The sequence below is a fragment of the Nostoc sp. JL34 genome (assembly GCF_017114945.1).
Classification (GTDB): domain Bacteria; phylum Cyanobacteriota; class Cyanobacteriia; order Cyanobacteriales; family Nostocaceae; genus Nostoc.
Genome location: NZ_JABXKQ010000044.1, coordinates 57,672 through 115,342, shown reverse-complemented (window position 1 = coordinate 115,342; position 57,671 = coordinate 57,672). Strand labels below are relative to the sequence as shown.

Sequence of the window (57,671 nt, the reverse complement as noted above, 5' to 3'; positions counted from 1 at the left end):
ACCTTTGAGCAGAAAGACTATTTTTTTAAACAAAAAACTGTAGAGGCATATATCGCCAAGTTTATCAGTAATTTACAGGATGCTAATTTAGAACCAGAGGTTTTGCAAGTTGATAGCGAAGACGTTTTGAAATCTATTGAAGCCCAGCATGGGTTACTGGTGGAAAGAGCAAAAGGAATTTATTCTTTTTCGCATCTGACTTTTCAAGAGTATTTTTGTGCTAGAAAAATTGTAGCTACTTTAGCATATAAAAATTTAGTGCATCACATCAATGAAAAACGCTGGCAGGAGGTATTTTTACTTACAGTTGGAGTTATGGAAAACCCAGATAATTTAGTATTATTAATGAAGCGGAAAATTGATAATTTAGCTGCTTCAGATGAAAAATTACAGCATTTTTTAGAATGGCTTGATTGTAAATCTAGTTCATTTGAATCTTTTTACAAGCCAGCAGCTATCAGAGCATTATATTTTAAAATGACTTTAGATAGTGAACAAAATAAATTAGATAATACTCTTGAAGGGGATTCAGGAAATACTTTATATGATTTAGATAATCCTCTTGGATGGGATTCAGAAGATACTTTAGATGATATAGAGGTAGATTGGTTACTCAATGAGGTTCTCACAAATAGTCTTGTTCTTAGTGATGACCTAGCTAATGCTTTTTCTCAACGTCTTGATGCTACTGATATTCATGATGAAACTATTGATAAATCATCCCGTGTACAAGCATTTCTTGATCGGGATTATGCTTGGTGTAAGCTAGCTGATATTGACGATTTTCTTGGGAATGCTATTGGTTTAGCTTCTTCTTTTCAATCAGAATTTAGGACTGCATTGCAGTTGCTACGAGATAAACTCAATCAGGCAATACCAGAATGGGAATACCTATTTGAAAAATTAGAAGGATTTGGAGAATGGTGGCAGGAAAATAGCCAAGCCTGGACTGAGCAGTTAATAGCTTTGATGATTGAACATCGTAATATTGGTCATAACTGGCAGTTCAGTTATAGACAAGCTAAACTACTAAAGCAGTATTATAATAGTAACAAACTCCTGGTAAACTGCTTAGACAGCGATTGTAATATTAGTGAGAAAATTAGACAAGAAATTGAGCATAACTTGCTATTACCAATCAGTAAATTAGAAACGTAAAATAACAAAGAGATTTCCTAATTTTGCATTTTAAACCTTTATCTACGTCTTTAGAAGTTTCGATAATCATTTCTTGGTAAATTCTGACTTCAGTAGATTGAGCTGTGATGAATTAAAACAAAAAGTACCTCTGTGCCATTGGTAAAACTGTTGCAGGTTCACAAATCAGCAACTCTCCATCAGCCCTAACTTGGTATGTTTCTGGATCTACTTCTATGTGGGGTAGTGCATCATTCAGCTTCATATCCCGCTTACTCAATTGGCGTGTCCCCGAAACTGCAACTACTGCCTTTTGTAAACCTAACTGGCTGGGAATTTCTTTCTCTAAAGCTGCTTGGGAAACAAAAGTTAATGATGTAGTATGACGCGCCCCTGCAAAACTACCAAACATCGATCGCATATACACTGGTTGCGGTGTGGGAATGCTGGCGTTAGCATCGCCCATTTGCGCCCATGCAATCATTCCGCCTTTAATCACTATCTCTGGTTTCACGCCAAAAAATGCAGGACGCCACAAACATAAATCTGCTAATTTTCCCTCTTCCACTGAACCCACATATTCAGCAATTCCGTGAGCGATCGCAGGGTTAATTGTATACTTAGCAACATATCTTTTTGCACGAAAATTATCTGCTTTTCGCTCAGTTTCTTGTGGGTTAAGAGTTCCTCGTTGCACCTTCATTTTGTGAGATGTCTGCCACGTGCGAATTATCACTTCGCCTACCCTTCCCATTGCTTGGGAATCGGAAGAAATCATGCTAAATGCGCCTAAGTCGTGCAAAATGTCTTCGGCGGCAATGGTTTCTCGGCGGATGCGAGACTCGGCAAAAGCAACATCTTCAGCGATCGCTGGATCGAGGTGATGACATACCATCAACATATCCAGATGTTCGTCTAAGGTGTTGAGGGTGTAAGGACGTGTGGGATTGGTGGAAGATGGCAGAACATTGGCTTGGCTGCAAACTTTGATGATATCTGGTGCGTGTCCGCCGCCTGCGCCTTCAGTGTGGTAGGTATGGATGGTACGATTTTTAAAAGCAGCGATCGTATCTTCGACAAATCCGGCTTCGTTCAGGGTATCAGTATGAATTGCTACTTGCACATCATATTCATCGGCAACACTGAGACAAGTATCAATTGCTGCGGGTGTGGTTCCCCAGTCTTCATGTAGTTTTAACCCCATTGCACCGGCGGCTACTTGTTCTATAAGTCCTTGGGGTTGACTGGCGTTACCTTTACCCAAAAATCCTAAGTTGACGGGAAAAGCATCAGCAGCTTGCAGCATTCTGTAAATATTCCAAGGGCCGGGGGTGCAGGTAGTGGCATTTGTACCCGTAGCTGGGCCTGTACCGCCGCCGATCATGGTAGTAATACCAGAAGCGATCGCCACTTCAATCTGCTGAGGACAAATAAAATGAATATGGGCATCGATACCACCAGCAGTGAGAATCATTCCTTCACCAGCTAAGGCTTCGGTTCCGGGGCCAATAATAATATCTACATTATTTTGAATATAAGGATTTCCGGCTTTACCAATTTTGAAAATCTTGCCATCTTTAATGCCAATATCTGCTTTGACAATTCCCCACCAATCGAGAATTAAGGCATTAGTAATTACTAAATCTACAGCACCATCGGCGTTAGAAATGGGGGATTGTCCCATCCCGTCTCGGATGACTTTACCACCGCCAAATTTCACTTCATCGCCGTAAGTGGTGAAATCTTGTTCAACTTCAATAAATAATTCTGTATCTGCAAGTCGGATGCGATCGCCTACTGTTGGGCCGTAGGTTTCGGCATAGGCGCGGCGATCCATTCTGTAAGGCATAATGCTACTCCTGACGATGGTGTTGATTTTAATATTTTTCAGCAATATTTGGGTTTATGCTATAAATGAGCGTTCTTGAAGGCGTAGACAGAATGACCTTAGCAGACCTAATTCCTATGGCTAGAAAGCTTTCTCCATCAGAAAAGCTCAAGCTAATTCGCATCCTTGCCGAAGATTTAGATACAGTCGAGGATATTTCTCCATTGGAACCCTTCAAAACCTACGATTTACCTACTCCTTATAATAGCTTTGGGGCTGGTACAGTCATGATGGAAGCACTCAAATCACAGGATTCCATTCATTAACCTGTATGCGGTTTAATTATTCGACTACAAATTTCACTCAAAACGAATTTGATAGTTTACCCAGAATTCCCCTAGTTTTAAGTCGAGAAAATCACAGCATAGAAGCAAATGCTTTAGTTGATAGCGGTGCTACTGTCAATGTTATGCTTTATGAACTAGGACTTCAGTTGGGTGGGATTTGGGATGAGCGTAAAGCTATTATTCAATTGGCAGGAAATCTCCGCAATCAACCTGCCATACCATTTTTCGCAAGGGCTGAAATTAGCAATTTTACTTCTGTGCAGTTAGTATTTGCATAGGTAAGCAGTCTTAACGCTCCTTTAATTCTTGGACAAACTAATTTTTTTTTGGAATTCGATGTTTGTTTTTATCGTTCCAAATTGGAGTTTGAAATTAAACCTATTCAATAAGCTTTTTTAAACGCAGAGGGAAGCGCAGAGGTACGCGGAGGTTTTTAGAGGTTTCCGTTGATTTTGGCGTTGAAGCCGTAGACTTGGCGAGTACCAACTAGGGGGATTAGAGTTATTTCTTTTTCGTCGCCTGGTTCAAAGCGGACTGCGGTTCCTGCGGGGATATCGAGACGCATTCCTCGCGCTTGTTCTCTGTCAAAGTTTAAGGCGGTGTTAACTTCATAAAAGTGATAGTGGGAACCGACTTGTATGGGGCGATCGCCTGTATTTGACACTTGTAATTTTATCGTTGGACGACCAACATTTAGTTCAATTTCACCTGCTGGTGTGATAATTTCGCCAGGAATCATAATAAATTAAAAATTAAAAAATTAACGAATGGGATTATGTACTGTCACTAATTTTGTACCATCAGGAAAAGTTGCTTCTACCTGCACTTCATCCACCATTTCTGGTATCCCTTCCATAACATCATCCCGCGTCAATAGAGTTGTACCATAACTCATTAATTCAGCTACAGTTTGCCCGTCTCTCGCACCTTCTAAAATAGCAGCAGAAATATACGCGATCGCTTCGGGATAATTCAGCTTTAAACCCCTTCCTTTACGTCTTTCTGCTAATAAAGCAGCAGTAAAAATTAATAGCTTATCTTTTTCCTGCGGCGTAAGTTGCATTCTTATCTCCTCTGTGTTCTCTGCGCCTCTGCGGTTAGTTTAAACCTGCCACACTCTTGGTATACAATTACCACGATTCAAAAAAGAAACTCGCAGCAACTGCCAAACATCAATAAACCAGTTTCTCACCTCAGACGTAGAAGCACCGCGATATCGACACAATAATCCATGTTGCAATCGGCTAACACCCGCTTCTCCTTGCCCATCCCATAAATTTCGCGTTTTTTCGACAATTTCTGCTGAAACTGCACCACCAACCCAAACTAAACTACCTAATATTGGTTTTCCAGCCAAGCCGTGGGGACTGTGAAAAATTTCTTCGCTACCCCGTAACCATTGCTGATCAATCCATAGAGGAATACCTTCTCGCCAAATTTCTGTGTGCGATCGCCATTCTCCCTGTAAGAATTTTTCTCCTCTAGCACTGCGACCAAATCGGGTAATTTCCCAGCCTAAAAAGCTAGCCCCGGTTGCTAATTCTACCCGTAAATCTTGCCGATAAATCGCGTCGTTAAATAAAATTGTCTCTTGCGGCAACCACTCTAAGCAAGCACCAGCATCAACTTGCATTTGGATGGTTTGTCTAGCTTGTAAGCCATTGCTGCGGTATATCTTGCTTGCAGCAGCTGTAGTGATTAAGGCTTGGGTTTGGGGTTGGAGATGGATGTTAGAGGATAAGTGATCGCCTCCTACCATTCCCCCAGCTGTATGTAAAATTACGCTATGACAAACTTTTTCCCCTTCTGGATAGAATGGGCGTTGTACCTTCAAGGGCGCTTGTTGGTGATTATAAATTAATTGAGTTTTACCTTGGCGATCGGCATAAACTAAATTAAGTTTGCCATGCCAACCTTCTGCTATTTGCGGATTGCAGGTCATTTATAAATTCAAGATTAAAGTTCACATACCTTATATTTATTTAATATATTCTCTGCTACTTTCCCTGCCATTTCTCATGATTTTTTCGCCAATATTACATAATCATCTAATGTATAGTGTAAGTGATGCTTCTGACCAAAATACTGTTGGAGTATTGGACTCATATACAGTTGTTTTGCTAATTTTTCTCGAGCAAACTTACCAAATTCAACACCAGACAAAGGTATTCTTGAATCTGTTGAGGTTAGATATTTATACCAAACCAACTCTAAACCCAATTCTGTCATAAATTTTAGCACTACATTTTTTTCCTCTTCTTGATTTTCAACTTGGTGAACATCGGAAATTTTAAATAATTTTTTATCTTGCACAATCAGCAGAACATAACCTGAATTTTTTAAGCTAGTGGTAAATATTTGCTTGTAAGTATTATTAGCTTCAACCCTTTTGCCTGGATCTGCAAAGAAGCAGTGGGAAATTACGATAAAGTCGAAAAAGTCTTTGGGTAGATTATTCGATTGAGTTTTCCAATTAAAAATATCAGTAGTAACAAAGCGGAAATAAGCATTAACCGTGGTTAAGCGCGACTCTATATATCGTCGCCAAAACTGAAGCCCACGAAACTGGAAAGCATCTTGTTTTTCTAAAGAGTAGTAGGATATATGCATTTGTGGGATATGAAAAAAACCGCTACTACTTTGGAGAAATAAAGCTAAACCATAAGCAACTGTTCCTGGCCCTGCTGCAATATCAAGGATATTAACCTTACTTGGTAGTAAAGCATCCTGGTAAATGAGAAACCAAGCTAAATATATGCAATATACATTGTCTAAAAAATACTTTATAAAGTAGACATGAGGAGTTAGACTAAAATGGTAGTCTGGGTCTTGTCCAATTTTTAAGTTATTAATATCCTCAAGAGCGTCTTCTAGCTTAATAAATAATTGTTTTTCAGGAATTTTACTAAATTCTTCTTTGAGATATTCAACTAGTTTTGATTCAAAATCATCAAATATCCGTTCATCAATACTAGTAAATTGCAATTTATATTCATCGTGCTGTATTAAATTAAAAGCTTTATAGATATATTTAACAAACTCCTCATCCAGCATTAATATCAGATTATCTTTTTGCTGCGATACTTCTGTTAGTTGTTTACTTAAAGTTTCTGTTTGTCGTTTATATTCTTGGGAATAACGTTCAAGTTGAAGTTTATCCCTAAATAGTTTTTCTAACCATGAGAATCTTGCACCTGACTTTTGAATCTCTTGCAATAATTGGGTTGCACGTCGGATATCCCCGCGTTTTAAAGATAATTTTAACTGCTGACTTCGCCACCAATTTTTGATAGGATTATTCATAACCAAATCCCTCTTTACCTTCCATAATTTCTACACCTGGAAGCCGAGAAACTAACTTTTCCTTAAATTTAATATAGTTTAATTTCTCATCCTCATACCACCAAGAGTATTTTTGCTTAATTTCTTCAGCTTCTTGGCGAGTTGATGCTATAAGAGAACGACTATGGCTAGCATGAAAAGCTTGAATTACAATCCTATCGGCGATGGCTAGTTTGTCAATAAAAGCAGCTTCATCAGTTGCTAAAGTAGGAAGTAGAGGGGTAATAGTGATAGAAATTTTAGGAAGAAAACCTTTGAAGTAATCAATACTTTGTTTTATTTTAGTGATAGCATTTAGTCTAGCTTTAATACTGGGCGATCGCGGTTCAAAATCCTTTCTCACTAATTCGCTCCCAGTGGGAATGCTCATATTAATTCGCAATCGCTTAAATCGTTGTAAATAATCAATATCTCTAACAATAATTGGGCTACGAGTTTGAATCACCAAGGTTGGAGTTGGATAACCGTCAATCCCCATATCTAGCATTACCTCCAACAAGCGACGAGTCAATTGATGTTTAGACTCAAGTGGTTGATAAGGATCGGTAACGCTACTCATGTATATACTAGGAGGAGTCTGGGGATTTTTTACATACCATTTTTTTAATTCTTTCGCTAAAATATCAGCAGAATTTTCCTTAAAAATTACCCATTTACCCCAATCTTGGCGCATTTGAGCATTAGGAGTAAATGCAGCAGCATAGCAATAACTACAACCGTATTGACATCCCCTGTAAGGATTTAGAGTAAAATCATAATTACCAATAAAACCAGTAGCTTTTGTTAAGAGTGATTTAGCACTTTGGGCATAAACATTGACATCGCCAAATTTTTCTCGGACTAATTTGGTAGGAATGCATTCGCAATAACCTTCATATTTTGGTTGTGCCATGTGAATCCTGATATTTATTGAGAGTGAATTAACGCACTCTACTTTTTATGATTCCCATTTTGATTTTTAAATTACTTCCCCAAGGTGTACGCTAGTGCGATAGCTCATATAGACAAAACCACTCTCATCACGAAAGCGCTGATATAATTCTTCAAAATTATCAATAAGCTGTTCGTATGCCAAGCCTTCACGCGGTAGGTAAGAAACACTCATTGATCGTCCAATAAGTCCTGTTAAATCTAACTGTTGTCTATAAGTAAAATTATATTCACGGATGTCAATAAAATAGGGAGTTACTAATAGTGGATCTACGGACTGCATTCTAGATTCTGCTGGATGATTATTAGATGCTTCGCGGACTATGCGGCTATATTCTGTAGTGAATGCATCTTCTCGATCGCGGTTATTCCACACCACAGCCAAGCGTCCTGATGGTTTTAAAATGCGCTGAAATTCCAATAAAGTTGGTTCGGGATTGAACCAGTGGAAAGCTTGAAAACAGGTAACTAAATCAACTGAATTATCAGGTAGTTGAGTAAATTCTGCTATTCCATCACGAAACTCTATCAAAGGATGTGGTTTAGCAGCTTCTCGCATCGCCGCGTTTGGTTCTATGCCTATGACATTAACCCCCCGTTCAGCTAACAATTTTGAAGCAATTCCTGTACCTGCACCAATATCTGCTGCTACGAGTTGTGAATTTTCACCTAATCCTTCCAAGATAATATTAATTGCATCTGCGGGATAACTTGGTCGATATTTTACATAATCCTCTGCTCTTTCAGAAAATCGGTTGAGTGGGTTTAGGGTATGTAAGGGCGTTGTTTCAGGATTAATTTGGCTCATGGGTTTTTATGTAAAAGTAAAAATGAACCTGTTAGTTGGGAATATTTTCAGGGAAACATAGAGATGTAGCCTATGAAATGCGTCAATCTACCAGAAATTATGACAGCTAAAGTGATAAGCATTTGCAACCTCAAGGGTGGAGTTGGCAAAACTACCATCGTGATGGCATTAGCGGAATATTTAGCCGGCGATACCATGTACAAAAAGCGTGTACTTGCTATTGACCTCGATCCTCAAAGTAATTTGACTAGTGCTTTAATGTCAGAAGAGGTTTGGGAAAAGGAATTTAACAATAGAGGATTGACATTGCCTTTCTTATTTAAAAATCCTGAATATTTTTTAGACAGTGCGAAAAATGAGAAGTTTATAGCTAAAGAAAACATTTCAAATATGAGAAATAGAAATTCTTTTTCTCACCTACATCTGATACCCAGCAGTCCAAGGTTATTTGAATTCCAGGAAGATTTACCAGCAGGCTATTATTCTTTAAACTTAAAACCTGTTGAGCTTCTTCGTACAATCCTCAAACCATTATTGAATAATTATGACTATATTTTAATAGACTGCGCCCCCAATATTAACACAATAGTTAAAAGTGCATTTCTAGCTAGCCATGCTTGTATAATCCCTTGTGTCCCAAATCGAATGTCCATTCATGGATTAGATTTATTACTTGAACACATAGAAAAGTTTAATAGAGATTATGTACATAACTTAAAAGCAGTTGGGACATTAATTTCTCGTTATAACCGAACTATAGCCCAAAGTGAAAATCTAAACTCTATTATTGTTAACCCTTTCTATCCACCAGTTTTTGAAACCAAAATTTTAGAAAGAGCAAAAATTGCCGAAGGGTTAGAACTGAATAATTATTTGACATATAAACAAAAATATGATGATTCTCATGAATCTATGGTGAAATTAACTAAAGAATTTATACAGAGAGTAGGTAGATAATGGAAGCATCACAAATTGCAGATTTATTAAGAGCGATCGCAGAAGTTGTAGAATCTGATCCCAAACTTGCCAAGGCTGTAGAAAAATGTTTAATTAACAGTTTAAACGCTGACAAAAGTAAAAACTTGTCCGAAGCAACACCAAAACAATCAGATACTAGTAAAACTCTCGAAAATGGCGATCTTATCCTAACTGAATGTCGGCAAATTTTACGCGAACAGGGTGAAGAACAACTGAGGCTTTACTTAACTGAGCTAAGAGAACAGGTTAGAGAATTATTGAAACACGGTCAACTTGACCCGAAACGCTCTATGCGCCGCCGGAAGGATTTGAATATTATTATTGAGCATATTATTCAAAAATTGCAAGCTCAAGATAAAAGCGGTAAACTACTTGCAGCCTCAATCTCTAAAATATGATGCAGCTTTATTAATTCCTCTATTGCTGTTCTAACCAAACTACCAAATCAGCAATTTCGGAAAAATCAAGCAGTTCCTCTCCCAAATTTTCTAACTGTTCAGCAGATAAATTCCGAACCTGCTCAACTAATGATCCATCAAGATCGCCAAAGCGCCGTTTAAGCTGACGACTTATCAATTTAAAGGCTTTTTTCTGAACGATATCTTGATAAATTACAGACTCTTTCATAATATCCTCCCACAAAAATTGACTTAACCAAATCCTTATCAAACCGCAAACCTGCCAGAATTTCTACACAACCCGCATATTTTGTCGCTCCTCCCTATCTGAAAGCGGCTTGTTCAACGACTTATGCTAGTAACATTTGCGGCGATTCACTTTGCATCTGCTAAAGGTAATAGCGTCGGATTAACTAAAAATAGTGTTAAATGTTGCTACCAGACACGAAGCACGCTAAGGAAATTATTTGAGTTTATAAAAATTAAAAAAGCGGCAAATTTTTGAGAAAAGTAGCTGCTTTTACAAATAAAAAATAGTAATAAATCAGTTATTTTAATGTATAAAAATTGCACAAAAATAAGGTATTAATATCCAATAATCTTGCCCAATGTTGGATAGATATGTCTAACAATCGTATTCTTCTTTCCACTTCGGGATGTATATAGGGGCTTATTGACAATTGCTGTCTAAACTTACTTGTAATAGATGTTAATTCACAAGCATCAGCAGATATTAAAAAAACAAGCTGATCTTTTATATATGAACTTAGGCTTTTATCATTATCAACTGCATCACTACAATCTTCTAGTCTTTGAGCAATATTTTTCCTAGCATAACTTGCTTGTGTTTCTAAGATGTAATTCATGGTGAATGTCATTAAATATTTATATTATAACTGTTATTTTTATACTGTTCATTCCTTAGCAGAATATTTGTACTACTATTTTTGCGCCCTTTATATCCTAGTTTCCGGCAACAGCTTCATCAAAGACAGTTCAAACAAAAAAACAGCCACCTCCATAAAGGAAGCAGCTGTTCTCACAAATTATGTAACTACAAAGTATTAGTAATCGAAGTCACCGCCGCCAGCACCAGCGCCAGCAGGAGCGCCATCTTTAGGCTCAGGCTTGTCAACTATAATACATTCGGTTGTCAACACCATACCAGCGATAGAAGCAGCGTTTTGCAGAGCAGAACGAGTCACTTTCGCAGGGTCAACAATACCAGCCGCTAACAAATCGACGAATTCGTTTGTTGCAGCATTGTAGCCAACGTTGAATTCTTTCTCTTTCACGCGTTCAGCAATCACAGCACCATTCTGACCGGCGTTTTCAGCAATCCGCTTCAGAGGTGCAGGTAAGGCACGAACGACAATCAACGCACCAATCAACTCTTCATCCTTAAGATTGCTCTTCGCCCAAACTTCCAATTCAGGAGCAAGGTGAGCCAGAGTTGTACCACCACCAGGAACGATACCTTCTTCCACAGCAGCTTTGGTAGCGTTGATAGCGTCTTCTAGGCGCAACTTCTTGTCTTTCATTTCGGTTTCGGTTGCTGCACCAACTTTCACTACAGCAACACCACCAGAGAGTTTAGCAAGACGCTCTTGTAATTTCTCTTTGTCGTAAGAAGATTCGGTTTCATCGATTTGACGACGAATCTGTTCTACACGAGCCTTAACAGCAGCTTCGTTACCTTCGGCAACAATTGTGGTGCTGTCCTTGGTGATGGTGATCCGGCGAGCTTTACCCAGGCTATCTAGCTTGGTGTTATCTAGCTTCAAACCAGCATCTTCGGTAATTAGTTGACCACCAGTTAAAACAGCGATGTCTTCTAGTAGTGCTTTGCGGCGATCGCCAAAGCCAGGAGCCTTAACAGCAGCCACGTTGAGTACACCGCGTAAACGGTTTACTACCAAGGTTGCCAAAGCTTCTTTTTCAATATCTTCGGCGATAATCACCAAAGGACGACCAGCACGAGCTACTTGCTCTAATACTGGTACGAGGTCTTGTACCAAAGCGATTTTCTTATCGGTCAGCAGTATGAAAGGCTCATCAAAAACCGCTTCCATCCGCTCAGGGTCAGTAGCGAAATAAGGAGAGATGTAGCCTTTGTCAAAGCGCATCCCTTCAGTGATTTCCAACTCGGTGAACATAGATTTCCCTTCTTCTAGGGAAATTACGCCTTCCTTACCCACCTTGTCCATTGCTTGGGCAATCATCTGACCAACTTCTTCGTCATTACCAGCCGAGATCGCACCAACTTGGGCAATGGCTTTGGAATCTTCCACTGGACGGGCGTGTTCTTTGATTTTGTCTACCAAAAAGGCAGTAGCTTTATCAATACCACGCTTCAGGGAAATTGCGTTAGCACCAGCTGCAACGTTCCGCAAGCCTTCTTTGACGATCGCATGAGCTAAAACGGTAGCAGTTGTGGTGCCATCGCCCGCAGCATCATTGGTCTTAGAAGCAGCTTGACGAATCAAAGCTACACCAGTGTTTTCAATATGGTCTTCTAATTCGATTTCTTTAGCGATCGTTACACCGTCATTGACGATTTGCGGTGCGCCAAATTTCTTTTCTAGAACTACGTTACGACCTTTGGGGCCAAGGGTAACAGCTACAGCCTCAGCCAGGATGTCAATGCCTCGTTCCAAGGCGCGACGGGCGTTTTCGTTGTAGATAATGCGCTTTGCCATAGGTGTCTAAATTCCGGGAGTAAGTCAATTTTTTTCTTGAATTGGGTATTGGGTAGTGGGCATCGGGCATTGTCTTTGACGTTCCCTATTGCTTATTCCCCACTCCCCACTAGATAACAACTGCTAAAATATCTTTTTCAGAAAGCAGTACATATTCTTCAGTGCCGAGCTTGATGTCAGTACCAGCGTACTTAGAGTACAGCACCTTATCGCCGACTTTAATTTCCAATTCCTGACGGTTTCCATCGTCATTACGCTTGCCAGGACCAAGGGCGACTACTTCCCCTACTTGGGGCTTTTCCTTGGCGGTATCGGGCAAATACAGACCACCTGCGGTCTTTTCCTCAGAGGCGCTCACTTTTACGAAAACGCGATCGCCTAAAGGTTTAACTGTAGAAACGCTTAGAGATAAAGCTGCCATAATTATTTTCTCCAGTTTAGCACTCTCAACTCCTGAGTGCTAATCTACCGAAAAGTGGCGTCCAATGGCAAGAATCTCTTTAGTACGGGTTCCCGAACTAGAGGGTCATAGATGTACTTAAGTATAAATGCTTAATTATTTCTACCTTGCGGGTTTTGTTCCGTAAGTTACGAAGAGAGTAGGGAGTAGGGAAGTATGAGAATTCTTCTCCACTCCCCAGTCAACTTTATTTGCAAAGCTTGCAAATTGTTATAGAACTGTAATCAGGGAGCCACTCGATAAGTAACAATACAGTGACAGCGATCCAGTCCAGCTATCAAATCCCCAAAACTACTAAGTCTCTGGAACATAAGACCCTGAGTAATTGTGTAGAAAGTTTAGGACTGGCAAAAATTCAGCGACACATTTTTATTTGCGCTGACCAGGCAATTGCTGCTCAAAACGAGCTAGTCTGGAATTCTGGGATTACTTAAAAAAAGCGACTTAAAGAGTTAAAACTCAATAAAACGCAAGAAAGTCATCCTATTTGTGTCTATAAAATTAAAGCCAACTGCTTGCGTGTTTCTTGTTCTAGACCGATAATGGTGGTTTACCCTGATGGTGTCTGGTATCGCCAAGCAAACCCGGAAGTTACCCTGCGGATCATCCGAGAACACTGAATAGGCAATAAGGTGGTAGAAGAATATGCGTTTTCAACCCATCCTTTGCCAGAAACTTCCCTAGTTTCTTGTGAACACCTCATAGAGGCTTAACAACCAAAGGATATGGTATAGCAGTAAGCTTTAAGAAAGTGCGGGTTGGTTTTGAGGTAGGGTCATCTTTAAGCCAATACTTACTTGTGAGTCCGAAAGATTATTATTTAATCAGTGTTTTTTACCCCGCCCCTTTCAAAGCGATATATAATAGCGCATTATAGATACTACTGCTATACGTATCCTTGCTGGACTTTTGCTATCGAGCTACTAGTCTATTGAAAGTGCTCGGCATTTTTGAGACTTCGAGACAGTAAAGGCAAGTTAAGTAGGAAAAAGGACAACATCTCGAATAACCCACCATAGAGGATAAATATTCAAGACTTTGATGGACCGAAGCGCGACAAGTGCCACTGCTATGAAAGAGCCCAGCATGAAAGATCACAAACGACTTCTATTGATTGATGATGACCCTAACCTCATCTTGCTGGTGAAGGATTACTTGGAATTCCGGGGATATGAAGTCATCACCGCTGAAAATGGACGTGAAGCTCTGGAAATTTTAGAGCAAGATGTTCCAGACATGATCATCTGCGATGTGATGATGCCGGAAATGGACGGATATACTTTTGTGGAACAAGTCCGGCAAAACGAACGCACCAGCTGGATTCCGGTTCTTTTCCTTTCAGCTAAGGGACAAAGTGCAGACCGAGTTAAGGGTCTGAATAAAGGTGCTGATGTTTATATGGTCAAGCCTTTTGAGCCAGAAGAACTCGTAGCGCAAGTTGAATCCTCGCTGAAACAAACTATCCGTTGGAAAGAACACCAAGCAAAAGGAGGCGAAAACGGTTCCCGTATCCAGGTTCCCTTCGATGTGCAATTAACCCCAACCGAACTGAAAGTAGTTCAGTTTGTCGCTAGGGGTTTAGCTAACCGGGAAATTGCTGAAGAACTAAATGTTAGTCAGCGCACGGTTGAAAGCCATGTGTCCAATATGTTGGGCAAAACTAATCTCCACAACCGCACTGAACTAGCGCGGTGGGCGATTGAAAATCAAATGGCCTAAACTTAGTACCTAGTGCTGAGTGCTGAGTGCTGAGTGTTTTTGACTCAGCACTTATGACTCAGGACTCAGCACTCAATTTACCAACCATCTTCTTCAGGGCTGGATTGGTGCAAAACTTCTAAATCCAGTTCATCCAGGTAAGTCAAGGCACTCTCAATCTGGCAAACAGTACCTCGCAGTTCCAGATCGAAGCAGCTATATTGTGGCACGTTTGCACTTACCTCGGCATCAGCAATAATGACTGTGATACCGTAGTGAGAAACCAGTCGTGAAATGACTGGTTCCTCATGCAAGTCTTTAGGAATACGAACCTGAATGCGAGTTTGGGTGCGTCTATTATCTAAAATATCAGTATTAGATTTTACTTGTTTTTTTGGAATTGCCATTGTAGCTTCCTATTCGACTTCTTGGATGAGGGTTTGGCTTTGCACGACTTCTTTTAAGACTAGCGTCACTCATCCCATGTAGGCAAGCGGTAGCAAATGATTCATATATCATCATCAAGATTCGATGATATATAATTATGGATTCTTATAAACAAGTGCGATCGCATGTAAATGGATTATAAATTTATTTACTTATAAGTTAATCTTTGTTAAAAGATAAATAAATGTCTTGGAGAATAATCTCCGGTGAAGTCTTGACTCAAGTGGTGCTTTTATGATTAACAGGTAATGCTATTGGAATTTCGATTGCAAATTCCGTTCCATAAGCAAGTTCAGACTTTAGCCGAATATTGCCCTGATGTTTCTCAATAATTTGATGGCTAATTGCTAAACCTAGTCCCGTTCCTTTGTTGATAGATTTAGTTGTAAAGAAAGGCTCAAATATCTTGCTTTGAATCTCTGCATCTATTCCATCACCGTTATCTCTAAATGTAATTATGACTGTCTCCAATTCAGTTACTTCAGTCTGAATCACGATTTGCTTTTGGATCTGATTATCTAGCTCTAGTAAAGCATCAATGCCATTACTAAGGATATTCATGAATACTTGGTTTAGTTGTGCTGGATAACATTGAACTGGCGGGAGATTTCCATATTGTTTAATAATTTCAATTTTTGTTTGTAGTCGATGATTTAAAAGTAATAAAGTACTTTCAATACCTTCATGAATATTAACAGCTTTTTTTTCTGATTGATCGAGTCGAGAAAAGTTCCTTAGGGACAGCACAATGTCACGAATCCGATCAGTGCCTATCCTCATGGATGAAATAATTTTTGGTAAATCATCGATGATAAAATCAAGATTAAAATCTTCAAATTTTTCTTGAAATAAAGAATATAAATCTGAATGTTCTTGTTGATATAGTTGGATTAAATTTAAAAGACAGTTTACATGGTTATTAAGATGATTAAAATTACCGTGAATAAAATTAACAGGATTATTAATCTCGTGGGCTAAACCTGCAACCATCCGACCCAAGCTAGACATTTTCTCTGTCTGGATCAATTGAACTTGGGTAGTTTGTAATTCCCGTAAGGTATTTTCTAACTGTTGTGCTTGAAGTTGGGCAGTAGCAGTTGCAGTAGTGAGGGCTTTGAGGTTGTTGTATGCTTTGGAATGATAACGAATGCGGGCAATTAACTCAACCGCATCGGGTAACTTAATTAGGTAGTCATTTGCACCCTCAGCAAAAGAGTCGGCTTTTAACTTTGCTTCTTCTTTACTGGATAGCATGACGATAGGAATATCACGAGTTACTGGATGAGATCGAAACCAACGCAGTAACATTAATCCATCGATATCTGGCATGATCATATCCAAAAAGATCACCGTTGGTTCTATGGCGATCGCATCTTGAATAGCTTTAGCTGGATTACTTGTGTAGTGAAGGGAAATATCAGTTTCTGTCGCAACCATCCGACGGAAGGCTTCGCTGATAATTACCTGATCGTCAATTAGCAAAAGTCTGACTAGCAATATTTTGGTATTCAGAATAAATGGCATAGCTTGTGGGGTTTCTGGTTCACTCCACTTCAGTGATAATTTTTCTGTCTTTTGAGATATTTGTAAGAGTGCTGTTTCTTGCAGGTTCATTTAGCACCTCTAAATAGGTCTTTGTTTTCACGACTACAAACTAATAAGTTAAATATACTAGCTTGCAATTGTCGCAATTATATCTCAGTAAATCATTTTATTAGTGTTTTGAAATACTTCGTAAGGATGTTTTAAGTATTTGCATTAACACAAATACTTATATTCAAGTAATATAAGTATTGCCTATTCAATTAAGTATTTTCCCATAGTTGATGCGATCGCCTCAATTGGCAAAACCTCCACCGCAGCTTTTAATTCTACGGCTACTTTCGGTATACCATAAACAACGCAAGTTTTGCGGTCTTGAGCAATAGTATGCCAACCTGCTTCGCGCAATTGTTTTAAACCTTGAGCGCCATCTCCACCCATCCCCGTCAGCAACGCCCCAACCCCCTTTCCAGTCCAATTTTTAGCCACACTCTTGAAGAAAACATCAACTGATGGACGATAGGAAAAATGTAGTGGTTCTTTGGCATAGCCAAGGGTGAGGTCGGGACGCATTACTAAATGAAGATTTGTGCCAGCAAGCAGAACTTTACCAGGCTGTGGTGTAGAACCTGCGATCGCTAGTTGCACACGCATAGGAATTTGCTCATTTAACCAAGTGGCAAAACCTTGGACAAATTGGGCATCTATATGTTGAACAACTATTACAGCCGCAGGAAAGTCTTGGGGAAATTGAGAGAGAATAGTTTTCAATGCTTGGGGGCCACCAGTGGAAGCCCCGATAACAATTAGAGGTGGAAGTGATTTTGAGTGATGGACAGGCGGCGATCGCCGATATGAAGATTTGCCAATTAAACGGGTGATCGCGGCAATTTTATTTAGTAAGCCATCATCACCCAAGGCTGGCGTATTGATGGCATCCAAGGCTCCATAGCCCATTGCTTCAAAAACCTTGGCTGCATAGCGATTAACGCTAGCTGTTACCATCACAATCGCGCAGGGAGATTGGCTCATGATATGCCGTGTAGCTTCTACTCCATCCATGCTGGGCATTAGTACATCCATCAAAATCAAGTCGGGAGTATCAGCCGCACATTTGCTCACAGCTTCCGCACCATCGTAAGCAACCCACGCCAGCTTGTAACCTGGTACTTTTACCACAATACGCCGTAGTGCCTCTACAGCCATGAACATATCGTTAGCGATCGCAATTCTCACAAATATATGGCATTTCTCCAAAATAACGCGACAAATACAACAGATAGAAACCCAGATTAAATCTAGAACCAGCGCTTTCAAGGTGGTGAAATTTGGAACAAAAATTGGTAATTTCAACATTCAAAAAGCCCAAAATCTGAGCGGAGGATTCAAAATGGTAGCACTGAAACAACGTATCTTTGTTCGTCATTTTGAAAGGGCTAGTCCTATATAATTTAGATGCCTTTGCCATATAGTCTAAACTCCAGTTTATAAAGCACAAGGAGTAACCAATGAAGCACTTTACCCTGTTTACTTTTCTGTATCTAGCAGCAGGAGCTTGCCTAACAGCGATCTTCCTTGGACATTCTGATATCGCTCCAAACCTTAAAACAATTCTGCTAATTAATGCTGGACTGTTATACCTTACTTCTGTCCTAAGTACTTTTCCCTTTTGGCGTAATCGCGTACTACAAAGCGAAGCGAGACTGCGCGATAAACCTGCTTGGGATCGGAATATTGTCATGATTATACCGATATTCCTCATTGTATTGATGCTTGTTATAACCATCCCCGACCTGGTGAATCACAACTGGGCAACTCCGGCAATCGCCAGATGGTCTATAGGGCTACTGGTCATCCTACTTAATGCAGAACAACTTTTTATCAGAAACAAAATTCGGCAAGAATCCTGATTACTAGACAGACAGTACAGGGAGATGGATGAGATTTTTTGTCAATGCGTAAGTTCTAGATTCAGCCCTTTCAAGGTGATGAAAATTGGTAATTACGAATTATTATCAAGCCTCTCCAATTAAATCAATCACTGCCTTTAACAGAGTGTCATCATGAAAGCTGCTCTTAGTTAAGTAGTAGTCTGCACCTGCTTCTAACCCTTGCAGTCGGTCTTCTTCCCGGTCTTTGTAAGAAACGATAATCACAGGTATTTGCTTCAACTTGGCATGAGTTTTTATCTGGCTGGTGAGTTCAAAGCCGTTCATCCGGGGCATATCAATATCTGTCACTACCAAGTCATAATCGCCACTGCGGATTGCATTCCAACCATCAATGCCATTAACCGCCACTTCAGCTTTGTAACCATTGTTTTCCAAAAGTTTGCGCTCCATTTCGCGCACAGTGATTGAATCATCCACTACTAATACTCGCTTGTAAGTTTTGGTAACTGCCTGATGAGCAGACTGATTTACCTGAGAAAGTTGTCCGCTGGAAAACACTTTAGCAATGGAACGGACTAAATCTTCAACATCGACAATCAACACCGGGGAACCATCATCCATCAGGGCGGCGGCGCTAATATTCGGGACTTTACCAAGGCGGGGATCTAGGGGACGGACAACCAAATTGCACTCGCCGAGAAACCGATCTACAACTAATCCATAACGATTGAGGCGATCGCTAATTACAATCACTGATAGCGATTCTATATTCACCGCAGGCGAGGCTAATTCTAAAACTTGACTTGCTAAAATCAACTCCACAGGTTGATTATTTATGACGAAAAATGGGCGATTTTCCGATACAGCAATCTTAGACTTCGATAATATCAACACCTCTTCAATGCGTGTCAGTCCAAAAGCATAAGGTTCGCCAGCAATTTCCACCAACAGGGTGCGAATCACTGATAGCGTTAGCGGTAACTGCAAGTGAAAGGTCATACCCCTTCCCAACACAGAAACCGCCCGCAGCGTGCCGCCAACTTCCCGCACTGTGCTATGGGCGATATCCAGCCCCACACCTCTACCCGAAATTTCAGTTACAGTCTGGGTTGTGGAGAAACCAGGTAAAAACAGGAACTCCATCAACTCAACTTCGGTAAGTTGGGCTGCCATTTCCGGGTTTGTCAGTTGTTTGCCGATCACAACTTGGCGCAAAAACTCGATATCGATTCCCCGCCCATCATCTGCAACGGTGATAAACAGCATTCCGGCGCGATGGGTAACTTCAATCCGAATAATTCCTTCTTCTGGCTTTCCGGCTGCTAGACGTTCCTGGGGCAATTCAATCCCATGATCGATCGCATTCCGCAGGATATGAGTCAACGGAGCTTCCAAACGTTCTAGAATATCTCGATCTACCAAAGTAGACTTACCAACGATTTCCAGTTTCACCCGTTTACTCAATTGTCTAGCTAAGTCGCGCACCATCCGCGGAAATCCCTGTCCCCCATCCGCAAAGGAACACATTCGAGTAGCAATAACTTCTTGATATAGGCGCTGGGCAAGGTTAGCAGAACGCTGAGAAAATTGTTCTAGTTCGTTTTGGCGATCGCTCATCATCTGGTAACATTCGTTAGCTTTTTGATGAGTTGCACTCAAGGTTTCTTTAATTTGCCGATCCAGATGATAGTTGCCCAATAACTCCTGCAACTTCTCCAGCAAGTTGGACAATTCCCCCTGATTGCTTCTCAGTTTCAGCAAAGAGTTAGCAAATGGTTCTAATAAATTCGCCTCAACTAAAGACTCTCCTGCTAAACCCATTAAGCGATTCAAATTTTCAGTACTCATTCGCACCGCCCGATTTTGGGTGATGCCCAGTTCTTCTAATGGGGATGGGGAAATAAGGGTTGTCTGTTGGTTGTCTTCTAACTGCGCTGTTGTTACTAAGGGATGAATTTCTGTAGAGGTTGCCTCTAGAGTTAAGATATTAGCGATCGCACTCACCAATGATTGAATGCCAACATCTTCTAACATCGGCAAATTTGGGTTGGATGTAACCGTTTCCGCTATCCGCAGGAGCATATCTACCCCTTGCAGCAATACATCAATGCGATCGGCAGTTAAGGTAACTTTTCCCTCTTGAGCCGCCACAAAGCAGTCTTCCATGACGTGGGCAAGGTTGACAACCGGATCGATTTGGACAATTCGCGCAGCGCCTTTGATACAATGGGCTGCCCGCATTAAAGCTGCCAGTTCTGGTTGGGGATCGGGCTTAGTTTCCAGTGCCAACAGGCGATCGTTCAATACCACAACTTGAGCTTTTACTTCCATGTTGAATAAATCAAGCAAGGAAAGATTGCTGACATCAAATTCTTCTAACATCACACCACCTTCCTAGCTAAGGTGGTGAATAACAATTCATCATCCAAATAACTGACACTGTGCGATTGCTCCATTTGCGATCCGCTAGGTTGCCAGTGAAATAATCCTTTAGTATAAGTTTGAGTCAGACTCTTGGGCGGATCTTGTAACTCATCCCGCTGAAATCGGTGTACTCCATAAAGTTCATCTACACCAAACACCCAAGTTTTATCTGCCTTTTCCAGCACCACCATGCGCGAATACACCACTGGACTCAGCGATTGTACTGCTGTATCGGCAGCTTCCAGATTCAACAGATCGCTCAAAGAAATACACAATCGCAATTCGCCTCGGATACTTACCAATCCCCGCAAAATTTGGTTGCTGCGATGCGGTAGGGTATGAATCACACTCGCAGGGGAAATTTCTTTAGTATTAATGCTATTTGCCTTTTCGCTAATTACTCCCAATCGAGCAGCGATCGCATTAGTGGCTTCTGCCAACTGCCGCATAGTGGTTTCCATCCGCACTATATCTTTTTGACTATCATTCGCTGCTGTCGTTGTTATTTGTGAAATGGCCGCAACTTGTTCCATTGCACTTACTAATTCTCTAGAGGTAGCGGAAATTTCTTTGGTAGCAGCAGCTACCTCATTAGTAGAGGCGACCTGTTCCGTGAGCGTCCCTTCTAATTGTTTACCCGAAACTGCTATTTGAGTAGCTGAGGTAGTCACTTGGATACCTGAATGCTGTACCTGACGAATCAGAGTGTTGAGATTCTGAGTCATGGTTTGGAAAGCAGTTAAAAGTCTATTCATTTCATCTTTGCTGTTGGAATCAGCCGTGACCTGAGTTGTTAAGTTCCCCGTGGAAATTTGCTCTGCAACCCTAACAACACCAAGAATCTGAAATGCAATTTGTCGAGCGATTATAAACCCAAAAATAATCGCAGTTATGGGGTCAATGGCAATTCCGACAGAAATCCAGAAAATACTGCGGGCCACATTCTGTTCGACTTCTTTTTGTGTATCTGATATGTAACCTTCATTAAGTTTCAAAAGTTTACCTGCTTGGTCATCAGTTATTTTAAATAATGGTTCTTCTCTATTTGCTCCCTCAGAATCCATGCGATTACGTAATTCAATTGGTGCTTGAACAATGGCAAAGTCTGATGTTTTTTCTTTTCCTTGACGTATTAATTCAATTTGTTTTTTCCAAGGATTGCGAATACCCAGCTGAGTGAATTGTTGTTCAATATCTAACAATTTCTCATGAGCTTGCTTCCAGGCATCCAGTTGTTCTTTAACTAAGCCATACTCTTTTTTTTCTTGTTCGCTTAATGGCGTTGCTTCGTACTGTTTAATACCTTCATTAATCTGTTTCCAAGCATCCTGGATTTGAGTTATTGCACCTTGTCTTTCACTAACAGTGACTTCAGGATCGAATAGTAACCGTTCTGCTGATTGGATTTGTGTCTGACCTTCGTTAATCTTCCATATTCCGGACACACTGGGGATGTTATCCGTCGCCAGTATGTTAATGTACTGATTTAACTCGTTGGTGGTGAACCATCCCAGCAAGGCCATCGTGAGTACAATCAGTCCCATGAAAAAAAATGAACCGATCAACCGTGTTTGCAAGGTCATGTTCTTGAACATTGGATATCCTACTGTTCCTCTGTTGCTGTAAAACGCATTCATCTCTTAAAATTCCCAAATCATAAACAAGATGAACAGTTTGTATTTTTATTTTTAAACAAATTATTAAGTAGCTAGCTTAGTTCAGAGACTAGCTTTTCCTTCTGACGTGAAAGTGTTGAGTCCTAAATAAGAAGTTTGAGTATCTGAGGTGGATGAATCCCAGTACTGCTCGGTTAAGAATATAGCGGTTCTCAGTTGAGTCCAATACAGACCTAACCCCCAGCCCCTTCCCTACAAGGGGAGTAAGACTCAAAGCCTCTCTTCTAAAAGGAGAGAGGTTTGGAGAGAGATCAAAGTTTACTGCATACAAACGAGAACCTAACCTACACATTTCTATTTTTTAGGCAAAACCTACACAATATTGCCTCCTACTCGATCTCCTCAGAACTGCTTATCTTTCGTTAATCGGTGAATTCTTTGCCAGAGAAGATTAGCACTATCCGCATTTCCTTGATGTTCTTTGAGTAATGCCAGATGAGTCAGCGCCTCTTGGTGAGTCGGTTGTAAATAAATTGCTTTTTGAAAAGATTGTGCCGCCCGCTCATTTTGTGCCATCGCTTGCTGCACCTGACCTAGTAAAAGATATGCTTCAGTACTCACCTGATTTTGGTTGAGATAATCGTTGCATAGTTTAACCGCCTCATCTAATCGACCTCGATCGGCTAAAGCTCTGGCTGTTTCTAACAAATTTACCTTTAAGTCTATTGGCGATATGGGGTTCTGGGAAGCAACATTTAACCTCTCTTGGGCGACAAATTTGGAATGGTTTTTTTTCGGTAGCTGTCGCTTGTTGAGAACATCTATATTTTTGTCTGTAAAGCCTTGTCTCTGAAGATTTGGATGATGATTTTTGCGAACATTTTCGCCTCCCGTGGACTTTCGATGAGCAACTACTGAATTTTGACGAACTGAGATCAATTGAGTTTTAAACAATAACCAAGTTTCAGCGTGTCCCACAAATAGCAAGCCTTCTTCCCTTAGCAACCTTTCTAAAACTTGAATGCTGCGCTCTTTTGTTGTCACATCGAAGTAAATCAACAGGTTACGGCAAAAGACTACATCATAAAGCGGCGTGTCAGCTAGAAAAGCCGGATCTGCCAAGTTGCCATTAATAAAATTCACCATACTTTTCACCTGTTCGCACAGGTGATATCCTGCCTCAGTTGCCTGAAAATAGCGCTCTTGAAACGATTGGCTATTGCCGCGAAACGAGTATTGATTGTAAATTGCTCGTTGGGCTTTTAGTAGGCACTTATTGCTAACATCAACAGCATCAATATGAATGTTTGTCGGATTTAATCCTGCTTCCAAAAGAGCGATCGCAATGGAATATGGTTCTTCACCCGTTGCACAGGGTACACTCAAAACCCGCAGCACACCCTGGGGATTTTTTGGCAACCATTCAGATAATACGTAATGCTTCAGAAGTGCAAAAGACTCTGGTTCTCGAAAAAACCAAGTTTCTGGAACAATTACAGTGTCAATCAGTGCTTCCCATTCCTGGGTAGATACCTGTAACTTCCCCAGATAGTGAGCAATATCCGTGATGCCGCAATCTGCCATGCGTTGATAAATTGCACTTGCGATCGCATCAGCACCAATAGAATTTGCATCCAAACCAATCTTGCTTTTTAGTAAAGCTTCAATAACAGATTGTGCCATTTATAGAATCTTCAGACCAATCTAAAATCTAGTATTGTGATGACTTTCTGGCAAGAGATTGACTTGCTGCGCTTCTGACAACAAGTACTCAATGCGAAGACACTGAATCATCCCTTGGTCATCAACAATCATTTTGCCCAAATATGGCGCTGTATCTATCTGGATATTGGAATCAGCAAATTTAGACTCAGACTGGTGTAATGTTTCTACAACTTGTTCTGTCATCAAACCCAAAATATAGGGAGCCTTAAGTTCTGTATTATTACTTCCCCAATAGTTGACTAGTATAATCCTAGTACTCAGGTACTCACTGGAGGGTTTACCACGCATCAACTGACATAAATCGATTACTGGTACAATGCGTCCCCGATAGTTAAAAACACCAGCGATATGCTCAGGCTGCTGGGGCAAACTTTTGAGTACAACAAGTGGTATTACTTCTATAACCTGTCGGCTTTCTATGGCATATCGCTCATTCCCAATATTGAGAAGTAACATTAACACTAATTTTCATCTCCAGTGCTAGCTTTGGTATTCCTTGTAGGCTATGCAAGGAAACCCAACACTAACAAATTTAATTTTCATCAGCAATACATGATACCCATTCTTTAAAGCTGCCATGTATGACAACATCTGTAAATTCATTGCCGAAAACTTCAAAGATGATTTAGCAACATGGTTACTAGGTTCACCGATTAAATTAACAGAACTTAGCCCTACTGAATTATCAAGCGAACCAATTCGCGCCGATTCGTTAATTTTATTGCAATCTGATGATTTAGTTCTACATACCGAATTTCAAACCAACCCTGATGAAGATATTCTCTTTCGGATGTTAGATTATCGAGTTAGGGTTTATCGCCGCTTTCCTAACAAAGAAATGCGTCAAATAGTAATCTATTTGAGAAAAACCAATTCAGAATTAGTCATTGAAAATAGTTTTAGATTAAATAACACTTACCATCAGTTTGAGGTAATACGCCTGTGGGAACAACCAACAGACAGGTTTATGAGTATTCCAGGTCTATTACCCTTTGCCGTGCTAAGTCAAACAAACGATCCTACAATGGTATTAACCCAAGTAGCCAAAGCAGTTGAAGCGATTAGCGATCGCCAGCTACAAAGAAATATAAGTGCTGCCAGTGGTATTTTAGCAGGTCTGGTGTTAAAGAAAGATGTAATTAGCAAGATTTTAAGGAGTGAGATTATGCGCGAATCAGTCATTTATCAACAAATCCTAGAAGAAGGCGAAGCCAAAGGTAAAGCAGAAGGCAAAGCAGAAGGTAAAGCAGAAACAACAAGAAAGTTGGCTTTAAATTTGTTGCGAATTGGAATGAGTTTAGAACAAATTGCTCAAGTTACTGAATTATCTCTTGAGCAAATTCAAGTTTTACAAGAGGAGATTCAAAATCTTTAATTTTAATTGATCGCTTTATAAAATACGTGCCTATACAAGCAAAACCCGCGAAGAATGCGGGTTTTGGAGTTTTTATGAGTCAGTGCAGACGGACTTGGTTTTTGTAGACGCGATTTTTAATCGCCTTATTTATTTAATCAAACTAAAACTCAGCACTTTGCGGTGTACGCGGGAAGGGAATCACATCACGAATATTTCCCATACCCGTCATAAATTGCACGAGTCGTTCAAAACCTAGTCCAAAACCCGCGTGAGGAACAGTACCATAACGACGCAAATCAAGATACCACCACAAGTCTTCTGGGTTTAATCCTTGCGCTAACACGCGGCGTTCTAGAACTTCTAGGCGTTCTTCGCGCTGAGAACCGCCGACAATTTCGCCAATTTTCGGTGCGAGAATATCCATTGCGCGGACGGTTTTTTCATCATCGTTCAAGCGCATGTAAAAGGCTTTGATTTGCGCTGGGTAATCTGTGACAATTACTGGCTTTTTAAACTGTTGTTCAGCTAGGTAGCGTTCGTGTTCTGATTGTAAATCTAAACCCCAACTCACAGGATATTCAAATTTGACATCGGCTTTTTCTAAAAGTGCGATCGCTTCTGTATAAGTTAACCGTTCAAACTGATTATTAATAATATTTTCGGCTGTCGCTAACACAGATTTATCAATGCGTTCATTGAAAAATTCCATGTCTTCTGGGCAAGTTTCCAACACATATTTAAAAATGTGTTTGAGAAATGCCTCAGCTAAATCCATATCGTCTTCTAAGTCACAAAAAGCCATTTCTGGCTCAACCATCCAAAATTCTGCTAGGTGGCGGGAGGTGTTGGAATTTTCTGCACGGAAGGTAGGGCCAAAGGTGTACACGTTGCTAAACGCCATCGCCATCACTTCCGCTTCCAATTGACCGCTAACTGTTAAATATGTGGGTTTAGCAAAAAAGTCTTGGCTGTAATCTACTGCTTGGTTTTCTGTGCGGGGAATATTCTTTAAATCTAAACTGGTAACGCTAAACAGTTCACCCGCGCCTTCGCAATCGCTAGCGGTAATAATGGGTGTGTGTACCCACAAAAAGCCTCTTTCTTGGAAAAATTGGTGAATTGCTGTCGAACAAGCATTTCTGACGCGGAAAACTGCACCAAAAGAATTAGTCCGCGATCGCAAATGTCCAATGGTTCGCAGAAACTCAAAGGAATGGCGTTTCTTTTGCAGAGGATATGTATCGGGATCAGCTTCCCCGTAAACTTTCACTGTCTCGGCTTTCAACTCAATTCGCTGTCCTTTACCAAGGGAAGCCACTAGTACCCCTGTCGCTTCCACAGCAGCACCCGTATTCAATTTTTTCAAGATAGCTTCATAATCTGGCAAATCCTGATTAATGACGACTTGCAAATTAGCTAGTGATGAGCCGTCATTGACTTCAATAAAAGCAAATCCTTTGGACTCGCGCTTCGTCCGCACCCAGCCTTGAACTAGGAGAGAGTCATCAGGTTGGCCACTTCGCAATATTTCTGCAATTCGTCGATTTACCATATTTACCCAGCATAAGACTTTAATATCCAGCCTATGATAACGCCCATTCCACCAAAGCGAACTACTTGCCAGAAAGGTTTCTTCAGGCTACGCCAAGAAAATAACTGGCTTTCTAAGTTTAGTTCTAGCATTTCCAACTGCCGTTGAATTTGCCGTAACTCTGCTTTGATTCCTGGTGTCTGAGATTTATTGTGCTTTAGTTGATCGCGGTGCTGTTGCCATTGTGCCTGTTGTTGACGATCGCGTTGCACTTGATCGTAACGTTCTCTTAAGGATAAGAGCGATCGCTCTACTTCCTCTAATTCTTGTTCAAAATCCGGTTCAGGATTTTCGGCTGACGACTGTGATTGTTTAGACGGCTTCATGTACAAGTAGTAAACTAAGATTAAATGTGAACCAATAGTCATTAGTCATTGGTGAGCCAGTGCGGTCTTGGGGGTTTCCCCCATGAGCAACTGGCGTTAGCGAAGCGATAGCGACGCAGGAGCGTCACCCGAAGGGTCATTAGTCATTTTCGGTTATTCACCAAGGACAAAGGACAAAGGACTTAAAATTATGTCTCAATCTACTCAGCTGCCTAAAACCAGTCAACTGAATGAACTTAGTACTTTGGAACTAGCTCAAGCCCTCATGGAAAGGCTGACTATTTCCCCTAACGATTGGCATCGCCTCAAGTCTAACCGCAATTCCCGCGCTAATGAACAAGTGGCAGCAGCGATTGTGTATCTTTTAAAGAATCAGCCAGAAGAAGCTCAAGCTAGATTAGAACAGGCAGTTGGTTGGTTAGATCGCTCCATTTCTGCCCCTCCCTGCCCAACTCACGGGAAGTAGAGAATAAGGAATAGAGAATAGGGAATAGTTAATAAAAAACAATCAACTAATAACTTTCCCCACTCCCTTCTTACCGTAGCAGAGATAAACGAGGACGATTTTCCATTTGTTTACGAAGCCTCAATTCTGTGCCTTTGCGGTTCCACTCTACCTGATCAAAAATTTGATGTAGAAGACATAAACCACGACCATTTTCTGACTCATCTGGTGGAAGATAGTCTGTTGGTTCTTCATTACTAGTAGATGAAGGAGTAAAGCCACTACCCTGGTCTGATATTATCCACCAATATTGATTATCTATTACGGAAAAACGAACTACAACTGTTTTACTCGGATCGAGATTATTACCATGTTTGGCTGCGTTGACTAGGGCTTCTTGAAGTCCTAGCCGCAGTTCTGCTTGTAATCTTGCTGGAATTTCTGCCAACAATAAGTCTAATATTGGACAAAGGTAGAGGGTTGAGGCAAAACTAATAGTGCCCCAATAACGTCCAACTGGACGGAGTGAAATAGTAATCACAAGAGAAACCCCATAGCTTTCAGTTAGCTAGACATCAGTTTGCTATTACAGGCACCCTGATAAAACTTGAGGTGGTCATGCTGCCTTCAAACTTGCGTCTTTAAAACTAAATTTTGAAAATGCTAGGGAGCATTAGCTCTATAGTATGAGTTGGAATTGTTTAGATAGATAACGGCTGGAATAGTTTTGATAACGAATTAAGCAACTTAAAAAGATGCTAGTAATTTGACAGAGTATTGGCATACTCTAGTTAATTGCCGATTTGTAATTTACACAATCCAATTCATATTTTTAAGAACCTATGCAACTTGAATTTATTTAAACAAAACGAATTTTTATTTTTAGCTTAATTCAATTTTAGCATCTTTAGTATGCACTAGACTAAAAATTTCAAATTTCAGTTTTTGTAAAGGAATTAATATCCTTGTGCGAATGTGATAGCACAAGAAAGGCAGCAGCTTCAACATGAGCCGTTTGAGGAAAAAAATCGGCAGGTTGCACCCGTGTGATGGTATATTGCCCATCTTGACAAAGTAATTTCAAGTCGCGGGCGAGGGTGGCTACTTTACAGCTGACGTAAACAATCCGAGATGGTTTCAATTGCCGTAAAGTGTCGATGACAGCGCGATCGCACCCCTTTCGTGGCGGATCGAGTATTACTACTTCTGGTATTGTGCCCATTTTGGGAAGCAATTTCTCTACTGCCCCGACTTGGAATGTTGCATTATCAATTCCGTTGCGGTGGGCATTCAAAATAGCTTGTTCGACTGCTGCTGGTTGCACTTCTAATCCTGTGGCTTGTCGTACTTTTTTGGCGAGGGGTAAAGTTAAAGTCCCAATACCGCAGTAGGCATCAACTAGCAACTCATGCCCTTGAAGATTGAGTTCTGATTGAATTATCTGCAATAGTGCCTCTGCTGTTTCTGTATACACTTGGAAAAATGTATCTGGGCGCACTTGAAATTCCAGTCCAGCAAAATTTTCACGCAGGTGGGGGACTCCAGCGATGCAACGGGTTTCTGATCCAAAGATAGCATTTGTGCGATCGCCATTGCGGTTGAGCGACACTCCTACTAACTGCGGATAGCGCTTTAACCATTCCTGGGCTTGGGTTTCAATTCCTGATAAATTCCAGTCCTTCACCACCAAAGTCAGCAACATTTCCCCAGTGTGTCGGCCAATGCGTAAACCGAGATGGCGAATTTTCCCTTGGTGACGTTGTTCGTCATAAATTTGCCAACCCTGTTGTTGAATATCCTGCTTAACTTCGGCAAGCAAGGGATTTAATCGCGCGTCTTGGACTGGACATTGATTTAAGTTAATTAATTGGTGACTACCTTTTTGATAGTAACCAGCTTGTACCTGTCCTGTTGCCGATAGCAAGAGAGGATATGTAGATTTATTACGGTAGGCGAAAGCAGAAGGGGCAGCTAGTACCGGATCTACTGGTGGTTGGATAAAACCGCCAATGCGTTCTAAAGCTTGGATAACTTGATTTTGCTTGGCTACTAGCTGGTAATCATAATTAATATGCTGCCACTGGCAACCACCGCACTTATCCGCCACAATACAACTAGGTCTGATCCTGTGGGGGGATGGTGACAATAGCTGTTGAAGCTTACCGTGGCCGTATTTGGGTTTAACATGTACTAAGCGGACAATAGCGCGATCGCCTGGAACAGTATCCGGGACAAACACTACACGCTCATCAGCACGCCCCACACCATCGCCTGTATCAGTCAGATCAGCGATCGTAACTTCAATTAATTCACCCTGTTGCCAAATTATTTTAGTCATTAGTCATTAGTCATTAGTCATTGGTCATTGGTCATTGGTCATTGGGCATTAGTTATTTTCTCCCTACTCCTCACTCTTTGATCTTGCCAAATAGATAAATTCAATACATAAGTAGCTCCGATCCCTTCACTTGTGTACCTCCGACTCGCTAAACTAACAGATAATATTTCAGGTGATTTCAATAATCATGACTGTAATTAGCCAAGTTATTCTCAAAGCCGACGACGAACTGCGTTATCCCAGCAGTGGCGAACTTAAAAATATCAAAGACTTTTTGCAAACCGGCGTGCAACGGACGCGGATTGCAGCTACCTTAGCTGAAAACGAAAAAAAGATAGTTCAGGAAGCAACCAAACAACTTTGGCAAAAGCGTCCTGACTTTATCTCCCCTGGAGGTAATGCTTACGGAGAACGCCAACGCTCTCTATGTATCCGTGATTTTGGCTGGTACTTACGCCTAATTACCTATGGTGTGCTTGCCGGTGACAAAGAGCCAATTGAAAAAATCGGTTTGATTGGTGTGCGGGAAATGTACAATTCATTGGGCGTTCCCGTGCCGGGAATGGTAGAAGCTATCACTTCCCTGAAAACAGCCTCCCTTAGCTTACTGAGTGCGGAAGACGCTACCCAAGCATCACCCTACTTTGATTACATCATTCAAGCGATGTCTTAATACAAGGTGTGTGCTGGTTCTAGGAGTTTACTTCTGGTCTACTAGAGTGAGTACAAGATATTAGCACTCGATAGGCATAAGATCCCCAATTTGATCATACCCTCCCCACATTTGGTAGTGGCTGTGGCAAAATCTTTGTCAAGTTATCAACCAGTTGTGGGGAAATTTTATGAGTATGAGTATTGGGCATGGAGCAAAACAGTTCTGAGTTTTGAGTCCTGAGTAAATAAGTGAGATTTCTTACTCAATACAGAGTAAACCCCAGCTACCCGCTAACAGCACTCATGAGGGGTATGGGGCATTGGGTGTTCCAATACAAAAAACCGACAGTCCTTGGTTAAGGCTGTCGGCAATTAAGTGTGTTCCCTATTAATGACTCGGCTAGAGTTCAGTTGTCATTAATTATGCCTAGTTAGCGATCGCAGGGAGACGATCCTAATCATCTATAAGTGTGATTGTCGTCACTTGATTGTTACAGCTAAACTGCATATACCCGAATAATCTCTGAGTACAGTAGATTTATGTAAGTTAAGTAGCTAGGAATTTCACTGAGATTCCAAAGTCAAGTTATATTTAAAAATTAAAATCTCTGGTGTTAGAGGGAAGGTTTACTAGATTCAGCTTTAGCTCAACCTCAAGTAACATTTGAAGGGGAACTTCTCTATTCTACAATTCACGAGCAAGCAGCAGCTTATCTATACCATCTAGCCATGAACCATCCCTTTGTAGATAGATGGCAACAAGCGCACTGCTTTTGCTGTCTATAGATACCTTTACCACCTTGAACAACTACAGTTTGAATTTATCAAACGAACAAGCTTACCGGGAAATTTATCAAGAAGAGTTATCTGCATTTATACAACTGCACTTACAGGGCAAGTAAATCGATAGAATAATGCTCTGTACAATTGGTGCATAATTTCCATGACCGCCACATCTCCTGCTTTCTTTTCCCCTCAAGAAATCGCTGCTGAAGGTCTTAAGCCAGAAGAATACGCAGAAATTGTCCATCGGTTAGGGCGTCATCCCAACAAAGCTGAACTGGGAATGTTTGGGGTAATGTGGTCTGAGCATTGCTGTTACAAAAATTCTCGACCTCTACTCAAACAATTTCCCATCGATGGCCCCCGTATCCTTGTGGGGCCTGGTGAAAATGCTGGTGTTGTAGACTTGGGCGATGGACTCCAACTAGCTTTTAAGATTGAATCCCACAACCACCCCTCAGCGGTCGAACCCTTTCAGGGAGCCGCAACAGGAGTAGGAGGGATTCTCAGAGATATCTTTACAATGGGGGCGCGTCCCATTGCCATACTAAATTCGCTGCGCTTTGGTTCCCTAGAAGATGTCAAAACCCAACGCCTGTTTAGTGGTGTGGTGGCAGGAATCTCTCATTATGGTAACTGTGTGGGAGTACCTACTGTTGGCGGCGAAGTTTACTTTGACTCTGCTTACTCTGGTAATCCTCTGGTGAACGTTATGGCACTAGGGTTGATGGAAACATCAGAAATCGTCAAATCTGGAGCATCTGGCTTAGGGAACCCCGTACTGTATGTTGGTTCCACCACTGGGCGCGACGGCATGGGAGGCGCGAGTTTTGCCAGTGCAGAATTGAGCGATCAATCCATAGACGATCGCCCTGCGGTACAGGTGGGCGATCCATTTTTGGAAAAGTCGTTAATTGAAGCTTGTCTGGAGGCGTTTAAGACAGGTGCAGTTGTCGCCGCCCAAGATATGGGAGCCGCAGGTATCACCTGTTCTACCTCCGAGATGGCGGCAAAAGGTGGTGTGGGAATTGAACTAGATTTAGATAAGATTCCCGTAAGAGAAACGGGGATGGTTCCTTATGAATATCTGCTTTCGGAATCTCAAGAACGAATGCTGTTTGTTGCACACAAGGGGCGTGAGCAGGAATTAATCGATATTTTTCATCGTTGGGGACTTCAAGCCGTTGTCGCTGGTACAGTCATCGCTGAACCGATCGTGCGGATTCTCTTTCAGGGTGAAATAGCAGCAGAAATTCCCGCTGAGGCCTTGGCAGAGAATACCCCACTGTATCATCGGGAGTTGTTGGCAGAAGCACCAGAATATGCTCGTCAAGCTTGGGAATGGACTGCTGATTCTTTACCTGATTGCACAACTGCTGGAATAGAACTCGAAGGACACCTGCAAAGCTGGAATGATATTCTCTTAACTTTGCTCGATACACCGACGATCGCTTCTAAAAATTGGGTATATCGTCAGTATGACCATCAAGTACAAAATAATACGGTAATACTGCCAGGTGGTGCAGATGCCGCTGTTATCCGCTTGCGCCCACTTGAAGAAATCCCCAATCTAAAATCCCAAATCCCCAATCTAAAATTAGGGGTGGCGGCGACGGTAGATTGCAATCCTCGTTATGTTTATCTTGACCCCTACGAAGGAGCTAAGGCAGTGGTGGCAGAAGCTGCACGCAATCTTAGCTGTGTGGGTGCAGAACCTCTGGCGGTGACGGATAACCTAAATTTTGGCTCTCCAGAAAAACCAATTGGTTACTGGCAATTGGCAGAAGCTTGTCGCGGTTTAGCAGAAGGTTGCCGAGAATTGGCAACACCCGTTACAGGTGGAAATGTCTCTTTGTACAATGAAACCCTCGATTCTCAAGGCATCCCACAACCCATTTATCCCACTCCGGTTGTGGGTATGGTGGGCTTGATTCCTGATATAACCAAAATTTGTGGTCAAAGTTGGCAAGCAGCCGGCAATGTGATTTATCTTCTCGGATTGCCTCTGGCATCCAACATCAGTTTGGGAGCATCTGAATATTTAGCCACTATCCACAAGACTGTTGCCGGAAAACCGCCACGGGTAGATTTTGACTTGGAACGCCGCGTCCAGAAAGTTTGTCGTGAAGGAATTCGTAATGGTTGGGTACGTTCAGCCCATGATTCTGCTGAGGGAGGAGTAGCGATCGCAATAGCAGAATGTTGTATTGCTGGCAACCTGGGTGCCGAAATCAATTTAGAAATAGCACCAACGCAGTTAAACCGCTTAGATGAGGTGTTGTTTGCCGAAGGTGGTGCCAGGATTTTAGTTTCTGTCGCATCAGCACAGCAAGAAATTTGGGAATCATATTTACAGGAACATCTGGGTAAAGAGTGGCAAAAACTGGGTCAGGTTAGTAATTTTGAGACGGGTTTGGGGGTTTTCAGCACTGATAACCAAACCTTAATCAAAGTTAGTATCGAAGATATGAGCGATCGCTATTCCCATGCGATCGCCAGACGGATTGCCATCCACACTAATACCCCCAGTTAAAGAAGTTAGGAGTTCAAACTGAGGAGTTAGGAATAAAAAGCATAACTCCTAACTCCTCACTCTTTTATTAGCGTCTCTGAGCATAATTACGGTACTGTTTTAATGGATGGTTAAAGATTTGTTAAGAACTCTGCCACCATTTATATAATCCCAGTGACTTGACCCCCCCACCAGGAGCAAAGCTAGCATGATTTCTATTCATTCTGTCACTTCGGATGAATACCCCGACCAGACCAACAACCCAATCAATAGTCATGAAAATCAGCCTGACAAGCCAGAAGAAGCTTGTGGTGTTTTTGGCATCTATGCCCCAGGAGAAAACGTTGCTAAACTGACCTACTTTGGATTGTATGCCCTCCAGCATCGGGGTCAAGAATCAGCTGGTATTGCCACCTTTGAGGGTACACAAGTACATCTCCACAAAGATATGGGCTTGGTGTCTCAAGTTTTCAATGAATCCATCTTGGATCAATTGCCCGGTAGCCTTGCTGTTGGTCACACTCGCTATTCGACCACCGGTTCTAGCCGCAAAGTTAATGCCCAACCCGCAGTACTAGAAACCCGTTTAGGTTCATTAGCTCTTGCACATAATGGCAATTTAGTCAATACAGTGCAATTACGTCAAGAGTTGCTTGAGAATAAATGTAACTTAGTCACAACAACAGACTCAGAAATGATCGCTTTTGCGATCGCCGGAGCGATCAATGCTGGTGCAGATTGGATAGAAGGGGCAATTCAAGCATTTCAGCGTTGCAAAGGAGCCTTTAGTTTAGCTATTGGCACTCCCAGTGGCGTTATGGGTGTCCGCGATCCTAATGGCATTCGCCCCCTTGTAATCGGCACTTTGGCTGGTAATCCAGTCCGTTACGTTTTGGCTTCCGAGACTTGTGGTTTAGACATCATTGGAGCCGAATATCTGCGAGACGTAGAACCAGGTGAATTAGTTTGGATTACTGAAGAAGGTTTGGCTTCCTATCATTGGAGTCAACAGTCCGAGCGCAAATTGTGTATCTTTGAGATGATTTACTTTGCCCGCCCTGATAGTGTCATGCACAACGAGAGTTTGTACAGCTACCGAATGCGGTTAGGGCACCAATTAGCGAAAGAATCTGTTGTAGATGCCGATATTGTCTTTGGTGTTCCTGATTCTGGTATACCTGCTGCTATTGGATTTTCCCAAGCTTCTGGTGTTGCTTACGCTGAAGGACTGATTAAAAATCGCTACGTTGGGCGAACTTTCATTCAACCAACCCAAACCATGCGAGAGTCGGGTATTCGCATGAAACTCAACCCCCTCAAAGATGTGCTGGCAGGTAAACGAGTAATTATTGTAGACGACTCGATTGTACGCGGTACTACCAGCCGTAAGCTAGTCAAAACTTTGCGTGACGCAGGTGCAATAGAGGTACACATGCGAATTTCTTCTCCGCCTGTAACTCATCCCTGCTTCTATGGCATCGATACCGATTCTCAGGATCAGCTAATCGCAGCTACCAAGTCAGTAGCGGAAATTGCCAAGCAACTGGAAGTAGACAGCCTTGCTTATCTCAGTTGGGAGGGAATGCTAGAAGCGACACGAGAAGACACCAATAGTTTCTGTTCTGCCTGCTTCACTGGAGATTATCCCGTCGCGATTCCCGATCAAGTGAAGCGTTCTAAGCTGATCTTAGAAAAAGTAGTGGTATAGGGACTGGGGGATTAGGGACATGAGAATCACTACCCAGTCCCCAGTCCCCAATCCCCAGACTTAATCTGGGGATGATTCTGTTTTTTCTGGCTTGAGTAAGGGGAAGGCGATCGCATCCCGAATACTGGCACAATCAGTTAATAACATCACCAATCGATCAATCCCAATCCCTAAACCACCTGTAGGCGGCATACCGTATTCCAAAGCTGTCAGAAAGTCCTCATCCACACCTTGGGCTTCTAAGTCACCAGCAGCTTTCCGCGCCGCTTGTGCTTCTAAACGTTCTCTTTGATCGATAGGATCGGTAAGTTCTGAGAAGCTATTCCCAGTTTCTCGCCCGACTATAAATAACTCAAATCGTTCTACCAAACCAGGCACAGAACGGTGAGGTTTTGCTAGGGGCGAAATTTCTACAGGGTAGTCAATTACAAAGGTAGGTTGAATTAAATTAGCTTCTACTTTCTCTTCAAAGGCTAAATTTAGTAACTTACCAATTGATTGGGCTTCATCTATACCAGGAATAGCAGCATTTTTACTTGCTGTTTTTGCTTCTTCTAAACTTTGGAACGAATTAAAATCCAAGCCCGTAAATTCTTTAACTAAATCGTGCATTGTTACTCGCCGCCAAGGTGGTGTTAAATCTATCGGTTCCCCTTGGTAGGTGATTTCCAATGTGCCGAGTACCTCTTGGGCGACAGTGGTAATAATCCCTTCTGTCAGCGCCATCATATCGTTGTAGTCGGCATAAGCTTGGTAAACTTCAATCGTTGTAAATTCGGGATTGTGTCGAGTTGAAATTCCCTCATTGCGGAAAACTCGCCCCAATTCAAACACCTTTTCAAAACCACCCACAATCAACCGCTTGAGATGGAGTTCTGTAGCAATTCGCAGATACAACTCCATTTCTAAAGTGTTGTGGTAGGTGATAAATGGACGCGCATCTGCACCCCCAGTCTCACTTTGCAAAACCGGTGTTTCAATTTCCAGAAAATCCCGCTGTTCCAAATAGCGGCGAATACCGGCAGTAATTTGAGCGCGACGGCGGAAAGTTTGCCGCACTTCTGGGTTAACAATCAAGTCAATGTAGCGCTGACGGTAACGCTTGGCAACATCCGTTAATCCATGCCACTTGTCGGGTAGAGGCAACAGGGATTTAGTGAGGATAGTATATTGTTTAACGTAGACAGATAACTCGCCCTTTTCAGTCCGTTTAATAGTACCTTTGGCTCCTAGAATGTCGCCTGCATCCGTAAGTTGTTTTAAGTGATTGAAGGCATCGGCATCAATATCTGCCATACCTTCTTGAATGCGATTTTTATCCAGATAAAGCTGAATTGTACCGGTTTCATCTTGCAAGGTGAAAAAAGCCAATTTACCGAAAACGCGACGCGCCATAATGCGTCCAGCTATGGCAACTTCTAAATCAACTTCTTCGCCACTGGATAAATCGGCAAACTTTTCTTGCAACTGTGCTGCATGATGGGTAGATTCCCAACGATAGGCATAAGGGTTAGTCCCTAGCTGCTTGAGTTGTTCTACTTTCTCCAGCCTGGCGGCTCGGATATCTTCTTCCGACATGGTAACGAACTAAATAGGGCAAGATTAATTATAGATGCTGCCAAAGTTGAGAGTAAGAGATAATCGCCTAAAAATGATGTGCGTCAGTGCTAAGTATAAAAAAATCATTAAATTTTCCTTAACTCTCCTTGCGTCTTTGTCAAGATTTTGAGATATTAAGTTGAAAAACTAATTCAGATAGAAACTTATGACAACCGAGCAAGAGCTTCAATCTCTTTTTAATACCTTAGATAGCGATCAAGACGGCAAAGTATCCATTAATGATCTTTTTTTAAGTCCTGGCTTAAGTGCAATCATCTCATCAGAAACAAATACCACTAGTCCCCAGGAATTACTAGTAAATTATGATTCAGACAAAGATGGTAGTATTACCTTTGAAGAGTTAAAGGAAGCAGTTGAGAAAGCAAATAATTTAAACTAACAGTCAAAAAATCAACGCCATACTCACCTCAAGATCCCTCTCTAGGCAACCATTGAGGGATTTGCCTTTATTTGCCCCTTAGTGACACTTTGTTATCCTCTACAATTGCATACATTCTAGCTAGTAATAACCTAGCATCGACTCTGTAGCCATCTATCAGAGGGTTTTCGATTGGTTAATGGTTTTGACTATTCAACACTAGAGACAGATCGCAAACAAATGATCTGCCATGTTTTTTGATAAAATTGGTATGAGACAGTTAAAATAAAAATTGCTTGCGATCGCTTATTTTAAGCCTTTAATTATTTCCTATTTTTAGCAAATGTCTAGATGAAATAGCCTTCATTTTCAAGTTAGTAAATTGCACGATCGCCTTTACCAAATCTTGCTGTTCTGGTTGCAAATTTAGTTTTTCTAGGGCTTGCTTGATATTATTACCAGCCCGGAGATTGTGATTAAGTTGGTCACGCTGAGATGAGTTTAATACTGCTGCAATTTCCCTATTTCTTCTCTGACGCACAGCCTGGAGTTCCTGGCGTTGTAAGGGAGTCAGGTTAATCTCTGACGAGGTGAGGTAGCTTGCAGTTTTGGTAGTTTGGGCGAAAATAACACTAGAAGTAGTATTGATTTGAAGGGGTGCAGCTAAGGCAATTCCCGGTATGAAAAGGACAACAGCAAGAATATTAGCAAACACAGATAGTCGTTTTGTCAAGTAAATTGCCATATTGAGAAATGTCTAGTACACAGTGGTGGAAGTTTGCCCGCCTTTAACAAGTTGCTTGAGCAACTTGTTTGGTTAATTAACCTCCAAAACCAGGAATTAAACGCTTGAGGGCACGACCAGCAACGTCACCATAGCGTAGTTCTCCACACAGAATCTTACCCATGATTTTCGCACCAGAGGGGCGCTTAACACCAACTTTGTAGCCAATGCCTGGAAAGCGATAAAATGCTCCACCTAATTTTCGCGCCCAAGCCATCTCAGTACCCCATTGTTCATTAATGGCTTCGCTATATTTTTCTAAAGCGTTGGTATCACCAGAAAGTGCCTCATTAATGGCTCCTGCTGCAATCAAACCGCTAAAAATTGACGGACGAATGCCTTCTGCTGTCATCGGATCAACTACACAAGCAGCTTCCCCAGCTAAAACCGCATTTTGAGTATGCAACTTTTGATTGCCATCCCATAAGCAAAGGGGATAACCATACTGCTTACCAGTTTTGATATCTACATTAAACGATCGCGCATACTCATCTAAAATTTTCTTAAAATCCTGGGGTTGGCCGCCAAGAAATGTACCGACACCAATGGAATAACCATCAGCTTTTGGGAAATTCCAAATATAGCCGTTTTTCACTAAGCCAAACTCGAAGTGAATTGTAGATTTATCCTTGACAGTTGCTGCAACTTCTGCTTCCAAAGCTCCTGCTAAACGGCGTTTACGGTCTTTGAAGCCGAGCCATTTTGCCATTGGCCCTTTAGCACCATCAGCCGCAATTAAGTAGCGACTTGTAACTGGGCCGTTAGTTGTGTTAACTTGCCAATAGTCGCTTTGAAACTCAATACTTGTTACTTCCGTATTATCTCGTAGTTCAGCCCCTTGCTTCTGTCCTTGCTGCACTAAAAAATGGTCAAAAATATCTCGTCGCACCATCCAGACTGGTTCTTTGGTGGCGATTTTTGCCTCCACGGGGTCGCCTAATTTCCAGGTAAAGCGAAGGGAGTCGGCTTTTACAGAAATTACTGGGCTAAAATCAAAGTCAAACCATTGAGCGATCGCTGGAGATACACCACCACCACAAGGTTTATATCTTGGCAGGGATTCTTTTTCTAAAACTAATACTGAGCGGCCTTGTTTGGCTAAATGATATGCGGCTGTTCCACCAGCTGGCCCAGCGCCGACAATGATGCAGTCGTACATAAGGCTGAATTTTTGCTCCAGAATTTTCTATTGAGATACTCAATCAATTTTTGTTAAATACCTAATAAATGATAAAGGCTGAAGAATTTATCCATCATTCTTCAGCCTTTATGCTTCAGACTTGAGACTTTAAACAGTCGTAATGTCTTTTTCTTTTTCTGCCAACAGTGAGTCTATTTTGGCAGTGTACTCGTTTGTTAGTTTTTGCAAGTTGTCTTGTTGGTCTTTTGATTCATCTTTGGAGATTTCGGAGGCTTTCTCCTGTTTGCGAATGGCGTCTATGGCATCGCGGCGAATGTTGCGAATAGCAACACGACCTTCTTCAGCATATTTGGATGCCATTTTGACGAATTCTTTACGGCGTTCGCTCGTTAAGGGCGGAATATTCAACCGGATTACAGAACCGTCGTTACTGGGTGTTAAACCCACATCTGAGAGGGAAATAGCCTTCTCAACGATGTTTAGGGTGTTGCGCTCATAAGGTTGAATTAAGATCGTCGTAGCATCCGGCGTGCTAATATTTGCCAGTGATTTCAAGGAAGTAGGCGAACCGTAATAATCCACCAATACCTTATCTAATAGACTCGCATTGGCGCGACCAGTGCGAATCGAGTTAAAAGCTCGTTGAGTTGACTCAACGGTTTTTTGCATCGTACTTTCAGCTTCAGCTAATTTCACAAGAACCTCCCACAAGGGTGCCGATGGATTCTCCCAAGACTGCTCGGTGGATGTTTCCTCGCACCGTTAGGTCAAATACCAGAATTGGGATATTATTTTCTTTACACAAGGCGATCGCAGTACTATCCATCACCCGCAAATCTTTGGCTAAAACGTGCGCGTAGGTTAGGCTATTGTAACGCTTGGCGTCAGGATAAATATGAGGATCAGCATCATACACTCCGTCTACTTTAGTAGCTTTAAAAATCACCTCAGCATCAATTTCTGCGGCTCTTAATGCCGCAGTAGTATCCGTAGTAAAGAAGGGATTTCCTGAACCAGCACCAAAAATTACCACCCGTCCTTTTTCAAGATGACGGATGGCACGACGACGGATATACGGTTCCGCTAATTCTTGCATAGCGATCGCAGTTTGCACCCGCGTTTGTACCCCTATGCGTTCTAGCGAATCTTGCAGCGTCATGGCGTTCATTACCGTGGCAATCATCCCTATGTAGTCAGCGGTTGCCCTGTCCATCCCCGCTGACGCCGCTTTGACGCCACGAAAAATATTGCCGCCGCCAACAACGATGGCCATTTGAACGCCAGTGGCTATCACCTCTGCTACTTCCTCAGCTATTCCTTTGACCACTTCTGGATCAATGCCATAGCCCATGTTGCCCATTAAGGCTTCACCGCTCAGTTTGAGTAAAACCCGTCGGTAATTCGTTCCCATGAAGTTCCGCTTTATCAAAAAAGTTGCAATTGCCTCCAATTTAAGATAGCAGTTACAGGGACAATCTATGTCTAGTTACGCCAAATCAATGTAGTACCTATTGGTTCTGTTTGTGGTATGTCTATTTCTTGACCTTTAAACAGAGAAGCGATCGCAGTTCTCAAATAATCTTCTCCTACTGATGATGGGTCTTGGCGATGATTATCAATTTTACCTTTGTAGCGGACTATACCATTAGTATCGATTAGAAAGGCCATTGGTGTTTTTGTTGCACCAAAACTGCGGGTCACATCTTGAGTCGAGTCCCACAGGTAGGGAAAATTCAAGTGGTGACGCAGGGCAAAAGCTTTCATATTTTCAAAGCTTGACCGAGTTTCGCGATCGCCATCACTACCATTCATGCCAATTAGTGTGAAGCCTTTTGGGGCAAATTCGGCTTGAATGTTTTTTAGCTTGGCTACATACCACTCTACATAAGGACAGTGGTTACACATGGAAATGACGCCGACTGCTCGGAACTTCTCAAGATAACGCCTGAGATGATGGACTTGACCATCAATTCCTGGCAGTTCAAAATCCGGTGCATAACTCCCAACAGGAGTATCAATTGTTTCTAGTATATTCATGTTTTCTGGCTCGCAGAACTAGGAACAAGAAAAATATTGTTAAATTCAGCGTCAGTTTCCAGTTGCAAACCACCCCTTAGCCGATGCCTCATATTCGACAATCTTATAGACCAAATTGGCTGTCGTAAATTGTGAAACTACTGAATCTAGCACTGATGCTAATTCGCTCACATCTAAAAAATAGCGGAAATATTACTCACATTAGAGAAGTTATGATTGCTAATCCTGACATAATCTAAATTTATGAGTAAATTACCTCTATTAACCAGATAAAAACTCTCTATACTGGATAAAACTATCAGCTTGATGCTTTTACGGTATATGTATAAGCTATCACCATAGCAAAAGATTTATTTTGAAAATCTGATAAATTTTATTCAAATTCAAAACAATTTTACTTGCGCCTTGCTGCTGACAGGCTTTTAGCGTTGTTTTCATCAAAATTCCTATGACAACCTCAAGTTCAAAAACAGCACTTACTTCTACAAAAACCTGGATTTGGCAAAATTTTCCTATCTGCTATCAAACCCAAGGAACTACTGGCCCAGCTGTTGTCCTAGTGCATGGATTTGGCGCTTCTTGGTGGCACTGGCGAAAAAATATTCCCGTATTAGCGGAAAATTGCCGTGTTTATGCGATCGATTTGATTGGATTTGGCGCTTCCGCAAAACCTCAACCTGGTGAAAAAATTTCCTACACACTAGAAACCTGGGGACAGCAAGTAGCAGATTTTTGCCGTGAAGTTGTCGGTGAGCCAGCTTTTTTAGTCGGAAATTCTATTGGCTGTATTGTTGCTATGCAAGCAGCAGTAAGCAACCCAGATATTGCCTTGGGAGTTGCTTTGCTCAACTGTTCTTTACGGCTATTACACGATCGCAAACGGGAAACTTTACCTTTATCTCGTCGTTACGGAGCGCCTATACTGCAACGTCTGTTATCTATCAAACCAGTTGGCGAGTTCTTTTTCAATCAACTCGCCAAGCCGAAAACGGTGCGGAAGATTCTGCTGCAAGCATACATGAATGCTGAGATGGTGACAGATGAGTTGGTAGATATTCTCACTTCACCAGCAAGCGATCCTGGTGCTGGGGCTGTGTTTCTTGCCTTTACTTCTTATTCTACAGGCCCCTTACCAGAAGACCTTTTACCGCTGTTACCCTGCCCGGCGATTATTTTGTGGGGAACGGCCGATCCGTGGGAACCAATTAAGTTAGGGAGAGAATTAGCTAACTTTCCCCAAGTACAAAAGTTTATTCCTTTAGAGGGAGTGGGGCATTGTCCTCAAGATGAAGCGCCGGATTTAGTCAATCCGATTTTAATCGATTGGATTTTGGAGCGATCGCTGTTAATAGATTCGGCAAAATTACAGGCATAATTTACATCAAGCTACCTCTAAAGTTTTCAGAATGTATATTACATATTGATTCTTCTACTAAAAGAAGTTAAAGGAAAAATAGATGCTATTTTTAGCATCTATTTTTCTTGGTTATAGTCGGTTGATTTCATTCATTAACAGAATATAGAATACTGCATAAACTCTCTCAAAACTTGATTTATGTTGAGCGAATTATGCGAGTCTTTTACTCTCCTCCCTAATTGCAAAGTTTAAATTCATCGATTACGCAATCTTGAGACTTGCTAACTTAGTATCAACAGAAGCGGCGTCCATAGCCTCCATAGGGGCGTCCATAGCCTCCATAGGGGCGTCCATAGCCTCCATAGTAGGGGCGTCCATAAAAACCGTATGTTCCCCCAGATATAATCTGCTGTTCCTCTGTCGATAAATCCACGAGCAAATCAGACATGACAATTTGATCTGACATAATTGTTTGCCTCACTTTTGTACATAAGTTTTACGCACATGATTACGAAAAACTCAGGTGAGTAATACTTATACTTTTATTTATATATATTCTTTTGCAAGAATAAACTATCCTAAAGTTATAAATTAATAAGCTGTCTTTCTAGAAATTTTATTTGATTTATGAGAATTCCAAATGGGAGATTACTAATTTATTAAACAAGCGGGATATATTGTTGAGTGGATAATGATTAATTATGGCTATTGTTAAACATAGGTAAGCATCCATGATGACATAATATCTTCACGGATGCAAAATTATGGCTAAAACCTTGTATTGAGTTTTTTCCAAAAAAGTTACTCGTCAAGTAGTCAAAACTACTTGCATCTGGAGCGATAGGGTAACAGAAAGGTAAACACTAATCCTAGCAGTTTCCTTGCTTGTCTCTGGTCTGCTGATTTAGCACCTTAAGAAGACATAAGAAACTGCCAAACTATCTCAAAATCTGATTGATATTGAGCAAGTTATATGAGTCTTATCCTGCACTAATTAATTTTCCTCTTCTCCGCTTTCTCCGCTTCCTCCGCTTCCTCCGCTTCCTCCACTTCCTCCGCTTTCTTCATCATTGGACTCAGGAAGACCTCTAACAATACCGAAAAGTCTAACAGGATACCTCCTATTACCGTATCTGAAAACGCCTCTAGTTCTAATACGTCCGATTACTCCTCCAGATAGAAGCTGTTGCTCTTCTGTGGATAAGTCCACAAGTAAATCAGATTTGATGGTTTGAATCGACATAATTAATTACCTCACTTACTAATGCATAGATATTACAAAACATGTATGAAAAATAGATTTTGTAATATCTATACTTTATTTATAGCGAGAGCGAATAAAGATTAAACTATCCTAAAGTTAGAAAGATAAAATACAAATCTCTAGCTTTCGATTCATACCTTACCCTATCCCAGGTTGAATGATTTTTAATAAAAAAAATACAACTTTTATGGCTTTTTTTATATGAACAATATTACTTATTTATAATTCTTTAATGGTTATTGTTTTCAGAGCATTTTTTGCTTAATGCTTTTGTTTGAGAGTATAAAGCTTGATTTTAAGCTGTTTATATATTTATCTGAGGATATATGTATATATAGCATTAATGAATAATTTATGAGCAACAAAATTCCCGACTTTTGATAAGCCGGGTATCTGAGGTTTGCAATTACTACAAATCAAATTTTAAATTCAAAAAGCTACAATTATGAAAATAGCTTATTTAAAATGTTACTTATAAAAGTCTGCCATTTATTTCCATCTGGGCTAAAAATTGGCAACCCAAGTTTTATAGAAGAACCTATGGTAATCTGTGAAAAATTATATCTGGTGTTTTGTGAAGAGACATCACCACCTCCAAGATTTAATGTGCTGTCTGCCGTGCTTTCGATATTAGTTTTCTGGAAGAAAAAATTCCCTTCACTTGGGTAATTTATACTCTGTCCAGCAGTTAGGCTTTCTTGCTCTTTTTCAGACAAATACCTAAATAACTCAGGATTGTTGAATTTAGAATTTTCAGACATGGTGTTATCTCCTCACACTGAGCAAAATTTTCATAGTGATAGAAACTTTAAATGCTCTCCTTGTTTAGATAGAAAAGTCTCTAAAGTCCCTTGTAGTTGCACTTGACCTTTATCTAGTAGCACGATCCAATCAGCGCGATTGATGACGCTGGGACGATGGGTAATCAAAATTGTGGTTTTGTCTTTTCGGTATTCCAAGAGCCGATCTAGCACGTGGGATTCGCTTATCGGATCAAGTCCGGCAGTTGCTTCGTCTAAAATCAGTACAGGTGGATTGGTAAGAATGCCTCTAGCGATCGCTAATCGTTGTCTTTGTCCGCCAGAAAGATTTGCCCCAAATTCTCCCAAAACAGTTTGATAATTATTAGGCAGTTGACTAATAAAACCGTCTGCATCAGCAATTTGACAAGCTTTAACAATTTCTTCAAAGGAAATATAAGGCGTTCCTAAGCGAAAATTATCTAAAATCGAGCGACTCCAAAAGTGAGGCTCTTGGGGTACATAAATTACTTGTTGTCGCAGGCAATCAAGGGAAAGGTCTTGGATATTAAAAAAACCAATGCGGATATTACCAGAGTTCGGTTGATATAAACCTGCTATCAATTTTGCCAAAGTACTTTTACCACAACCTGACTGGCCAATTAAAGCAATCACCTTCCCTCCAGGTAACTTGAGAGAAAAATTCTCTATCAAGTCAACTCTGCCAGCGTGGTGAAATTGGAGATGAGAACAACGAATATCTGCATCATCAGAGATTTGTGCAGTCGGCTTTTGACCACTCCCAACCACTTCTGGTGTAGCATCGATAACTTCTAAAAGGCGAGAGATTGCTGTTTGGGAGTGAATATATTCATCCATTAAGCCAACTAACGAGTTAATCAAAGCCAGGACATTAACCTGTAAGATATTAAAAGCCAGCATTTGACCTATGCTTAATTCCCCCTGAATCACCAAAATACTTCCTAGTCCAAGTAGAATGATGCCGCCAATGGTGGAAATAAGTCTAGCAACAGTACTGTTGATAATTCCAATTTGGATAGTCCCAAAAGTGAGATTAGCAAGGCGACCAAAACGACTTTGTAATTCATCCCAGAATTGGGGAGCGGCGTTTGTGGTTTTGACTACCTGCGCTCCCTTAAAGGTTTCCACTAAAATACCTTGATTTTCTGACCCCAAGACCAAGATACTGCGGGTCTTTTGCTGGAGGATGGGTAAGAAAGGCAGGGTCGATAAGGTCATTAAGAAGATAATAAAGATGACTACTAGTGTCAACCGCCAGCTATAAAACAGCATGAAGCTGAAAGAAACTACTGCAATGAAAAACTGACTAGGTAAAAGAACTACGATTTGCGATACCAATTGGTTAATTTCGTTGATATCTCTTAATCGGCTGATGATTTCGCCACTGCGACGAGATTCGTAGTAATTCAAGGGCAATTGGAGAATTTTTCGTCCAAACTCCAAGACTAGCCCTAATTGCAGTCGTTGACCAAAATGAGCAATCATGATCGATTGCAATACTTGCAGACCACTGCTGAATAAGCTCATGACAATAACGGCTAAAACCACAACACTGAGTAACTGGGTATCGCCACGCACAAGGACATCATCTGTCAGTAGTTGGATGAGAATTGGGGTACTCAGAGCAAGTACACCCAAGATAATATTGATCATCAAAACTTGACTCAGCAATCCCCTATAAGGCAAGATCCGCATTAAAAAGCGCCCCAAGCCACCTTTTGCTATTTCTGTGGGTTGCTTAAAAAAGCGATCTGGATCTGGCTCTAGTAAGAGCATCACGCCATTCCAAGCCGCTGTTAACTCTTCTCGATTGATATAACGGATACCGACACCTGGATCGGCAATAACATATTTTTTGCCCCGTTTGTCGTATAAAACAACCCAGTGGTGGCCTTGCCAATGAATAATCGCGGGTAAGTTTATTTCTGTAATTCTATCTGCGATCGCAGGTGAAGCTTTAACTGCTCTGGCATTGAAACCCAGATTCTCAGATCCACGTTTTAGACCCAGCAAAGTTGTTCCTAGCTGTCCAGTCCCTACTGCTTCTCGGCTGCGATTGATGCTTAAAAAATGTCCGTAATGCTTGGAAATCGAAGCTAGACAAGCTGCTCCACAGTCTTCTTCACTCAACTGTAAAACACACTGGTAATTTTTTTTATGGAATTTAAATAGATCAAACATGTTCAGCGACCTATAAAATTAGTACACAAAGTTAGCAGAGCAATTTGGAATTAAAAATCCGCGATTAATCGTGCTTTTCTGAGAATGAAATGAAGCACCGTTTCTTGACGGGAAATAATATCTGCTCTACCTTCCATCCCTGACTTCAGATGACACTGGCGATCGCCTCTACCCAAATACTGTTTTTGCGGTTTAATAGTTACCTGATAGGCAAGTACCTGCACCGCGGACTGATCTCCACTGTTTTTTAAAGTTGGTAGAGCGTCTGGTGCAACTGTTTCGACGGTTCCTTGGAGAGTGCCATAGTCTGGATAAGGGCAAGCAGAAACTTGCATTTGGACTTTTTGACCAGCTTTCACTTTGTCAATATCTTGAGCCTGCACACGGGCTTTAATTAGCAAAGGAGCGTCCAGAGGAGCAATCTGAGCGATCGCTTCACTGGGTTGTACTACCTGTCCTGGATTGCGAAGATTCAATTGCAGCAGTGTTCCAGCGATTGGCGAGCGAATTACACTCTTTTTCAGGTCGGTTGTTATCTGTCGTAGTTCTTTGCCAGTGCTAACGAGTTGCTTATGCTGTTCAAGGCGCTGCTGCAAAAGAGTCTCTCTTTCTTTTTTCAAAGCGGCTAAGGTAGCCTCACCTCTTGCTTGTTCCTGCTTAATCCGTTCAGATGCCACGGTTACAAGAGCATTACTAGGATTGATCGCGGTTTTAGCCTTTACTAGCTTTGTCTGAGCGGACTTAAGAGCTTGTTCTTTTTCCTCCAGAAGACTTTTAGCGTTAGCTTTAGCTTGTTCTAGCTTTGCCTGGGCGGACTTAATATCTTGTTCTTTTTCCTCAAACAGATTGCGAGGAACTGCTCCCGATGCTACTATCGGCTGCAATCGCTCTCTTTGTAACCGAGTTAACCTCAAAGCTGCTTCTGCCTCTTGTACCGTTGCCGTTAAGACTTTTTCTCGCAGCAATCGCTCTTTTTGCACCTTAGCTAAGGTCAACGCTGCTTCTGCTTCTGTCATATCAGCTGTAGCTTGAATTTGCTGATCTTGATAGTTGCGTTGGGTACCACCTAACTCAGCTTGTGCAGCTATAATTGTGCGGTTCATTAAGCTTGTCTGCGCCGCAATCTGGACATTCATTTCACCGAGTTGAGCATCAATTTGATTTAGTTGTAATTGACTCTGCTGAATACTGCTTTCTAATTGACTCTTTTGAGTCTGGAGTTGTGAATCATCAATGTGAGCAATAGCTTGTCCCTTAGTTATCACCTGATTTTCTCCAACATCTATCTTTTGAATAGTTCCGCTCATCGCAGACTGAACAATTCGCTGTTCTCCAACAGGTCGGATACTTGCAGGGACTTTGACCGTGACGTTGTAATTAAGAACCGATGTCAGACTCACACCTACCACAAAAATACTCAGCAGAATTCCTCCTCCGAAGTTTGTCCATTTACCGAGATGGGGGAGAAATTCGTTGACTTCAACTAAATGAAGCTGGTCTGGATTGGGTTCATTAAACCTATTCCAAGAAAATTCCTCCTTTGTGGGTAAGGATTTCACGGTATTGCACCTTTTGTTGTGAATGGATATATGAAAAAAACAGGGTTATCTAAAAATCAAGCTGATTGCTTTGCTCGAAGGCATTATTCAAGAAGATTACTCTTTGAAAATCACACTCCAGAAAGTGTTTCCGGCTTACCCGCTCAAGATAGAAAGCAAGGCAATAAACATTAGCAAATACCATGTAGCAATGGCTATGTACTAGACCAAAAAGTGAAACAGTAACATATACTACTAATTGTGAAAAACATCATGCATTACAATGTTCTATAATCAGTGAAGGGGGAAGAGAAAGGTATGCGCCATGCGCTGTAATCACCTTACTCACATTTCTAACGTGTGCAACGCGTTAGAAAAAAAGCAGGAGAACGCTCAAACTCTCTCAAAGTCCTCACTTACGTTGAGCGAGTCATAATAGTCTCCTTTATCCCCCTTTTATTCCCAAAAATGCCATAATTTGATGTGGCATAATTGTTAGCCCCACTTATGTGATTTTGATGAAAAACTAGCATCCCAGAGATTGACTGGTAGGTGCGGTTTTTTCTGACGGATTGAGTTTAGATATTTGAGCGATATAAAAGACTGTAGATATGTAGACGGGAGATTTATAAAATCTGCGATCGCGTCTACAAATCAATCATAAGAAACCTTGAGTAGCTAAATTTATCGACACGATCGCATAGCAGAGTTAGACTCTGCTCTCTCAGTAAAGCGATCTTCAGTCTTAACTATTTGAAAACCCCACTTGCCATTCCCTGTATAACATTTGTAAAGCGTTTTGATGTGACAACTTTTACAGGTTATTTCTGAGATTGGTTAAAAGGATAAGGGTATGAGCAAAGCTGTGATTTAGCTCCACCCAAATCGATATAATTATTTGATGTGACATGATTGTTAGCCTCACTTAAGTATCTTTTTTATAAAAGATTCCAGAGGCTAACTTGCTGATGCAGTTTTCCCTAGGGCATTTAACCTATTTAGATTGTACTAAAGGAAAATGACAGGAAAGCTCTGGAATCTGGGGCTAGTTTGGGCGCTCCAGGAGACAAAACCTTGAGCGCCCATATTACCCGCAGTCTCGTCTCGTCTGAAAAATTCAATAGGCTAGCCTCTGCAATATCAGCTATTCTATTTCAAGTTGCAAATTTTAGGTATGAGAGTAGCAACTAAGAACAAGTCTGATGAAAAATTGATTTATTCTTCACTTTTGACTGTTTGAGAACCTCATTTAACTATTCCCTGCCTAAATTTGCGAAGTGCTTTGGCAGGACAGCTGATTTTTGCAGTTTACTTGTGGAAATAGTTATGTTTAGGCAGCAGTATCTCCACCTTCTTCTACAGTACCAGTTGGATCGCCACCAGTTGGTGAAAGACCTAAGGCTCCAACGCCTGTGGGAATGGTTGAACCCAAGCCCAAGAAATCTTGTGCAGCTGTATTGATAGCATTATTAGTGCCTATGGAGGTGGAGGTGCTACCTTGGGGGCCGGAAGTGGTTCTTCCCAGTAAACCACTCCGTCTGTTACCGAAATTGCTGCCGCTTAACTCAAAATCGGCACCACCGACTAGCATCTGTTGTTGCTCATTAGATAACTCATTAAGCAACTCAGATGTCATTATTTGATGTGACATGATTGTTAGCCTCACTTACGAAATTAGGTGTGTAACCACCTAAGACCCAACTATAGGCATTGTTTGTCAGGATTTCATAAACCTGGAGACATAAAACAAAATTGCATTTTTGTTTCTCAAGGTAGATATAAAATATTTGATTTGTTGTAGATATAGGGTTCTGCTAGAGCCGGAATGGTCAATATTCAGTGTTTTTAAACTAATTTAAAGGAATTAAACATATATTTATAGTTTTGCATATCTACAACTACATTCTGGTTTGGGCATCATGAATAAGTTTTGATAAGGAATGCATGAGCAGTTACCAAAAATAGACAAGCTGTCATAATGACAAGAACTTCGTTCGTAACAAACAGACAAGCTGTCGTTGCTAAAAGCATCCTAATTTGACAAAAATAAATACCGAACGATAATAAGTCGCGGCAAAACGTAGCTAGCTTGCTTCCCGGAGGGTACAAAGCCTATCTTTGCAGGCTATTGATTAACTCTGTCTTTTATTTGATAAATTAGGAATAGCACTCAAGGAAATTAGTAATTCAAGACTAACTGACTTAAGAAGAAGGCAACAGCTGCACTGCCCAAAGGAACTGTTAAATTGTCCATACCCAAAAAGGAAAAAGCTTCTAAAGCCGTAGCTATAACTGCCACCATCAGTGATATCGCCCAAGTTTGCCAAGCGTTTCCTTGAGTTCCAACTAAAATCAAACTACAGACGAGATAGCTAACGAGCATCATCGTCAGGGAGCCTTCCCAACTTTTTACTGTCCCAAAGACTTTATACTTATTTTTACCAAAGCGTTGCCCAATCAAGGCTGCTAGTCCATCTCCCCAAGTCATTACCAAAATTCCTAGTGCTGCGTACTGGGGTTGTTGCAAGTACCAGAACCAGGCAACTAAAATACCAAAACTGACAGAGTAAAAAAATGTTCCTAAACTTTGGCGTCCAACGCTATTAATACCAGGAAGAATAGGCAATCGGTAGGATAATAAGGTGATTGCACTGGCTAAAACTGAAGCTGTAATCCCTACACTAGCGGGAATATCAAGCCACCAAGCCAGTAAAATCACATTACCAGTGCCAATATGAACTATCTTCCGCACGATTTCTGGCTCGTTGGCGAAGCTGTTTACCACCCAAGCAATTAGGAGGATGAGTAATACCCAAATTGCAGCCAACGCAATTTGCAGCCATAAAACCGGAATTGAGGTGAAGTCAGAAAATGTAATTAACAAAGATACAACAAAATGAAAAATTTTACCTCTCTTACTAATTTATAAGATTTGGGTAGCTGCAATGAAATTATTATTGATCTGGCTGATTCGGGGCTACCGAATGTTTATCTCGCCGTTGTTTCTCCCGACTTGTCGCTTTCAACCAACTTGTTCGATGTATGCTATTCAAGCCATTGAACGATTTGGAGTATTGCGTGGTAGCTGGATGGCAACCGGGCGGATTTTGCGCTGTCATCCGTTTCATCCAGGTGGTTACGATCCAGTGCCAGAGGTGGTAGAAAAGGTAAAAGAGCAGTAGTTTATATAACTGGGGCATGGAGCATTGGGAAGAATACCTCTTGCAAGTGTGTGGGCGAAGGTTCATACCACCGCTAGAAGGGGGTGTAGGTGGGTATAGCCATTTGGGGAGATGTCAACGGCTGAGGTTGTCATCTACCTTGGGAAGGTTGAATAATTTAATTTAGACTTACCATGCTTAATCTGACTGCAATTTCTATACCAGAACCACAAATTCCTACTCCTGGGCCGAACCCGCTACCTAGTCCCGAACCTGTACCGGGGCCAGCTATACCCCAACCCTTACCGGGGCCTGTACCAGAACCAGTACCTGCTCCCATTCCTCAAACAGTTCCAGCACCAATTCCCCAAACCATACCGGAACCTGTTTAGATTACCTTGGTAATGTAATCCAAAATCCAAAATCCAAAATGCTAAGAGCCGGAATTGTCGGACTTCCCAACGTCGGAAAATCTACTTTATTTAATGCTGTAGTTGCTAATGCTAAAGCAGAAGCAGCTAACTTCCCTTTTTGCACGATTGAACCGAATGTCGGCGTTGTCGCAGTACCGGATGAACGGTTAAATGTTCTTGCTAAGATTGCCAGTTCGGCACAAACTATCCCAGCGCGGGTTGAATTTGTAGATATTGCCGGTTTAGTTAAAGGTGCAAGTCAGGGTGAGGGACTAGGGAATCAATTTCTGTCCCACATCCGGGAAGTTGATGCGATCGTCCATGTGGTACGTTGTTTTGAGAATGATGATATTATCCACGTTGCTGGTTCTGTTGATCCAGCACGAGATATTGAAATCATTAATATAGAACTGGGTTTATCAGATTTATCACAAATTGAACGACGAATTGACCGCACTCGCAAACAAGCTCGTACCAGCAAAGATGCACAGTTTGAAATCACAGTCTTAGAAAAATTAGCTGCGGCTTTAAATGAAGGTAAATCGGTGCGTCAGGTGAGCTTGAATGAAGAAGAAACAGAAATTATTAAAGGATTAGAACTGCTCACTTATAAACCGATTATCTACGCCGCGAATGTATCTGAGGATGAGTTGGCAACGGGTAATCATTTTGTAGAAACAGTGCGGCAAATTGCCGCCACAGAAAATGCTCAAGTTGTGATAGTTTCGGCTCAAGTTGAAGCGGAATTAGTGGAATTACCAGAGTCAGATAAAGCTGATTTCCTCGCGTCTTTAGGTGTGGAAGAAGGCGGTTTGAAATCATTGATTCGGGCAACTTATATGCTTTTAGGCTTGCGGACATATTTCACGTGTGGCCCCAAAGAAACCCGCGCTTGGACAATTAATGCTGGAATGTCTGCACCTCAAGCTGCTGGTGTAATTCACAGTGATTTTGAGCGGGGATTTATTCGCGCCGAAACTGTCGCTTATAAAGACTTGGTAACAACCGGTTCGATGAATGCGGCGAAGGAAAAAGGGTTGGTTCGCAGTGAAGGAAAAGAGTATGTTGTGCAGGAAGGGGATGTAATGTTGTTCCGATTTAACGTGTAGGCGTAATTAATGAGTGGCCGTTATCGATAAGATAATGGTCAACTTACACCAAGTTGCGTAGGCTTTGCCCGCCGTAGGCATAGCTCTAAATAAATTGACAAAATTTTTAATGTGTGCATAAGATGCTAGGCGATCGCAAATAAATTAGCAATCCTCAAAATCTAGTAGCTACTTCCACCTACAATGTACACATAAGAACCCAAATTCTCGTCATCCGTACCAACCACTACACCGCCTTCTGCACCGGGAACAAGTTCCATAGCTTCAATTTTGTGGTAATCAGAGCGGTAGAGAGGAACAAGTTGAGAATTTTGCCGCCATGCAATTTTGTTGCCAAGCAATTCCAAGTAACCAGCGACATACACAGCTGATTGAAATGGGCCATCATCTCCGGCATCACTTGCGGAAGTGATGTACACAATTCCTACGGGGTCTACCTTAATATCTGAAATATGGCGAACATTGCCAGATGGAAACGGTACTTTTAGATTGGCAAAACCTGCAAGAGTAATTTGATATTTAGCCAAGTCAAACACTCCCCAAAAAATAGTTGCTGGTTGTTCTCCTTCACCTCGATGTCCCCAAATAGCAACTAATTTACCGTTTATATTTTGTAATCCAAATGCTTCAAAATTACTTCCTTGAATAATTCCTGGTAAATTAAATTCCTTGAGAACGGAGATGGTCTTATTGGTAGGCTCTAACCTGATGTAATAAGCTTTTCCAGAACTGCTTAAAGCGATAAAAGAGGATTTTGTTTTCTCTGGAACAGATGTTAAAGCTTCTAAATCGATGGGTAATTCTGTATTATTTGGCCAGTTCAAGGGGAAATATTCAGGTTGGTTCTTACCTTTAATGCTGATGATTGCTATGCGACCTTGGTTTTTTTGTTTGTTGTCATGGACAATCAGAAAATCGAGCCTATTGCTTTGCTGCTCTATCAAAGCTATACCACTGATACCGAAAGGGATACCACCGCGAACCGGACGCCAATCTTGCGCCCAAACTTGCACAGATATGAGTAACAATGCACTCAAGATTACTATATTTATAATTAATCTGAGAAATCGAGCCATAGTAAAAAGGATTGGGCATAGGGCAATTCAATTTTGGATTTTGGATTTAGATTTAAGCCAAAATCTAAAATTCTTCCTCAGTACTCTCCCACTCTCCGTAAGAGAAGTGTGTTAGACGATGCTCAATCATATCAAATCCAGGCAATTCGCACTCACATCAGTGAAGCAACCTTTTGTACTCACCGCTATCAGGTTTTTTACGTAATTACTTGACTCACGATAGTACTTTCTGTAAAGAAAGCAATAATTCGTTGACAGTATAGGGCTTCGACAAAAACGTATTGACACCAATAGCAGCTACTGCACTGAGCTTATTGTCAGACATCAGCCCACTGCTGGCAATAATTCTGACTTGGGGGTTGATTTTTCGCAGGGTACGAATGGCAGTTAAACCATCTAGTGAGGGCAGCATAATATCCATGAGGACGGCACTAATTTTGTCCCTATTTTGAGCATATAGTGCGATCGCCTCAATGCCATCACTGGCAACTAAGATTTTATAGTTATGATCTTCTAGTGATGTTCTCGTAATCTCTTGAATCGCAGCTTCATCATCCACAACTAAAATCAATTCTCCATGTCCTTTCTGTGGTGGCAAATCTTCTGGACTGAGTGTTTCCATTCCCCCCACCGCCGGCAAGTAAACCTTAAAGCTAGTGCCACTTCCCGGTTCGCTATACACGTTTACAAAACCTCCGTGGCTTTTAATGATCCCTAGCACGGTGGAAAGTCCTAAACCAGTGCCTTGTCCCACATCTTTTGTGGTAAAGAATGGCTCAAAAATTCTATCTAACATTTCTTTGGGAATCCCAACTCCACTATCGGAGACAGTAACCACTATGTAAGGCCCCTCTTTGGCTTCCAGGTTCATGCGAGCATAATTTTCATCAATCAACAGATTTTCGGCAGAGATACTCAAAGTACCGCCATTGGGCATAGCATCGCGGGCGTTAACGCAGAGGTTCATCAACACTTGATGCAGTTGGGTGCTATCTCCAGAAACCATCCACAAATCGTGGGGTACATCAGTGCTAATTTCTATAGATTTAGGAAATGTCTCTTTCAGAATCTTGGCAACTTCCATAATCAAATGCTTGAGTTGCAAAGTGATGCGCTTCCCCTCTACACCCCGCGCAAAGGACAGTACCTGTTTGACTAAATCAGCGCCGCGTTTAGCGTTGATTTCCAGAATTTCCAGGAGATGAAGAGTTCGCTGATCGGCATTGGGAAATTTCAGTGGTAGCAGTTGCGCTCCTGCCAAAATCGGTGTCAGGATATTGTTGAGATCGTGAGCAATGCCACTAGCTAAAGTGCCAATACTTTCCAGACGTTGAGCGCGAAACAATTGAGCTTCTAGGTGTTTTTTTTCGGTAATATCTGTGTCAACGGTGAGAATTGATTTCGGTTTTCCTTGTTCATCGCACACCAAACTCCAGCGACTAGCAACAAGGATTTCCTTGTTCATTTTAGTAAGTTTAGTTAACTCACCCTGCCACTTCCCTTTACTAATAGCTTGCAACAGAGCCGCTTCGATTTCCGGTGAAGGTTCGTCATACAAAAGCTCACTAGCATTTTTGCCCCAAGCCTCTGTCGCTTGCCAGCCGTAAAGTGTTTCTGCACCTTTGTTCCAGAAGATAATTTGATTGTTTAAATCTCGCACGCAAATGGCATCTGTGGTGACATCAAGTAATGCTGCTTGTTCGCGGATTTTTTCTTCAGCTAGCTTGCGATCGCGTAGCGCGGCTTGTCGTTCGCTAATATCAATACTGGCGCAAGTCACGCCAACAACTTCTTGCGATTCATTTCGCAATGGTTCGACAGTTAAATCGTAATATCGAGTGGTATTTTTGATTGTAATTGATACTTCCTCTCGCGTTCCTATGCCCGTGGTTAACACCCTACGTTTAATTGCGATCAGACATTGAGCATCTTCAACTGGAATGATATCTAAGTCTTGTTTGCCCAATATTTCCTCAACAGTCACTCCATCAGGGGGATTATAAACCCAGGTGTAGCGTAACTCCCTATCTTGGTTGTAGACAAAAATTGGAGAGTTTTTCAGAGCAACCCGAAATCGCTCCTCACTATGGCCCAGTGCGTCATCTGCCCGTTGACGCTCGATGGCATAACGCATAGAACGTACCAGCAAGTCGCCAGTTACTTGCCCTTTGACTAAATAATCCTGCGCTCCTTGCTGCATTGCACTAATTGCTAGGGTTTCATCATCTATACCTGTCAGCACAATTATCGGAGTTGCTTTTGCTTCAACGTGAGCAATGACAAAGGTTTCCAGTCCCTGGCTATCTGGCAGCGAGAGGTCTAACAGAATTACATCAAAAATTTCCTTGGCTAGATAGTTAAGGGCTTCGGAAAGCCGCTCAACGGGCATCAAATCAACTACAACTGTGGTAACTTCCTTTAAAAACTCCTGTAATAAAAAGACATCACCAGGGTTATCTTCTACTAACAAAACTTTAATATGTTTACCTGCCATTTCCACTACTCCGGTGGCAGTTTTACGATCGCAAACCAAAAATTTTCTATTGACTGTACAATTTTAACGAATTGATCGAAATCTACTGGCTTAGTTATATAACAGTTGGCACAAAGGTTATAAGCTTTGAGGATGTCTTCTTCAGCTTGGGAAGTCGTCAGGACGACAACAGGAATTCGTTTGAGGTTTTCATCTCCTTTAATTTCTGCTAGTACCTCCCGCCCATCTTTTCTCGGGAGGTTTAAATCGAGCAGTATAATATCTGGATGGGCTGCTTTGGCATATTTCTCTTGTTTTCGCAAGAACGCCATTGCCTCTACACCATCTTCGACCACATTCAAGTGAATCGAGATTTTGCTATCTTCTAGGGC

General features: G+C 41.5%; 57 protein-coding genes and 1 pseudogene (2 of these 58 cut by a window edge). 20 read left to right on the top strand and 38 right to left on the bottom strand.

The features are described from left to right. Positions 1–1,158, top strand: partial view of an NACHT domain-containing NTPase gene (locus HWQ44_RS08715; RefSeq protein WP_292717603.1) — the end only. The gene continues 1,305 nt to the left of window position 1, outside the view; the window shows 1,158 of its 2,463 coding nt (coding positions 1,306–2,463); its start codon lies off the left edge, out of view; the stop codon is at positions 1,156–1,158. Between the two features lie 112 nt (positions 1,159–1,270). Here HWQ44_RS08715 and ureC read toward each other — a convergent pair whose 3' ends face one another. Further along, the gene (gene ureC, locus HWQ44_RS08710; RefSeq protein ID WP_292717600.1) at positions 1,271–2,986 is read right to left on the bottom strand and encodes an urease subunit alpha; all 1,716 of its coding nucleotides are present in this window, start codon (positions 2,984–2,986) and stop codon (positions 1,271–1,273) included. 65 nt (positions 2,987–3,051) lie between these two features. Between ureC and HWQ44_RS08705 the strand changes: the two genes are divergently transcribed. Further along, entirely contained in the window at positions 3,052–3,291 is a 240-nt protein-coding gene (locus HWQ44_RS08705) for a hypothetical protein (protein ID WP_292717598.1), read from the top strand. Positions 3,292–3,296: 5 nt separating this feature from the next. Beyond that, positions 3,297–3,590, top strand: a complete 294-nt coding sequence (locus HWQ44_RS08700) for a hypothetical protein (protein ID WP_292717595.1) — start codon at positions 3,297–3,299, stop codon at positions 3,588–3,590. A 155-nt stretch (positions 3,591–3,745) separates the two neighbouring features. Here the strand turns inward: HWQ44_RS08700 and HWQ44_RS08695 are convergent, their stop codons facing one another. The 6 genes from HWQ44_RS08695 to HWQ44_RS08670 form a co-directional block, all read right to left on the bottom strand. Then, positions 3,746–4,051, bottom strand: coding sequence for an urease subunit beta (locus HWQ44_RS08695; protein WP_190932845.1), 306 nt, complete (start codon positions 4,049–4,051; stop codon positions 3,746–3,748). Positions 4,052–4,072: 21 nt separating this feature from the next. Then, positions 4,073–4,375, bottom strand: a complete 303-nt coding sequence (ureA, locus tag HWQ44_RS08690; RefSeq protein WP_292717587.1) for an urease subunit gamma — start codon at positions 4,373–4,375, stop codon at positions 4,073–4,075. Positions 4,376–4,414: 39 nt separating this feature from the next. Further along, positions 4,415–5,254, bottom strand: a complete 840-nt coding sequence (locus tag HWQ44_RS08685; protein WP_292717584.1) for an urease accessory protein UreD — start codon at positions 5,252–5,254, stop codon at positions 4,415–4,417. Between the two features lie 74 nt (positions 5,255–5,328). Then, the gene (locus HWQ44_RS08680) at positions 5,329–6,615 is read right to left on the bottom strand and encodes a photosystem II assembly protein (protein ID WP_292717582.1); all 1,287 of its coding nucleotides are present in this window, start codon (positions 6,613–6,615) and stop codon (positions 5,329–5,331) included. Beyond that, complete coding sequence (locus tag HWQ44_RS08675) at positions 6,608–7,546, bottom strand: radical SAM protein (RefSeq protein WP_292717579.1); 939 nt, start codon at positions 7,544–7,546, stop codon at positions 6,608–6,610. Before HWQ44_RS08675 ends, HWQ44_RS08680 begins: the two co-directional genes overlap by 8 nt. 66 nt (positions 7,547–7,612) lie before the next feature. Further along, positions 7,613–8,392: a class I SAM-dependent methyltransferase gene (locus HWQ44_RS08670; protein WP_292717576.1), complete on the bottom strand. Its 780-nt coding sequence runs from the start codon at positions 8,390–8,392 to the stop codon at positions 7,613–7,615. Positions 8,393–8,491: 99 nt separating this feature from the next. On the opposite strand from HWQ44_RS08670, the gene HWQ44_RS08665 reads away from it, so the two are divergent. Both HWQ44_RS08665 and HWQ44_RS08660 read left to right on the top strand, forming a co-directional pair. Then, a complete protein-coding gene (locus HWQ44_RS08665; RefSeq protein WP_292717574.1) occupies positions 8,492–9,349 on the top strand; it encodes a ParA family protein in 858 nt (285 codons plus the stop codon). Then, positions 9,349–9,768: a hypothetical protein gene (locus tag HWQ44_RS08660; protein WP_292717571.1), complete on the top strand. Its 420-nt coding sequence runs from the start codon at positions 9,349–9,351 to the stop codon at positions 9,766–9,768. The genes HWQ44_RS08665 and HWQ44_RS08660 overlap by 1 nt, the downstream gene beginning before the upstream one ends. 19 nt (positions 9,769–9,787) lie before the next feature. Here HWQ44_RS08660 and HWQ44_RS08655 read toward each other — a convergent pair whose 3' ends face one another. The 4 genes from HWQ44_RS08655 to groES form a co-directional block, all read right to left on the bottom strand. After that, entirely contained in the window at positions 9,788–9,997 is a 210-nt protein-coding gene (locus HWQ44_RS08655) for a DUF4351 domain-containing protein (protein WP_292717568.1), read from the bottom strand. A gap of 319 nt (positions 9,998–10,316) precedes the next feature. Then, positions 10,317–10,634, bottom strand: coding sequence for a hypothetical protein (locus tag HWQ44_RS08650; RefSeq protein ID WP_292717565.1), 318 nt, complete (start codon positions 10,632–10,634; stop codon positions 10,317–10,319). Between the two features lie 198 nt (positions 10,635–10,832). Beyond that, complete coding sequence (gene groL, locus HWQ44_RS08645; RefSeq protein WP_012407589.1) at positions 10,833–12,467, bottom strand: chaperonin GroEL; 1,635 nt, start codon at positions 12,465–12,467, stop codon at positions 10,833–10,835. A gap of 109 nt (positions 12,468–12,576) precedes the next feature. Further along, the gene (gene groES, locus HWQ44_RS08640) at positions 12,577–12,888 is read right to left on the bottom strand and encodes a co-chaperone GroES (RefSeq protein ID WP_094348596.1); all 312 of its coding nucleotides are present in this window, start codon (positions 12,886–12,888) and stop codon (positions 12,577–12,579) included. A 293-nt stretch (positions 12,889–13,181) separates the two neighbouring features. Here groES and HWQ44_RS08635 point away from each other — a divergent pair, with 293 nt between their 5' ends. Both HWQ44_RS08635 and HWQ44_RS08630 read left to right on the top strand, forming a co-directional pair. After that, positions 13,182–13,361 (top strand): hypothetical protein, encoded by a 180-nt coding sequence (locus HWQ44_RS08635; protein WP_292717556.1) that lies wholly within the window; start codon positions 13,182–13,184, stop codon positions 13,359–13,361. 607 nt (positions 13,362–13,968) lie between these two features. Continuing rightward, entirely contained in the window at positions 13,969–14,646 is a 678-nt protein-coding gene (locus HWQ44_RS08630; RefSeq protein WP_012407592.1) for a response regulator transcription factor, read from the top strand. A 77-nt stretch (positions 14,647–14,723) separates the two neighbouring features. On the opposite strand, the gene HWQ44_RS08625 is transcribed toward HWQ44_RS08630, so the two are convergent. The 3 genes from HWQ44_RS08625 to HWQ44_RS08615 form a co-directional block, all read right to left on the bottom strand. Then, the gene (locus tag HWQ44_RS08625) at positions 14,724–15,032 is read right to left on the bottom strand and encodes an NIL domain-containing protein (RefSeq protein WP_292717553.1); all 309 of its coding nucleotides are present in this window, start codon (positions 15,030–15,032) and stop codon (positions 14,724–14,726) included. A gap of 259 nt (positions 15,033–15,291) precedes the next feature. Continuing rightward, positions 15,292–16,686 (bottom strand): ATP-binding protein, encoded by a 1,395-nt coding sequence (locus HWQ44_RS08620; protein ID WP_292717550.1) that lies wholly within the window; start codon positions 16,684–16,686, stop codon positions 15,292–15,294. Between the two features lie 183 nt (positions 16,687–16,869). Next, positions 16,870–17,970, bottom strand: coding sequence for a chemotaxis response regulator protein-glutamate methylesterase (locus HWQ44_RS08615; RefSeq protein WP_366931370.1), 1,101 nt, complete (start codon positions 17,968–17,970; stop codon positions 16,870–16,872). Between the two features lie 152 nt (positions 17,971–18,122). Between HWQ44_RS08615 and HWQ44_RS08610 the strand changes: the two genes are divergently transcribed. Next, positions 18,123–18,524, top strand: a complete 402-nt coding sequence (locus HWQ44_RS08610; protein ID WP_292717547.1) for a hypothetical protein — start codon at positions 18,123–18,125, stop codon at positions 18,522–18,524. Between the two features lie 105 nt (positions 18,525–18,629). On the opposite strand, the gene HWQ44_RS08605 is transcribed toward HWQ44_RS08610, so the two are convergent. The 4 genes from HWQ44_RS08605 to HWQ44_RS08590 form a co-directional block, all read right to left on the bottom strand. Continuing rightward, the gene (locus tag HWQ44_RS08605; RefSeq protein ID WP_292717544.1) at positions 18,630–20,888 is read right to left on the bottom strand and encodes a hybrid sensor histidine kinase/response regulator; all 2,259 of its coding nucleotides are present in this window, start codon (positions 20,886–20,888) and stop codon (positions 18,630–18,632) included. After that, positions 20,888–22,525 carry an MCP four helix bundle domain-containing protein gene (locus tag HWQ44_RS08600; protein WP_292717541.1) on the bottom strand — a complete coding sequence of 546 codons (1,638 nt, stop codon included), beginning with the start codon at positions 22,523–22,525 and terminating at the stop codon, positions 20,888–20,890. Before HWQ44_RS08600 ends, HWQ44_RS08605 begins: the two co-directional genes overlap by 1 nt. Positions 22,526–22,948: 423 nt before the next feature. Then, on the bottom strand, positions 22,949–24,229 hold the full coding sequence (locus HWQ44_RS08595; RefSeq protein ID WP_292717539.1) for a CheR family methyltransferase: 1,281 nt from the start codon (positions 24,227–24,229) through the stop codon (positions 22,949–22,951). Between the two features lie 21 nt (positions 24,230–24,250). Further along, entirely contained in the window at positions 24,251–24,727 is a 477-nt protein-coding gene (locus HWQ44_RS08590) for a chemotaxis protein CheW (protein WP_292717536.1), read from the bottom strand. Positions 24,728–24,848: 121 nt separating this feature from the next. Here HWQ44_RS08590 and HWQ44_RS08585 point away from each other — a divergent pair, with 121 nt between their 5' ends. After that, on the top strand, positions 24,849–25,646 hold the full coding sequence (locus tag HWQ44_RS08585) for an Rpn family recombination-promoting nuclease/putative transposase (protein ID WP_292717533.1): 798 nt from the start codon (positions 24,849–24,851) through the stop codon (positions 25,644–25,646). A gap of 142 nt (positions 25,647–25,788) precedes the next feature. On the opposite strand, the gene asnS is transcribed toward HWQ44_RS08585, so the two are convergent. After that, positions 25,789–27,180 (bottom strand): asparagine--tRNA ligase, encoded by a 1,392-nt coding sequence (gene asnS / locus HWQ44_RS08580; RefSeq protein ID WP_292717531.1) that lies wholly within the window; start codon positions 27,178–27,180, stop codon positions 25,789–25,791. 2 nt (positions 27,181–27,182) lie between these two features. Then, a complete protein-coding gene (locus HWQ44_RS08575) occupies positions 27,183–27,545 on the bottom strand; it encodes a hypothetical protein (protein WP_292717842.1) in 363 nt (120 codons plus the stop codon). Positions 27,546–27,735: 190 nt separating this feature from the next. Here HWQ44_RS08575 and HWQ44_RS08570 point away from each other — a divergent pair, with 190 nt between their 5' ends. Continuing rightward, the gene (locus HWQ44_RS08570) at positions 27,736–28,011 is read left to right on the top strand and encodes a DUF6439 family protein (protein WP_292717528.1); all 276 of its coding nucleotides are present in this window, start codon (positions 27,736–27,738) and stop codon (positions 28,009–28,011) included. A gap of 70 nt (positions 28,012–28,081) precedes the next feature. On the opposite strand, the gene HWQ44_RS08565 is transcribed toward HWQ44_RS08570, so the two are convergent. Both HWQ44_RS08565 and rlmD read right to left on the bottom strand, forming a co-directional pair. Continuing rightward, complete coding sequence (locus HWQ44_RS08565; RefSeq protein ID WP_292717525.1) at positions 28,082–28,531, bottom strand: anti-sigma regulatory factor; 450 nt, start codon at positions 28,529–28,531, stop codon at positions 28,082–28,084. Positions 28,532–28,921: 390 nt separating this feature from the next. Beyond that, positions 28,922–30,328 carry a 23S rRNA (uracil(1939)-C(5))-methyltransferase RlmD gene (rlmD, locus tag HWQ44_RS08560; RefSeq protein WP_292717522.1) on the bottom strand — a complete coding sequence of 469 codons (1,407 nt, stop codon included), beginning with the start codon at positions 30,326–30,328 and terminating at the stop codon, positions 28,922–28,924. A gap of 187 nt (positions 30,329–30,515) precedes the next feature. Here rlmD and apcD point away from each other — a divergent pair, with 187 nt between their 5' ends. The 5 genes and pseudogenes from apcD to purF all read left to right on the top strand — a co-directional run bounded on the left by apcD (position 30,516) and on the right by purF (position 35,985). Next, entirely contained in the window at positions 30,516–31,001 is a 486-nt protein-coding gene (gene apcD, locus HWQ44_RS08555) for an allophycocyanin subunit alpha-B (protein ID WP_292717519.1), read from the top strand. Positions 31,002–31,666: 665 nt separating this feature from the next. Beyond that, positions 31,667–31,768, top strand: a pseudogene (locus tag HWQ44_RS08550) (hypothetical protein); the annotation flags it as partial. Next, positions 31,735–31,884, top strand: coding sequence for a hypothetical protein (locus HWQ44_RS08545; RefSeq protein WP_292717516.1), 150 nt, complete (start codon positions 31,735–31,737; stop codon positions 31,882–31,884). The pseudogene HWQ44_RS08550 and the gene HWQ44_RS08545, both read left to right, overlap by 34 nt. A 41-nt stretch (positions 31,885–31,925) precedes the next feature. Continuing rightward, entirely contained in the window at positions 31,926–34,298 is a 2,373-nt protein-coding gene (purL, locus tag HWQ44_RS08540) for a phosphoribosylformylglycinamidine synthase subunit PurL (protein ID WP_292717513.1), read from the top strand. Between the two features lie 187 nt (positions 34,299–34,485). Then, positions 34,486–35,985, top strand: a complete 1,500-nt coding sequence (gene purF / locus HWQ44_RS08535; RefSeq protein WP_292717510.1) for an amidophosphoribosyltransferase — start codon at positions 34,486–34,488, stop codon at positions 35,983–35,985. A gap of 60 nt (positions 35,986–36,045) precedes the next feature. On the opposite strand, the gene lysS is transcribed toward purF, so the two are convergent. Continuing rightward, entirely contained in the window at positions 36,046–37,563 is a 1,518-nt protein-coding gene (lysS, locus tag HWQ44_RS08530) for a lysine--tRNA ligase (protein ID WP_292717507.1), read from the bottom strand. Between the two features lie 187 nt (positions 37,564–37,750). On the opposite strand from lysS, the gene HWQ44_RS08525 reads away from it, so the two are divergent. Next, positions 37,751–37,984, top strand: a complete 234-nt coding sequence (locus tag HWQ44_RS08525; protein ID WP_292717504.1) for an EF-hand domain-containing protein — start codon at positions 37,751–37,753, stop codon at positions 37,982–37,984. 298 nt (positions 37,985–38,282) lie between these two features. Here HWQ44_RS08525 and HWQ44_RS08520 read toward each other — a convergent pair whose 3' ends face one another. The 5 genes from HWQ44_RS08520 to HWQ44_RS08500 form a co-directional block, all read right to left on the bottom strand. Further along, the gene (locus tag HWQ44_RS08520) at positions 38,283–38,708 is read right to left on the bottom strand and encodes a hypothetical protein (RefSeq protein WP_292717501.1); all 426 of its coding nucleotides are present in this window, start codon (positions 38,706–38,708) and stop codon (positions 38,283–38,285) included. Between the two features lie 76 nt (positions 38,709–38,784). Further along, positions 38,785–39,906 (bottom strand): geranylgeranyl reductase family protein, encoded by a 1,122-nt coding sequence (locus HWQ44_RS08515; protein WP_292717498.1) that lies wholly within the window; start codon positions 39,904–39,906, stop codon positions 38,785–38,787. A 129-nt stretch (positions 39,907–40,035) separates the two neighbouring features. Next, positions 40,036–40,584: a ribosome recycling factor gene (frr, locus tag HWQ44_RS08510; RefSeq protein WP_292717495.1), complete on the bottom strand. Its 549-nt coding sequence runs from the start codon at positions 40,582–40,584 to the stop codon at positions 40,036–40,038. Then, positions 40,571–41,299, bottom strand: a complete 729-nt coding sequence (gene pyrH / locus HWQ44_RS08505; protein WP_292717492.1) for a UMP kinase — start codon at positions 41,297–41,299, stop codon at positions 40,571–40,573. Before pyrH ends, frr begins: the two co-directional genes overlap by 14 nt. A 71-nt stretch (positions 41,300–41,370) precedes the next feature. Next, complete coding sequence (locus HWQ44_RS08500) at positions 41,371–41,925, bottom strand: thioredoxin family protein (RefSeq protein ID WP_292717489.1); 555 nt, start codon at positions 41,923–41,925, stop codon at positions 41,371–41,373. A 448-nt stretch (positions 41,926–42,373) separates the two neighbouring features. On the opposite strand from HWQ44_RS08500, the gene HWQ44_RS08495 reads away from it, so the two are divergent. Next, entirely contained in the window at positions 42,374–43,300 is a 927-nt protein-coding gene (locus tag HWQ44_RS08495) for an alpha/beta fold hydrolase (RefSeq protein ID WP_292717486.1), read from the top strand. 274 nt (positions 43,301–43,574) lie between these two features. On the opposite strand, the gene HWQ44_RS08490 is transcribed toward HWQ44_RS08495, so the two are convergent. The 7 genes from HWQ44_RS08490 to HWQ44_RS08460 all read right to left on the bottom strand — a co-directional run bounded on the left by HWQ44_RS08490 (position 43,575) and on the right by HWQ44_RS08460 (position 51,931). Next, positions 43,575–43,748: a hypothetical protein gene (locus HWQ44_RS08490; protein WP_292717483.1), complete on the bottom strand. Its 174-nt coding sequence runs from the start codon at positions 43,746–43,748 to the stop codon at positions 43,575–43,577. 528 nt (positions 43,749–44,276) lie between these two features. Next, positions 44,277–44,525, bottom strand: coding sequence for a hypothetical protein (locus HWQ44_RS08485; protein WP_292717481.1), 249 nt, complete (start codon positions 44,523–44,525; stop codon positions 44,277–44,279). A gap of 464 nt (positions 44,526–44,989) precedes the next feature. Further along, positions 44,990–45,307, bottom strand: a complete 318-nt coding sequence (locus HWQ44_RS08480) for a hypothetical protein (protein ID WP_292717479.1) — start codon at positions 45,305–45,307, stop codon at positions 44,990–44,992. 30 nt (positions 45,308–45,337) lie between these two features. After that, positions 45,338–47,509 carry a peptidase domain-containing ABC transporter gene (locus tag HWQ44_RS08475; RefSeq protein WP_292717476.1) on the bottom strand — a complete coding sequence of 724 codons (2,172 nt, stop codon included), beginning with the start codon at positions 47,507–47,509 and terminating at the stop codon, positions 45,338–45,340. Positions 47,510–47,559: 50 nt separating this feature from the next. Further along, on the bottom strand, positions 47,560–49,068 hold the full coding sequence (locus HWQ44_RS08470) for an HlyD family efflux transporter periplasmic adaptor subunit (protein ID WP_292717473.1): 1,509 nt from the start codon (positions 49,066–49,068) through the stop codon (positions 47,560–47,562). Positions 49,069–50,377: 1,309 nt separating this feature from the next. Continuing rightward, entirely contained in the window at positions 50,378–50,698 is a 321-nt protein-coding gene (locus tag HWQ44_RS08465; protein WP_292717470.1) for a CTB family bacteriocin, read from the bottom strand. A gap of 528 nt (positions 50,699–51,226) precedes the next feature. After that, positions 51,227–51,931 (bottom strand): diacylglycerol/polyprenol kinase family protein, encoded by a 705-nt coding sequence (locus HWQ44_RS08460; RefSeq protein WP_292717467.1) that lies wholly within the window; start codon positions 51,929–51,931, stop codon positions 51,227–51,229. Between the two features lie 61 nt (positions 51,932–51,992). Here HWQ44_RS08460 and yidD point away from each other — a divergent pair, with 61 nt between their 5' ends. From yidD to ychF, 3 genes are all read left to right on the top strand, one after another. Next, positions 51,993–52,229, top strand: a complete 237-nt coding sequence (gene yidD, locus HWQ44_RS08455; RefSeq protein WP_292717464.1) for a membrane protein insertion efficiency factor YidD — start codon at positions 51,993–51,995, stop codon at positions 52,227–52,229. Positions 52,230–52,402: 173 nt separating this feature from the next. Continuing rightward, positions 52,403–52,600 carry a hypothetical protein gene (locus HWQ44_RS08450; protein WP_292717461.1) on the top strand — a complete coding sequence of 66 codons (198 nt, stop codon included), beginning with the start codon at positions 52,403–52,405 and terminating at the stop codon, positions 52,598–52,600. A 38-nt stretch (positions 52,601–52,638) separates the two neighbouring features. Continuing rightward, entirely contained in the window at positions 52,639–53,730 is a 1,092-nt protein-coding gene (gene ychF / locus HWQ44_RS08445; protein ID WP_292717458.1) for a redox-regulated ATPase YchF, read from the top strand. Positions 53,731–53,891: 161 nt separating this feature from the next. Here ychF and HWQ44_RS08440 read toward each other — a convergent pair whose 3' ends face one another. From HWQ44_RS08440 to HWQ44_RS08430, 3 genes are all read right to left on the bottom strand, one after another. Next, complete coding sequence (locus HWQ44_RS08440; RefSeq protein ID WP_292717455.1) at positions 53,892–54,806, bottom strand: hypothetical protein; 915 nt, start codon at positions 54,804–54,806, stop codon at positions 53,892–53,894. A gap of 214 nt (positions 54,807–55,020) precedes the next feature. Beyond that, a complete protein-coding gene (locus tag HWQ44_RS08435) occupies positions 55,021–57,300 on the bottom strand; it encodes a response regulator (RefSeq protein ID WP_292717840.1) in 2,280 nt (759 codons plus the stop codon). A 5-nt stretch (positions 57,301–57,305) separates the two neighbouring features. After that, a protein-coding gene (locus tag HWQ44_RS08430) for a response regulator (RefSeq protein ID WP_292717838.1) crosses the window boundary here: on the bottom strand, positions 57,306–57,671 show its 3' portion. The gene runs 81 nt beyond the window's last position; only the last 366 of its 447 coding nucleotides appear in the window; the start codon falls outside the window, past its right edge; its stop codon occupies positions 57,306–57,308.

Excerpts from the sequence above, each read along its gene's own strand:
- ureC (WP_292717600.1), bottom strand. The coding sequence starts at position 2,986 with ATGCCTTACAGAATGGATCGCCGCGCCTATGCCGAAACCTACGGCCCA.
- HWQ44_RS08705 (WP_292717598.1), top strand. The coding sequence starts at position 3,052 with ATGAGCGTTCTTGAAGGCGTAGACAGAATGACCTTAGCAGACCTAATT.
- HWQ44_RS08700 (WP_292717595.1), top strand. The coding sequence starts at position 3,297 with ATGCGGTTTAATTATTCGACTACAAATTTCACTCAAAACGAATTTGAT.
- HWQ44_RS08695 (WP_190932845.1), bottom strand. The coding sequence starts at position 4,051 with ATGATTCCTGGCGAAATTATCACACCAGCAGGTGAAATTGAACTAAAT.
- ureA (WP_292717587.1), bottom strand. The coding sequence starts at position 4,375 with ATGCAACTTACGCCGCAGGAAAAAGATAAGCTATTAATTTTTACTGCT.
- HWQ44_RS08685 (WP_292717584.1), bottom strand. The coding sequence starts at position 5,254 with ATGACCTGCAATCCGCAAATAGCAGAAGGTTGGCATGGCAAACTTAAT.
- HWQ44_RS08680 (WP_292717582.1), bottom strand. The coding sequence starts at position 6,615 with ATGAATAATCCTATCAAAAATTGGTGGCGAAGTCAGCAGTTAAAATTA.
- HWQ44_RS08675 (WP_292717579.1), bottom strand. The coding sequence starts at position 7,546 with ATGGCACAACCAAAATATGAAGGTTATTGCGAATGCATTCCTACCAAA.
- HWQ44_RS08670 (WP_292717576.1), bottom strand. The coding sequence starts at position 8,392 with ATGAGCCAAATTAATCCTGAAACAACGCCCTTACATACCCTAAACCCA.
- HWQ44_RS08665 (WP_292717574.1), top strand. The coding sequence starts at position 8,492 with ATGACAGCTAAAGTGATAAGCATTTGCAACCTCAAGGGTGGAGTTGGC.
- HWQ44_RS08660 (WP_292717571.1), top strand. The coding sequence starts at position 9,349 with ATGGAAGCATCACAAATTGCAGATTTATTAAGAGCGATCGCAGAAGTT.
- HWQ44_RS08655 (WP_292717568.1), bottom strand. The coding sequence starts at position 9,997 with ATGAAAGAGTCTGTAATTTATCAAGATATCGTTCAGAAAAAAGCCTTT.
- HWQ44_RS08650 (WP_292717565.1), bottom strand. The coding sequence starts at position 10,634 with ATGAATTACATCTTAGAAACACAAGCAAGTTATGCTAGGAAAAATATT.
- groL (WP_012407589.1), bottom strand. The coding sequence starts at position 12,467 with ATGGCAAAGCGCATTATCTACAACGAAAACGCCCGTCGCGCCTTGGAA.
- groES (WP_094348596.1), bottom strand. The coding sequence starts at position 12,888 with ATGGCAGCTTTATCTCTAAGCGTTTCTACAGTTAAACCTTTAGGCGAT.
- HWQ44_RS08630 (WP_012407592.1), top strand. The coding sequence starts at position 13,969 with ATGGACCGAAGCGCGACAAGTGCCACTGCTATGAAAGAGCCCAGCATG.
- HWQ44_RS08625 (WP_292717553.1), bottom strand. The coding sequence starts at position 15,032 with ATGGCAATTCCAAAAAAACAAGTAAAATCTAATACTGATATTTTAGAT.
- HWQ44_RS08620 (WP_292717550.1), bottom strand. The coding sequence starts at position 16,686 with ATGAACCTGCAAGAAACAGCACTCTTACAAATATCTCAAAAGACAGAA.
- HWQ44_RS08615 (WP_366931370.1), bottom strand. The coding sequence starts at position 17,970 with ATGTTGAAATTACCAATTTTTGTTCCAAATTTCACCACCTTGAAAGCG.
- HWQ44_RS08610 (WP_292717547.1), top strand. The coding sequence starts at position 18,123 with ATGAAGCACTTTACCCTGTTTACTTTTCTGTATCTAGCAGCAGGAGCT.
- HWQ44_RS08605 (WP_292717544.1), bottom strand. The coding sequence starts at position 20,888 with ATGTTAGAAGAATTTGATGTCAGCAATCTTTCCTTGCTTGATTTATTC.
- HWQ44_RS08600 (WP_292717541.1), bottom strand. The coding sequence starts at position 22,525 with ATGTTCAAGAACATGACCTTGCAAACACGGTTGATCGGTTCATTTTTT.
- HWQ44_RS08595 (WP_292717539.1), bottom strand. The coding sequence starts at position 24,229 with ATGGCACAATCTGTTATTGAAGCTTTACTAAAAAGCAAGATTGGTTTG.
- HWQ44_RS08590 (WP_292717536.1), bottom strand. The coding sequence starts at position 24,727 with ATGTTACTTCTCAATATTGGGAATGAGCGATATGCCATAGAAAGCCGA.
- HWQ44_RS08585 (WP_292717533.1), top strand. The coding sequence starts at position 24,849 with ATGTATGACAACATCTGTAAATTCATTGCCGAAAACTTCAAAGATGAT.
- asnS (WP_292717531.1), bottom strand. The coding sequence starts at position 27,180 with ATGGTAAATCGACGAATTGCAGAAATATTGCGAAGTGGCCAACCTGAT.
- HWQ44_RS08575 (WP_292717842.1), bottom strand. The coding sequence starts at position 27,545 with ATGAAGCCGTCTAAACAATCACAGTCGTCAGCCGAAAATCCTGAACCG.
- HWQ44_RS08570 (WP_292717528.1), top strand. The coding sequence starts at position 27,736 with ATGTCTCAATCTACTCAGCTGCCTAAAACCAGTCAACTGAATGAACTT.
- rlmD (WP_292717522.1), bottom strand. The coding sequence starts at position 30,328 with ATGACTAAAATAATTTGGCAACAGGGTGAATTAATTGAAGTTACGATC.
- apcD (WP_292717519.1), top strand. The coding sequence starts at position 30,516 with ATGACTGTAATTAGCCAAGTTATTCTCAAAGCCGACGACGAACTGCGT.
- HWQ44_RS08545 (WP_292717516.1), top strand. The coding sequence starts at position 31,735 with ATGGCAACAAGCGCACTGCTTTTGCTGTCTATAGATACCTTTACCACC.
- purL (WP_292717513.1), top strand. The coding sequence starts at position 31,926 with ATGACCGCCACATCTCCTGCTTTCTTTTCCCCTCAAGAAATCGCTGCT.
- purF (WP_292717510.1), top strand. The coding sequence starts at position 34,486 with ATGATTTCTATTCATTCTGTCACTTCGGATGAATACCCCGACCAGACC.
- lysS (WP_292717507.1), bottom strand. The coding sequence starts at position 37,563 with ATGTCGGAAGAAGATATCCGAGCCGCCAGGCTGGAGAAAGTAGAACAA.
- HWQ44_RS08525 (WP_292717504.1), top strand. The coding sequence starts at position 37,751 with ATGACAACCGAGCAAGAGCTTCAATCTCTTTTTAATACCTTAGATAGC.
- HWQ44_RS08520 (WP_292717501.1), bottom strand. The coding sequence starts at position 38,708 with ATGGCAATTTACTTGACAAAACGACTATCTGTGTTTGCTAATATTCTT.
- HWQ44_RS08515 (WP_292717498.1), bottom strand. The coding sequence starts at position 39,906 with ATGTACGACTGCATCATTGTCGGCGCTGGGCCAGCTGGTGGAACAGCC.
- pyrH (WP_292717492.1), bottom strand. The coding sequence starts at position 41,299 with ATGGGAACGAATTACCGACGGGTTTTACTCAAACTGAGCGGTGAAGCC.
- HWQ44_RS08500 (WP_292717489.1), bottom strand. The coding sequence starts at position 41,925 with ATGAATATACTAGAAACAATTGATACTCCTGTTGGGAGTTATGCACCG.
- HWQ44_RS08495 (WP_292717486.1), top strand. The coding sequence starts at position 42,374 with ATGACAACCTCAAGTTCAAAAACAGCACTTACTTCTACAAAAACCTGG.
- HWQ44_RS08490 (WP_292717483.1), bottom strand. The coding sequence starts at position 43,748 with ATGTCAGATCAAATTGTCATGTCTGATTTGCTCGTGGATTTATCGACA.
- HWQ44_RS08485 (WP_292717481.1), bottom strand. The coding sequence starts at position 44,525 with ATGTCGATTCAAACCATCAAATCTGATTTACTTGTGGACTTATCCACA.
- HWQ44_RS08480 (WP_292717479.1), bottom strand. The coding sequence starts at position 45,307 with ATGTCTGAAAATTCTAAATTCAACAATCCTGAGTTATTTAGGTATTTG.
- HWQ44_RS08475 (WP_292717476.1), bottom strand. The coding sequence starts at position 47,509 with ATGTTTGATCTATTTAAATTCCATAAAAAAAATTACCAGTGTGTTTTA.
- HWQ44_RS08465 (WP_292717470.1), bottom strand. The coding sequence starts at position 50,698 with ATGTCACATCAAATAATGACATCTGAGTTGCTTAATGAGTTATCTAAT.
- yidD (WP_292717464.1), top strand. The coding sequence starts at position 51,993 with ATGAAATTATTATTGATCTGGCTGATTCGGGGCTACCGAATGTTTATC.
- HWQ44_RS08450 (WP_292717461.1), top strand. The coding sequence starts at position 52,403 with ATGCTTAATCTGACTGCAATTTCTATACCAGAACCACAAATTCCTACT.
- ychF (WP_292717458.1), top strand. The coding sequence starts at position 52,639 with ATGCTAAGAGCCGGAATTGTCGGACTTCCCAACGTCGGAAAATCTACT.
- HWQ44_RS08440 (WP_292717455.1), bottom strand. The coding sequence starts at position 54,806 with ATGGCTCGATTTCTCAGATTAATTATAAATATAGTAATCTTGAGTGCA.
- HWQ44_RS08435 (WP_292717840.1), bottom strand. The coding sequence starts at position 57,300 with ATGGCAGGTAAACATATTAAAGTTTTGTTAGTAGAAGATAACCCTGGT.